Source organism: Lutibacter sp. HS1-25 (assembly GCF_004121075.1).
Classification (GTDB): Bacteria; Bacteroidota; Bacteroidia; order Flavobacteriales; family Flavobacteriaceae; genus Lutibacter.
Genome location: NZ_RHLN01000153.1, coordinates 1 through 57671 on the forward strand (window position 1 = coordinate 1; position 57671 = coordinate 57671).

Genomic DNA, 57671 nt, shown 5'->3' on the forward strand with positions numbered 1-57671 from the left:
TGCAACGGTAAGTTTATTGAAAAATGATTCTGATGTAGATGGTGATGCTTTAACCGTGACTGCTGGAACTTTCTCTACTACTAAAGGTGGAACAATTGTTTTAAAAGCTGATGGTTTATTCTCTTACACTCCTAAAGCTGATTTTACTGGTGAAGATACTTTTACTTACACTGTTTCTGATGGTTCTTTAACTTCAACAGCAATTTTAACTATCACTGTAAGCAATGTAAATGTGGCTCCTGTAGCTGCTAATGATAAAATTTCAATGCCTGAAAATACGGTATTCAATGCAACGGTAAGTTTATTGAAAAATGATTCTGATGTAGATGGTGATGCTTTAACCGTGACTGCTGGAACTTTCTCTACTACTAAAGGTGGAACAATTGTTTTAAAAGCTGATGGTTTATTCTCTTACACTCCTAAAGCTGATTTTACGGGTGAAGATACTTTTACTTACACTGTTTCTGATGGCTCTTTAACTTCAACAGCAATTTTAACTATCACAGTAAGCAATGTAAATGTGGCTCCTGTGGCTGCTAATGATCAAATTTCAACTCCTGAAAATACTATTTTATATTCTACAATTAGCTTATTGGCAAATGATTATGATACTGATGCTGATATTTTGTCTACTATTGCTGGTACTTATACAACTAACAAAAATGGTAGTTTAAATTTAAATTCGGATGGTTCTTATATATATGTTCCGAAAAGTGATTTTACCGGAGAAGATACTGTAACTTATACAATTACTGATGGAAAATTAACTGCAAAAGCAACTTTAATAATTACCGTTACAAAAGTAAATCATGCACCTGAAGCGGTAAATGATGCTATATCAATGGTTGAAAATACAGTTTTTAATTCTGTTCAAAGCTTAATTGAAAATGACTTTGATTATGACGGAGATCTTTTAAGTACAAATGAAGGAACTTTTGAAACCAATCATAGAGGTACCATAATTTTAAAAGCAGATGGATCTTATACTTATACTCCTAAAAAGAATTTTACTGGTGAAGATACTTTTACATATTCGCTTTCTGACGGTTCTCTTACAGATATAGGGACTTTAACAATTACAGTAAGAGATAATGGTGATCTTGATGAATCTATTGGTTTAAATCCTGTTTTTGCAGATATAAATGTAAACTTATATCCAACAAAAGTTACTGATGATTTTACTATTGAAATTAATAGTTCTTTATTTACTTACTGCAATATTTATAGTTCTAACGGACAATTTATTGGGAAATTTGATTTAAATCCTGGTAAAAATACTTTTAATACAAACGGGTTTGCTTCCGGACTTTATTTAATTCAAATTCCATATTCACAAGGAGTTATTGTAAAAAGAATGGTTAAAATTTAAATCAAACTACTACAATAAAACACTATATAAACAATAGATAAAGGCTTTCACCAATGTGAAAGCCTTATTTCAATAAAAAATCTCCCCAACCAATTAAATTGTTATATTATAACAATAACCTTATAATTTAAATCAAAGTATGTATCTTTGCAACGTTTAAAAAATAAGAATATGGATAACGGATTATACGCAAAATTTAACACCTCAAAAGGTGCAATAGTAGTAAACTTAGAATTTGAAAAAACACCAGGAACAGTTGGTAACTTTGTTGCTTTAGCCCAAGGTGATTTAGAAAACAAACCAAAACCACAAGGTACTCCTTATTATAATGGTTTAAAATTTCATAGAGTAATTGCAGATTTTATGATTCAAGGTGGTTGTCCTCAAGGAACAGGAACAGGTTCTCCTGGTTATAGCTTTGATGATGAATTTCACCCAGAATTAAAACATGACGCTCCTGGAGTTTTGTCTATGGCAAACTCTGGTCCTGCTTCTAATGGTAGTCAATTTTTTATTACTCATGTTGCAACTCCTTGGTTAGATAATAAACATACTGTTTTTGGTAAAGTTGTAGAAGGACAAAATGTTGTTGATACAATTGCACAAAATGACTTAATAGAATCTCTTGAGATTATTAGAGTTGGTGAAGCTGCTGAAAAATTTAATGCTGTTGAAGCTTTTAGAACTTTTGAAGGTTCTAGAGCAAAAAGAGAAGCAGAAGCTAAAGAAGCTGCTAAAGCTGCAATGGATAAACTTGCTGCTGGTTATGACGAAACTCCAAGTGGTTTACGCTATAAAGTTTTACAAGAAGGTAATGGAAAACAAGCAACTAAAGGCGCTATGGTTTCAGTACATTATAAAGGTCAGTTAGCAGACGGATCTGTATTTGATTCATCATACCAACGTAAAGAGCCAATTGAATTTCAAGTTGGTGTAGGACAAGTAATTGCAGGTTGGGATGAAGGTATTTTATTGTTAAAAGTTGGTGACAAAGCACGTTTTGTTATCCCTTCAAACTTAGGCTACGGAAGTCGTGGTGCTGGTGGTGTTATTCCTCCAAATGCAACTTTAATATTCGACGTTGAATTAATGAACGTTAAATAATAGATATTAACTTTTTTCAAAAAAACGTCTAAATCAGAAATGGTTTAGACGTTTTTTGTATTTTTATACATACTTATTTTTTTATGAAACTTAAATTAATTTATATACCCATTGTTTTACTATTTATTATTAGTTGTAATAGCAAATCAAATAATGATGCTTTTATTAAAACTACTGTTGGTAAATATTTATACAACTCAGATGAAGTTGTTGAAGTTTATTTCAACAAATCTGTTTTGTACTTGAAATGGCGTGGTGCTCTAAATATTGAACCTTTAAAAATTAACGATAGTACCTTTTTTGTAAAAGAAATGAATAAAAAAATTCGCTTTATAAATTCTGAAAACAACAAAACTTATATGATTTTTGTTCCAAAAGATGAAAAAGATACCTTAGAATATAAATTTAGAAAATTAGATTCAACTGAAAAAATACCAAGTGAATACCTTAAATCCAATCAGTTTGAAAAAGCTTTAGAAGCCTATTTAACCATTCAAAAAAAAGATTCCTTAGACACTGCTATTGATAAAAAAAACTTTAACAAATTAGGTTATATTGAGTTACGTAATAAAAATTATGAAAAAGCGCTGCAAATTTTTAAAATAAATATGATACTTTACCCAAATAGCGCCAATGTTTATGATAGTTATGCTGATGCTTTAAAACAAAATGGAGATACACTACAAGCTGTAGAATTTTATAAAAAATCTTTAAAAATTGATTCAGGAAATCAAAGAGCGAAGAGATTTATCGAAAAATATGACTAAAAATAATACGCTACTACTACTAAATTTTGAGAGTTAAATTTTTAAATGAAAATAAAATATGTTAGAAAAATTAAAATATCCTATTGGAAAACCATTAATTCCTTTAAAAATTTCAGAAATTCAAATAAATGAATGGATTTCAATTATTGAAGAATTTCCTTCAAAACTAGAAAAACTGGTAATACATTTATCAAACGAACAATTAGATACAGTTTATAGAGAAAATGGTTGGACTATTAGGCAAGTTATCCATCATTGTGCCGATAGTCATTTAAATAGCTACATTCGTTTTAAGTTGGCTTTAACTGAAGATACACCTATAATTAAAGCTTATTATGAAGAACGTTGGGCTGAATTATTTGATAGCTCAGCACCTATAGCAGCATCTATCAATTTAATAAATGCGTTACATGTAAAATGGACTTACCTATTAAAAGGTTTAAATAATTCCGATTTAAAAAAATCATTTATTCATCCTGAAACTAAAAAAACTATTTCTTTAGCTGAAAATATTTGTATCTATGCTTGGCATTGTAACCATCATTACGCACATATTTACAATTTAATGGAACGTGAAAATTGGCTTAATTAAAAAATTAAGTTATTATATTAAAAATGCTCTAATCTAAATTCGGTAAATTAAAATCCGTTAAGACGCTATTTTTCTTCATCATAGCTTCAATTTCATCTGATTTTCTTGGTGCCATAGCCGATAAATTTACAGGGCCATTTTTTGTTATTAAAATATCATCTTCAATTCTTACACCAATTCCCCACCATTTTTCATCACAATCACTTCCCTCAGGAATATAAATACCAGGCTCCATAGTAACAACCATATTTTCTTCAAACTTACCATAATTACCTGGGTCATGAACATCTAAACCAATATGATGTGAAGTTCCGTGAGGCAAATAACGGTGTCTTGTTTTGGCACTTTCTATAATACCCAGTTTTGCCAAACCTTCGTTTATAATTTTAATGGCAATTTTATTAGGTTCATAAACACCATTACCTATTTTATATGCTGCAATACCCGCTTCTTGAGCTTCATAAACCAAATCGTAAATTAGTTTTTGTTCAACAGTAAATTTACCATTTGCAGGAATTGTACGTGTTACATCGGCTGTATAACCTCTATATTCAGCACCTAAATCCATTAAAACCAATGCGCCATCACCAACATTCATTTTATTGTTTTCAACATAATGCAGTATACAACCATTCCCTCCTGCTCCAACTATTGATGGATAACCTTCGTATTCGGCTCCATATTTTTTATATACAAATTCGTGAACACCCTGCACTTCTGCTTCAGACATATTTGGGTGCATTGCTTTCATAATTTCAATTTGTCCAACTGCCGAAATTTCAACCGCTTTTTTCAGTAATTTTAATTCATCGGGCGTTTTTACTTCACGCAAAGTAGTCATAAAAGCACTTAACATTTTAGTGTCAATTTTTTTAGCACTTTCAACTTTCATTTTATCAGTAGACATATTGTTTAAATTTATCAAATCAAAAGAAACTTTTTCTTTAAACGATTCAATTAAATTAAACAAATCGGCATTGTCTCTGGGATCATCTCTTACATCATTGTTAAAATTTTCGAAAATAATTTTATCAAATTTTGAAAAATCAATTTCATAACTCTTAAATTCATTGCCACTATAAGCAACTCTAAAACCCAATTCATCCTGAGCACCTACAACTCCAATGCGTTTTCCTGTCCACATTTCAGCATAAGCATTGCGTCCTTGCACAAAAATAACTTCATTAAAAGTTTTTTCTTTTAAAGTTTGCTCGTCTTTAAAAATCAAAACCATTGCATTTGGCTCTCTATAGCCCGTTAAATAATAAAAATTTGGGTCTTGATGGTAAACATAATCTACATCATTTGATCTATTTCTTATAGGATTTGCAAAAACCACAGCTACACTATTTGGCGGCATCATATTACGCAATGCCTCTCTTCTATTTTTATGAAAATCTTTTGATAAATAATCTTGAGGTGTTTCAGGCTTTTGAGAATAAGCATTTGATAAGATTAAAAATAATATAAAAAAGAAGTAAAAATGAGATTTCATATTTTTAGGAAAAAATTATTAAATTTTGTCAAATATAAGGAAAAGATCGTTTTTGTTTTATTCGTTTTATAATATATGCAAAAATAGATTAGCAATGCTGTAAATATGATCTTTTTAAGATAAATTAATATCATAGCTATTCTTTATAATTTGTTAATTTAGCGCAACAAAATAAATACAATGAAGAATACAGCTTTAACTCACATTCACGAACAATTAGGGGCAAAAATGGTTCCTTTTGCAGGTTATAATATGCCTGTACAATACGAAGGTATTAATATTGAACACGAAACTGTTAGAAACGGTGTTGGTGTTTTTGATGTTTCGCATATGGGTGAGTTTTTAATTGAAGGTGAAAATGCTTTGGCTTTGATACAAAAAGTAACATCTAATGATGCTTCAAAATTGCAAATTGAAGATGCGCAATACAGTTGTATGCCTAATAATGATGGTGGAATTGTTGATGATTTAATTGTTTACCGCGTTAAAGAAAACACTTATTTATTAGTTGTAAATGCTTCAAATATTGAAAAAGATTGGAACTGGATAAGTGCTCACAATACTGTAAATGCTGAAATGAAAAATATTTCAGAAGGTTATTCTTTATTGGCAATTCAAGGTCCTAAAGCTGTTGAAGCTATGCAAAGTTTAACTTCAATAGATTTAGCTGCCATTAAATTTTACGCTTTTAAAGTAGGAGATTTTGCTGGTATTGAAAATGTAATTATCTCTGCAACAGGTTACACAGGTTCTGGTGGATTTGAAATTTACTGTAAAAATAACGAAGTTGAAAAAGTTTGGGATGCCGTTTTTGAAGCTGGTAAAGACTTTGGTATAAAACCAATTGGATTGGCTGCGCGTGATACTTTACGTTTAGAAATGGGTTATTGTTTATACGGAAACGATATTAATGATACAACTTCTCCTATTGAAGCAGGTTTGGGCTGGATTACAAAATTCACAAAGGATTTTGTAAATGCTGATGCTTTAAAAAAACAAAAAGAACAAGGTGTTACCAAAAAATTAGTTGCTTTTAAAATGGTTGACAAAGGTATTCCTAGACACGACTATTTAATTGTTAATAATAACGGAGAAAATATTGGTATTGTAACATCTGGAACTATGAGCCCGTCATTAAAACAAGCTATTGGAATGGGTTATGTTTCTATTGAAAATGCTAAATTAGGTTCCGAAATATTTATTCAAGTACGTAATAAAAATTTAAAAGCTGAAGTGGTTAAATTGCCTTTTTATAAAGGGTAAATAAAAACTTCATTGCGTAAAACTAAAACAATTTATTTCGCTTTCTAATTAACGAATAAAATACTGTAAATCAGTAAATTATATTTATATTTTAAAACTAATCCCCGTAAAGTGAATATAAACACTTTACGGGATTTTTTTTCTCATGTTAGGTAACTACAAAGAATAGCTAAATTTCAACACGCTCTTTCATATTTATCTTCAGCAGAAAAATTAATATTGTTAAAATTCAGATTCCTAGCTTTATAATTAGAAAGAATTCACCTAAATAAATATTGGAAACATTTAGCATTACTACCAAATTAAAATTCAACATATTACAAACCTAAAGTACTTGTGAATATCTGCATATAGAGCTATATAGTCAGCTATAATTACTTTTTGAAATTTAAAACACAAACAGCTTATTAACAGGTGTTTAAAGCAAAAAAGCAGCTGTAAATTACATAAAAATACTCAGAAAAATCGTTACTCTCAAACTACATCATTCTTACATTCGTTTATATTTAAATAAAGGTATCATATTTTAAATTTAAATTATATTTTTTAGATTAAAATTATGAATTTAAGAGCTTTTTTAAAAAAACAATAAATATTTTAATTTTTTTCCACCCATTTAACATCTTTTTAACTCATATTAATAACCACCTCACAAGGAGGTGTAATAATTAACTAATTCTTTTTATTATGAAACAAAATTACAACACAAGGTTTGGATACATAGCAACTTTGCTATGCATCTTATTTTTTCAATTTTCTAACGCACAAATAGCGGCATCGGTAACTGTCTCAAACCCTATACCTGGAGCTCCTGCAGATTATACATTTAAGTATACTTTAGCAACAGATTTACCATATATAGGTCCAGGACCCGCAAATTATTTATTTGATTTTAATATTGATACAGATGTATCTCCTGCTGGAGGATACCCAGTTAAATTTACAGGAACAGAAACTGCTAGTAATTTTGTTGTAAAACGCAATGGTGTAGCGTTAACATCAACTACAGATTATACAGTAAGTTTTAGTAATAACAATGTTTCAGAACGTGTGCGTGTATATATAACAACATTAATAAACTTAGTTGCTGGAGACGAATTAGAAGTAACAATTAGTGGTGTTTTTAGTAATCCATTAGCTTTAGAAAAATACGTATTTAGCTTTGAAACTTACCATCTTGGACCACCATTTCCAGCTGCTGTTGATAGTTTTCAAGCTACTTTTCAAAATGCTACAAACACCATTTATATGGCCGATACAACACCAAATACGTTAACTGACTATACATTTTTATACACTACATCAACTGCTTTGGCTAGTAACGAACGTTTATTTTCACTAGATAAAGGTGCTATTTTACCAGCATCTTATATAGATTTTCAGACAACAACCTTATCTGCTGCAAATGTTATTGTTGAATTGAATGGAACTCCATTAACGTTTGGATCTGACTATACTGCTACTGGTTCAGGAACTCAAATTCTTATTGATGCTTTAATTGCCTTACCTGCTGGATCTATTCTTAAAGTTGAACTTAAGCAATTAATTACAAACCCTACAGGTGGAGAATATACCATTCCATTTCAAACTACAAGTGATTTATTCCAAGATGCCGTATATGTTGGAAGTATTGTAACGGTCTCTGATAATGCTACAAATACGTTGGCAGATTATACTTTTAAATATCAAACAATGACTGATATTCCTTCTGCTAGTAATACAAGAATTTTTAATTTAGACCTAAGCGATATTTCTCCTGCTTATCCGAATTTTGCAAATTCAGGTGCAACAGCAAGTGTAAAATTGAATGGCGTACTTTTGGATCCATCATATTATACATTTAGTATAAGTACAACTTTGAATAATATTGCTATTACTGTTAATAAGCAATTTTTATCAGCTGGTGCAAAATTTGTTGTAACTATAAACCAAGCAATAACAAATCCTTCAACTTTAGGAGCTTATGATTTTACCTTTAAAACAGGTTATATGCAAGTAGTTTTTGTTCCTAGTTTTGCAGTAATATTTAATGAGTATAAGTCTTTTCAAGGTTCGGTAAATATTGGAGGAACTTTATCTTCTTCAGATTTCGATCAGGTAGGCTTTACTTATTATCCAAACCCAATAAATAACGATATATTATATGTTAAATCACCAGTAGTTATTAAAAATGTAACGGTTTACAATATTGTTGGTCAACTGGTTTATAATGCGTCTCCTAACGCTATGGAAAGTGTTATAAACTTAGCTTCTAAGGCTAAAGGCGTGTATTTTGTAAAATTAATATCTGAAAATAACGATACTAAAACACTTAAAGTCATTAAGAATTAGTGTTTAATTTCTTCATGTATTTTAAAAGAGTTTCCTTTATAACAGGAAACTCTTTTTGTTTTATATACTCTGTAAATTCATCTTATTAATTAGATTAATACTTAACCCTTTAATAATCAGTATCACTTATTTGAAAAATGAAAAATAAATACACCTTAAAAACGCAATTTGAAGTTTAGAACGTTTTCTATAAATTAAAATCCTCTGGAATTTTACCTTTTATACCACGATAAAAATCGTAAATAAAATTAAAGTCTTTTTCCTTATCATCTGTTAAATAATAAGGTTCAGAAAATTTTATTTGTTTGTTTCCAAAATCAAATGCCATCATAACAATTGGAACATTTGCGCCTTTAGCAATATGATAAAAACCTGTTTTCCAAGTATCTACTCTTTTTCTGGTTCCTTCAGGTGAAAGTGCTAAAATAAATTGCTCTTTACTATTAAAAATAGCTACAATCGCATCTACTAAATTTTTACTTTTACTTCTATCGACCGGAGCTCCTCCTAAAGCCCTAAAAATAAAACCAAAAGGAGGTTTAAATAGCGAGGCTTTTGCAATAAAATTAACTGGAACTTTTTGAGTTAGCTTTAAAGCCAATCCTAAAAAAAAATCTTGCCAATGCGTATGTGGTGCACCAATTATAATATACTTTTTAATATCGGTAGGACATAAACCTATAGTTTTCCAACCAAATAGTTTATGAAAAATAAAATTTGAAATTGTTTTCATCATTGTTAATAACTCAACTTTTATTTATAAATAGTTAGTTATGGCAGCAAATATAAAAATCTTAATTTTATAAACTAATAAAATTTAAAATGACAACCTTTTTTATATATCTAATAATTGCAATATTTTTTTTAGCAATTGGTTTTATTATTGGAAAATTAATTATTAAAAATAAGCTGGAAAAACTGTCTTCTGAATTAGAAATTAGAAATAAACTTTTACTTGAAGAAAAAGAAGTTAACAAACTAACAATTAACACTTTGATTAAAGATAAGAATTTACTTGTTGATGAAAAACATGAAATAGATTTACGCTTAAACCAGAAGCTATCTGAGTTGAAAAATTTAGAAGAAAAACTGAGCGAAAACAAAGCTGAAGTTGAAAAATTACAAGACAAATTCGCTAAAGATTTTGAAATTTTAGCTAGTAAAATTTTAGAAGAAAAATCATCTAAGTTTACAGAACAAAACAAAGAAAATATTAAAAATATTTTAAACCCCTTACAAGATAAAATTCAAATTTTTGAGAGAAAAGTTGAAGAAACACACAAACAAAGTATCGACTATCATGCTGCTTTACGTCAGCAAATTATAGGTTTAAAAGATTTGAATCTTCAAATGAGCAAAGAAACTTTGAATTTAACAAAGGCATTAAAAGGCGATAGTAAAACACAAGGAAACTGGGGCGAGTTGGTTTTAGAACGTGTTTTGGAAAAATCTGGATTAGAGAAAGGAAGCGAATATTTTGTGCAACAAAGTTTTGTTACAGATGAAGGTAAACGCATTTTACCCGATGTGGTTATTCATTTACCAGATGATAAAAAAATGGTTATCGATTCAAAAGTTTCATTAACTGCATACGAACAATTTATCAATGCTGAAGATGAAAATGAAAAAGGTGTCTTTATAAAAGAACATGTAAATTCTTTAAAAAGGCATATTGAACAATTAAGTGAAAAAAATTATCAAGATATCTATCAAATAGAATCGCCAGATTTTGTATTGCTTTTTATTCCTATTGAACCTGCTTTTGCTGTAGCTTTAAATTTAGACAATCAGCTTTATAACAAAGCTTTTGAAAAAAATATTGTAATTGTAACACCTACTACCCTTTTGGCTACTTTACGTACTATTGATAGCATGTGGAACAATGAAAAACAACAAAAAAATGCGGTTGAAATTGCAATTCAGGCAGGTAGATTGTACGATCAATTTGTAAATTTAACCGATGATTTAATTAAAGTGGGAAATCAATTAAAAACGGTACAAGGCTCTTATGATGTTTCTATGAAAAAATTAACAGGAACAGGAAACTTGATTAAAAAAGTAGAAAATATTAAAAAATTAGGCGCAAAAGGAACTAAAAATTTTAACGACAGATTGTTAGAACGAGCTTTAGAAGATGATGAATAGTTTAAAATCTTCTATTTTTATCCAAAATTAAACACATCAAAAAAAGGGTTTTAAAACTTAAAAGTTTAAAGACCCTTTTTTTACACTTTATCATAAATTAAAAGTTTCCAAATAAAATTATTCGCTTGTCATAATAAACAACGGATTCATTTCAAAGCTATTATAATAAGGTCTTAAACGCTCTGTATTGTAAAATTTATCAATATTTACAACTTTAGATTTTCCTACAACCACATCAATAGGTACATTGTCGTATCTACCATTTTTTAGCACCACCAAACGCCCGTGAATTCCTTTTAAAATAAGGTCTAAAGCCAAATTTCCATAAGCCATTGGCACAATTGAATCTACAGCATCAGGATCGCCACCCCTTACCAAATAACCTAATTTCTGATTGATTACGTTTACAGTTTTACCATTGTTAAATTTAGGAGATAAAGATTTTATGTTTTCAGAAACCAACTCTCCTATACCTCCTAATTTTGCATGACCAAATTGGTCTTTTGTTGCATCTTTAAAAACCATATCACCACCTTTAAAAGTAGCTCCTTCAGATACCAAAACAACAGAATACCTACTTGGATTTTCAAATCTATCTCTAGATAATTGTTCGGCTAATTGCTCCATGTCAAACTTATATTCCGGAATTACACATCGATTTGCTGCACCCGCCATTGTTGGCAACATTGCTGTAAAACCTGCGTATCTTCCAAAAACCTCCATCACTAAAAAACGTTCGTGAGAACCTGCTGAAGTTCTTAAAGTATTGGTCATACTTATGGTTCTTGTTATACAAGTACTAAAACCAATACAATAATCGGTTCCAGGAACATCATTATCCATTGTTTTTGGAATTGCTACCACTTTAAAGCCTTCTTGATACAATCTAACGGCATAACTTAAAGTATCGTCACCTCCAATCGGAATTAAATAATCGATGCCTAAAAAAGCCAAATTATCCAACACTACTTTTGTCATATCATTAAATTCCTTATTGTAAGTATCTCTATGCTGCTCTGGAACACTTGCTTTTGGAAGGTGACTAGGGCGCGTTCTTGAACTATGTAAAAATGTTCCTCCGGTTCGCCCAGCTCTATTCACTAAAATTTGAGTTAACTCAATATAATTATCACTATTATCAGCCTTTTTATCTTGATTTAATTCAACAATACCTGCCCAACCACGCCTTAGTCCAATAACCCTATATCCTTCTCGCATTGCTCTAATAGTAATTGCTCTAATTGCTGGATTTAATCCTGGAACATCACCACCACCTGTTAATATTGCAATGGTTCCTTTAATAGTATTTGCCATAATTATAAATTTATTAAGTTGGTTACTAATTAAAAAGCCTTCAAAATAAAAGTTTAAAATCATTTCATAAAAAATGATTATAATGAAATGATTAAAAATATTGTGTTCTGAAAATTTTACGTTTTACTCAAATTTACAAATTTTATAATTTAGAATTTAGCTGAAACTTTAAAATATTTCACTAATATTTAAATTATCTCATTAAAAATCATCTATTTAGAATCATTTCAGGCAATAACACTATGTGATATAAATTTTATAGTAAATAAAAGATGAAAAACATTTAACAGGAAACTATTATAAGGATAGATATTGTATAAAAAAATCCTCGAAGATTGCTCCGAGGATTGTTTACTTTTTTAGAATTTATTCTTCTTCATCTTGACTTCCGTTTTTTGAAGCTTTTCTACTTCCTGCATACATATCATATCGCACAAAACGACAATCTAAATCCCCATTTTTAAGCGGAATTCTTTTTGAAGTTTTCAATCCAACATGTTTTAAAGCCTCCAAATCTGATGTTATAAACCAAACTGTAGAATCTGGATAACCGTGTTTTAAAGTATCTCCAATACTTTTGTAAAATTCTTTAACATCTATATTTAAACGTTCACCATAAGGTGGGTTAAATAAAATAGTAGTTGGTCCAAATACTTCTTTCATTGAGTTGAAAAAGTTAACATGATGAACCCCAATAAACTCTTTTAAATTGGCATTTTCAATATTGTCATTGGCTTTTCTAATTGCTGAAGGCGCTTTATCAAAGCCCATAATTTTAAAATGATTGCTTCGTATTTTTTTCAACAAAACATCTTGAATGGTAAAATACAAATCTTCATCATAATCTTTCCACTTTTCAAAACCAAACTCTTTTCTATTGATGTTTGCCGGAATATTATTAGCTATCATAGCAGCTTCAATAAGTATGGTTCCAGAACCACACATTGGATCTATAAAATTACAATCGCCTCTATAGCCTGAAAGTAAAACCAAACCAGCAGCCAAAACTTCGTTAATTGGTGCAATATTTGTTGCGCTTCTATACCCTCTTTTATGTAAAGATTGACCCGAACTATCTAATGAAACCGTACATAAATCGTTTAAAATATGGACATGAATTTTTACATCAGGGTAATCTACATCAACATTTGGGCGTTTATGGTATTTATGTCTAAAATAATCGGCAATTGCATCTTTTGATTTTAATGATATATAATGCGAATTAGTGGTGAAATTTTTAGAGTTAACAACAGCGCCAATAGCAAAAGTACTGTCAACATTCATTTCACGCTCCCACTCCATTTGCATCAGTTTTTTATACAAATCATCTTCATCAAAAACTTTAAAACGTTTTATAGGTTTTAAAATTCTAATAGCTGTACGCAAAGCTATATTTGCTTTATACATAAATCCTTTATCTCCAAAAAAAGAAACACTTCTAATACCAACTTCAACATCCTGCGCTCCTAAATCTCTCAATTCAGTTGCTAAAACTTCCTCCAAACCAAACATTGTGGTGGCCGTCATTTTAAAATTACGATTCATTATTCATTTATTTTATGCAAAAGTACTGAATAATTATATGACAGGTTAAACTTCTTGTTCTTAAAATACTTCATCAATAAATTTATGCATCATACAAATTTTAAGAATTTTTGACTTAAGTATTTCTTTTTTTTGTAAATTTCTAAAATAAATTTAAAAACATTTAATTATGAAAAAAAGCATACTGATACTATTTGCTATTTTGTTAACTAACATTGTAAGTGGACAAGACGATCAAATTTTTTTACATAACGGTAAAATCATTAAGGGAAAAGTAATTCGTGTTGAAGAATATACTATTGACTTTGTTTATAGTAATGAAGAAGCTGAAAATACATATGGAAAATATGCGATTTCAAAAATTATTTATGGTTCTAGTGGTCGTGAGCAGGATGTAACTGAAAAAATTGAAATTAATGGCAAAGACGATTGGGAAAAAGTAGTAATTTTAGAAGACAAGAGTTTTATTGCAGGTTTAAAAAAAGTAGGTGAAGTTAGAGGTAAAACTAGTATGGTAAACTTTCAAACAGGAAATACTGGTGATAAAAAAGCTGAGAAAAAGTTAAAGGAAGCTGCTGCTGAAGATAAATGTGCATTTATTTTATTGGTTTCAGACAAATCTACAACAGGCGCCAGAAATACTTTAGGAGGTTCGCAAGCAATTAAAACGGGTGTTACATACTCATATTAATTTATATAAAATAAATTTTATTAGAAAGAGTTGTCGGTTGACAACTCTTTTTTTATTTAACAATACTATAATTTAACATTCATACTTCTACTATTTTAAAAAATAGTATTTTTGGCTTGAAATTTAGATTATGACAATGAAAAAAGATTGGTTTGTCTCTTGGTTTGATACCGACTATTATCACATTTTATACAAACATAGAGATGATACTGAGGCACAGGAATTTATGCAAAACCTAGTGGGGTTTTTAAAATTTGACAAAAAAGATTTATTACTTGATTTGGCTTGTGGCAAAGGACGACATTCTATTTATTTAAACTCTTTGGGTTTTAACGTAGTTGGTGCTGATTTGTCTAAAAACAGCATAGAACTTGCTAAACAATTTGAAAAAGACAGATTACATTTTGTTGAACACGATATGCGCCATCCTTTTAAAAATAAATACAATGCTATTTTGAATTTATTTACAAGTTTTGGTTTTTTTGAAGATGATTCAGAAGATATTACAATTCTTGATAATATTAAAAACGGATTACAACCTAATGGCATAGCTGTTATTGACTTTATGAACGTTAAAAAAGTTACTAAAAACTTAGTTGCTGAAGAAATTCAGGAAATTGATGGAGTCGTTTTTAAAATTAGCCGCTATATTAAAGATGGCTTTATTGTTAAAGAAATTAATATTGATGATAATGGTGAACATTACCAATATTTTGAAAGAGTAAAAAATTTAGATTTAGCTAAAATTAATTCTTACATTAAGTCTGTTGATTTTAAAATAAAACATATTTTTGGTAATTATCATTTGGATGCTTTTGATGAAGAAACATCTGATAGATTAATTTTAATCTTAGAATGACATATATAGTACTTATTTTATCGGTTTTAATAGGAATTGTAATTGTATATGGACTAAAACCAAGTACAAAAACCGTACAATTATTGTTGGCTTTTAGTGGCGCATATTTACTTTCTATCACCATACTACATTTGCTTCCAGAGGTTTACATTTCAAATAGCACTACTATTGGTTTGTATATTTTATTAGGATTGCTATTGCAACTTATCTTAGATTTTTTCTCTAAAGGAGCAGAACACGGACATATTCATTTTCAAGAAAGTAGCACTTTTCCTTGGGCTTTGTTTATAAGTCTTAGTTTACATGCTTTTATGGAAGGTATTCCGTTGGCAAACAACCACCATCACGACCATTTATTATGGGCTATTGTTATTCATAAAATACCCATAGCAATTATTTTAGGAACATTTTTTGTGAGGTCATCTATACCAAAAGCAGCTGCAATTTTGTTTTTAGTATTGTTTTCATTAATGTCACCTTTAGGAAGTTTTGCAGGCGAAAATATTCCGTTTTTAATTACTTACAAAACACAAATTACAGCCATTATAATTGGAATATTTTTACATATTTCAACTATTATTTTGTTTGAAACAGCTAAAGATCATAAATTTAATTTATTAAAATTTACTGCTATTTTAATTGGTATGTTAGTTGCATATTTGGCTTGATAGCTTTTTTTACATACTTAAAACGCCTCAATCTAATTGGATTGAGGCGTTTTATTTGCTTTAAATGCTACTTGAAATCTAAAATATTTAATTTGCAACCTGACTTATAAACTTAATTCTCATTAAGCGCAACTCATCATCATCATATTCGCCATCAAATTCGTCCATTGCATCTTGAATACGATCACTTTTAGATTCCATAAAATAATCAAATATTTCTTCTTGTTGATCTTCATCTAACAATTCATTGATGCAATAATCAATATTAATTTTAGTACCACTGTAAACAATACGTTGCATTTCTTCAATCAATTCAGAAAATGTTAAGCCTTTAGATTTTGCAATATCTTCTAATGGCAATTTTCTATCTGTATTTTGAATGATATATAATTTTAAACTTGAGTTTACACCTGTACTTTTAATTACAAAATCATCTGGCCTTAAAATATCATTTTCTTCAACATATTTAGCAATTAACTCAATAAATGGTTTTCCAAATTTTTGGGCCTTTCCTTCTCCTACTCCATAAATATTTTTCAACTCATCCATGGTAATTGGATATTTTAAAGCCATATCTTCTAATGAAGTTTCTTGAAAAACAGCATAAGGAGGAACACCATTCTTTTTAGCGACAGACTTTTGCAAATCTTTTAGCATTTTTATTAAAACTTCATCTGCTACCGCTGTAGAAGCTTTTGAGTTTGAAATTGTACTTGAATCATCCGTTTGATCGTAAATATGATCTTCAGTCATCATAAATGATGTTGGTTTTTTGATAAAACCTAAACCTTGATCGGTAATTTTAACCACACCATATTGCTCAATTTCTTTTTTAAGAAAACCAGCAACCAATGCCTGACGAATCAATGCCATCCAAAATTTATTATCTTTCTCTTTTCCGCATCCGAAAAATGGTTGATCATCTGTTTTATGAGATTTCAACAATGCGTTAACTTTACCTATTAAAGTATTTACAACATCTTTAGATTTATATTTTTCATTGGTATTTTTAACAACTTCCAATAATTTTTTTAATTCGTCTTGTGCTTCATGTTTTACCTTCGGATTGCGAACATTGTCATCCATATCAGCACCCAAACCATTTACATCGTCAAATTCTTCACCAAAATAATGCAATAAATATTTTCTTCTAGACATAGATGTTTCAGCATAACCAACTACTTCTTGCAACAAAGCATTTCCTATTTCTTGCTCAGAAATTGGTTTACCCGATAAAAATTTCTCAAGTTTTTCAATATCCTTATATGCATAATAAGCCAAACAATAACCTTCGCCACCATCTCTACCTGCTCTTCCTGTCTCTTGATAATAACTCTCTAAACTTTTTGGAATGTCATGATGAATTACAAAACGCACATCTGGTTTGTCAATTCCCATACCAAATGCAATGGTTGCAACTACAACATCTGTATCTTCCATTAAAAACATATCTTGATGTTTAGATCGGGTTTTTGCATCTAAACCTGCATGATAAGGCACTGCTCGTATACCATTGACTTGCAACAATTGAGCAATTTCTTCAACTTTTTTACGACTTAAGCAATAAATTATACCCGATTTATTAGCATACTGACGAATAAATCTAATAATATCACCATCTATATTAGCAGTTTTTGGGCGTACATCATAAAATAAGTTAGGTCTGTTAAACGATGCTTTAAAAGTTTTAGCATTAGACATTCCTAATGTTTTCAAAATATCTTCTTGAACCTTTTCTGTAGCTGTAGCTGTTAAACCAATAATAGGAACATTGTCTATTTTTTGAATAATAGCTCTTAAATTTCTATACTCAGGTCTAAAATCATGTCCCCATTCCGAAATACAATGCGCTTCATCAATGGCTACAAAAGAAATTTTTTGAGCTTGTAAAAACTCTATATAATCCTCTCTTATAAGCGATTCAGGAGCTACATATAGTAATTTAGTAATCCCTTTTTCTATATCACTTTTAACCTGACTAACTTCTGTTTTATTTAACGAGGAGTTTAAAACATGGGCAATTCCGTATTCATCAGAAATACCTCTTATAGCATCTACCTGATTTTTCATCAAAGCAATCAACGGCGAAACTACAATAGCAGTACCCTCTTTAATTAACGCTGGCAATTGATAACACAACGATTTTCCTCCACCAGTTGGCATAATAACAAACGTATCGTTATTATCCATTATACTATTTATAACACCTTCCTGTAAGCCCTTAAATTTTGTAAAACCAAAATACTTTTTAAGCGCAGCATGGATATCAACATTATTACTACTCATTTTCAATATAAAATTATATTTCTAATTTAATAATTATTATTTTTTAGGTTGTTCTTTTTTATAGCATTTTTTTAATATAATCTTTTTTTTTGATCAGTTTAACTATTATCTAATTAAATAGATTTATTTTTGTTTGCTAATAAAGGTAAATCTTTTTAATTCAAAAAAATCATAAACTTTTGAAAAATAAAAATACAATTATAGAAACTGCGAAACAAACAATTATTGCAGAAAGTAACGCAATCGCCAAATTAGTTAATTTTTTAACAAAAGACTTTGAAGATGCTGTTAAATTTATTCACAATTCTAACGGAAGATTAATTGTTACCGGAATTGGCAAAAGTGCTAAGATAGCTGATAAAATAGTAGCAACATTAAATTCTACAGGTACACCTGCAATTTTTATGCATGCTGCTGATGCTATTCATGGAGATTTAGGTACTATTCAAAAAAATGATGTTGTAATGTGTATTTCAAAAAGTGGAAACACACCTGAAATTAAAGTTTTAGTACCTTTTATAAAAAATTACGGTAATAAAATTGTAGCACTAACCGGAAATCCTACATCATTTTTAGGAACAAATGCCGATTTTGTTCTTAATTGTTATGTTGAAAAAGAAGTTTGCCCTAACAATTTAGCTCCTACAACTAGCACAACTGCACAATTGGTTATTGGTGATGCCTTGGCTATTTGTTTGTTAGAATTGAATGATTTTTCGAGTAAAGATTTTGCAAAATACCACCCTGGTGGAGCATTGGGCAAAAAATTATATTTACGTGTTAATGATTTGGTAGGTAAAAACGAGTTACCACAAGTTGCTCCTAACACACCTATTAAAGATGTTATTATTGAAATTTCAAAAAAACGATTGGGTACAACTGCTGTTTTGGATAATAATAAAATTGTTGGTGTAATTACTGATGGTGATTTACGAAGAATGTTAAAGGATAATTCTGATATTAGCAAATTAACTGCTGTAGACATTATGAGTAAAAACCCAAAAACAATACAGGCAGATGCTATGGCTATTGAAGCCCTAGAAACTATGGAAAATAATAATATTACTCAAATCTTAGTTGAAGACAATACAACTTATATTGGTGTTGTACATTTACATGATTTATTAAAAGAAGGACTTTTTTAAAATGGCTGAAGAAAAAGAAATGTCGTTTTTAGACCATGTAGAAGTTTTAAGGTGGCACTTAGTACGCTCTACTGTTGCTGTTTTATTATTTTCGGTGATAGCTTTTATGATGAAGAGCTTTATTTTTGATGTCATTATTTTTGCACCTAAAAATCCAGAATTTATAACTTATCGTTTTTTTTGTGAAGCATCAAAATATTTTGGTGCCGACGGTTTGTGTATAGACGAATTGCCTTTTACATTTCAAAGTTTAGGAATGTCAGAACAATTTAGCGTTCATATTTGGACCTCTATAACTGCAGGTTTTATAATTGCTTTCCCTTTTATTGTTTGGGAATTTTGGAAATTTATTAGTCCAGGTCTATATGAAACAGAGCGTAAAGGAGCTAAAACATTCATTATCATTTCATCTTTATTATTTTTTATAGGCGTTTTATTTGGTTATTATGTTGTAACACCATTATCTGTAAATTTCTTAGGAAGTTATTCTGTAAGTGATTTGGTTGAACGAAACATTAAAATTGATTCCTATATTTCATTAGTACGTTCGTCGGTTTTAGCATCTGGATTGATTTTTGAATTACCAATAATAATGTTTTTTCTAACTAAAATGGGCTTAATTACACCGCAATTTTTAAGAAAATATAGAAAACATGCACTGGTTTTAGTACTTTTATTAGCTGCTATTATTACACCTCCAGATATTATAAGTCAAATAATTGTAGCTATTCCTATTTTAATTTTGTACGAAATAAGTATTATTATTTCTGCTGTTGTTATTAAACGTGAACGTAAAAAAGAAAAAGAAAATGCCTAATCAAGTCGAAGAATTCAATGCTTATCGTCAAAAAATGAACGATAAAATTTTAAGTGAAGATCATAAAATTATCAAACGAATTTTTAATTTAGACACCAATAGCTACAAAGCTGGACATTTAGATGTTAAAACAAAAGAATTATTAGGATTGGTATCTTCTACTGTATTGAGGTGTGATGATTGTATCAAATACCATTTAGAAACCTGTTTTAATGAAGGTGTTACCAAAGAAGAAATGATGGAAACACTTTCTATTGCCACTTTGGTTGGTGGTACAATAGTAATTCCACATTTAAGAAGAGCTTATGAATTTTGGGAAGAACTTGAATTAATGAAAAATAATAATTAACAATTGAAAATTCGTAATTCGTAATTCGTAATTTAAAACTAAAAACATCAATGATATTAAGAGCTGAAAATATAAAGAAAAAATACGGTAGCCGATATGTGGTTAAAGGTATATCTTTAGAGGTTGAACAAGGTCAAATTGTTGGATTATTAGGTCCAAATGGAGCAGGAAAAACCACCTCCTTTTACATGATTGTTGGTATGATAAAACCAAATGAAGGTAAAATATTTTTAGACAATACAGATATTACTAACTATGCAATGTACAAAAGAGCACAAGAAGGTGTTGGGTATTTAGCACAAGAAGCTTCTGTTTTTAGAAAATTATCTGTTGAAGATAATATTATGTCTGTATTACAATTTAACGGTCTTTCAAAATATGATCAAAAACAAAAATTAGAGTCGTTGATAGCCGAATTTAGTTTAGGACACGTGCGCACAAACAGAGGTGATTTACTTTCTGGTGGAGAACGTAGAAGAACTGAAATTGCACGTGCATTGGCATCTGATCCTAAATTTATTTTATTAGACGAACCTTTTGCTGGTGTTGATCCAATTGCTGTTGAAGACATTCAAAATATTGTTGCTCATTTAAAAGACAGAAATATTGGAATTTTAATTACAGACCATAACGTACAAGAAACTTTGGCAATTACAGACAAAACTTACTTGATGTTTGAAGGTGGAATTTTAAAGGAAGGGACCCCACAAGAACTTGCTGAAGATGAAACCGTTAGGCGCGTTTATTTAGGGAAAGACTTTCAGTTAAAAACACGAAAATTTTAATTTTATATTACCAATTAGTTAATATAAAATATCAAAAATGAAAGCGCTATTTACTATATTATTATTAGTAGTTTCTAATACTTTTATGACACTTGCTTGGTACGGACATTTAAAATTTGCTGAATGGAAATGGTTTAATAAACTGGGACTTGTTGCAATTGTATTGATAAGTTGGGGAATTGCTCTTTTTGAATATGCTTTTCAAGTACCTGCAAATAAATTAGGTTTTAAAGAAAATGGTGGACCATTTTCTTTGATTCAATTAAAAGTATTGCAAGAAGTAATTACCCTAATTGTATTTGTAATGTTCACAGTCATTTTCTTTAAAAAAGAAACATTTAGACTAAATCACGCTATTGGATTCACTTTTTTAATTTTGGCTGTTTATTTTATTTTTAAAAAATAATTTAAATTGTCTTTGCTTCTTTGGTAAACATAGACAAAATTACATACCAAATAATGACCAAAGGAATTGCAATAAACTGAAAGAATACAACCAATAATATGGTAATTAAAACAAACAGATACTTTACTTTATTATTTTTCAAGCTATAATCCTTAAATTTTAATGAAAATAAAGGGATTTCAGCATTCATTAAATAGCTTAACAGTAACGTTAAACCTATTAAAAACCAAGTGTTTTGTATCAATTGTATCGCAATTTCATTTGAAGAATATTGCAATATCAATGGCAAAGACAATACAACCAAACTTGCTGCTGGTGTTGGCAAACCAATAAACGAACTTGTTTGACGCTCATCAATATTAAATTTTGCCAATCTATAAGCTGCAGACAATGTAATTAACAAACCAATAATTGCGGTTAAATAAACAATACTTAAGTAACTATCTAAAGATAAATCTTGTATTGAATGGCCTTTTATACTCCAGTTTTTATTACTTACAGCCGATAAAATAAGTTGAAACATCACAATTCCAGGAACAAGACCACTTGTAACAACATCTGCTAACGAATCTAATTGTTTACCCAACTCACCTTGTACATTTAGCAACCTAGCCATAAATCCGTCAAAAAAATCAAATATGATTCCAATAAAAACAAAAATTGCTGCAATTACCAATTGTTCTTTAACTGCAAAAAACACAGCAATTGTACCCGATAAAAGATTAAATAATGTAAAAATATTTGGTATGTGTTTTTTGAAAGCCATAAATAATAATTTTAAGTAAAATTAAGAAACTATTCATTAATAAGATTTATTATATTTATTTTTTATTAAAAATAATATGCCAATAATTCAATCGACTTACAAACCAAATTACTTTTTTAAAAATACCCATTTAAATACCATTTATAAAACATTAACTTTTAATGATTTAGCAAATTATAAAAGGACTCGAATTTCTACACCCGACAACGATTTTATTGATTTAGATTTTTCAACAGTAAATTCAAATACTTTGGTAATTGCATTGCATGGTTTGGAGGGAAGTTCAAATTCAAAATACATTATTTCTTTAATTAATTATTTAAATTCTCAACAAATAGCTGCTGTTGCTGTCAATTTTAGAGGTTGCAGTGGTGAAGATAACAATCACTTGTATTCATACAATAGTGGAAAATCGGATGATTTATCAATAGTTATAAATTATATTTTAAACAATTGCACCTATAAAAATATAATTTTTGTAGGCTATAGTATGGGCGGAAATATTTTGTTGAAATATTTGGGTGAAGGCAATCAAATTCCTTCTCAAATAAAAGCTGCCATTGCTATTTCTGTTCCTTGCGATTTAGAAGGCTCTTCTAATGCGTTGGCAAAATGGAACAATCGTATTTATATCAATCGGTTTTTAAAAACGTTGAAAGAAAAATCACTAAAAAAAGTAGAAAAATTTCCCAATAACAATTTAAATGTCAATGCTATTTTAAATTCTAAAACATTTAGCGATTTTGACAATGCCGTTACAACTCCTGTTTTTGGTTATAAAAATGCAAAGGATTATTGGACTCAATGTAGCTCAAAACAGTTTTTAAACGCCATTCAAATTCCAACTTTAATGATCAATGCAAAAGACGACACTTTTTTATCCAAAAGCTGTTTTCCGTTTTTTGAAGCTCAAAATAGCAAACACCTATTTTTAGAAACCCCAAAATATGGCGGACATGTTGGTTTTAATACTGCGCTATTTGAAAAAGATAAACTTTGGAGCGAAAAAAGAATTGTATCTTTTATTCAACATATTATTTCCTGAATATGAGCGTTTACTTATAAAGTTTATTTATTTTCGCCTTTTAAACAAAACCCGTTGAAAAAAAGTTTATTAATCATATTATTCAGTGTACAATTACTAACAGGGCAAACTGTTCGCAAGTATTCAAATGAATTTTTGAATATTGGTGTAGATGCAGCGTCTTTAGGTATGGGTAAAGCTGTTGTTGCCAGCAGTAGAGATGTAAATTCAACTTACTGGAATCCAGCAGGGTTAACTGCCGTTACAGATTATCAGGGTTCTTTTATGCATGCCTCCTACTTTGCCGGAATCGCAAATTACGATTATGCCGCTTTTGCTATGCCTGTAGATCGTCACAGTGCTTTAGGAATTTCTTTAATTCGCTTTGGTGTTGATGATATTTTAGATACAACTGAATTGATTGATAATGATGGAAATATAGATTATAACCGAATTAGTTTATTTTCTGCTGCAGATTACGCGTTAAATTTTGCTTATGCAAGAAATTTGTTACTACAAGGTTTTGATATTGGTTTTAATGTCAAATTAATTCATAGAATTATTGGTGATTTTGCAAATTCCTGGGGATTTGGATTGGACGCTTCAGCACAATTTGAAAGAAATAATTGGAAATTTGGATTGATGTTGCGCGATATTACTACAACCTTTAATACCTGGAGTTTTAACGAAGAAGCTTTCAAAAAAATTGCGGATGCCATTCCGGGAGAAAATCAAGAGTTGCCAGAAAGTACCGAGTTAACACTCCCAAAAATGCAATTGGGAGCTGCTAAAAAGTTTGAACTTTCAAGAGATTTTGGATTGCTAACCGAGTTGGATTTGAATTTTAGATTTACCCAAACCAATGATATTATTTCAAGTAGTTTTGTAAGTATAAATCCTGCTTTCGGATTTCAGGCAGACTATATAAATATGGTTTTTTTACGCGCAGGTATTGGTGAATTTCAAAATGAACTACAATTTGACAACAGTCAAACAGTAACTTTACAACCTAATTTTGGAGTTGGTTTTAGATACAAAGGTATACAAATAGATTATGCACTTACCAATATTGCCAGTGTTGGTAATGCTTTATATTCTAATATATTTTCAATTAAATTAGATTTCGACGAATTTAGATAATGAATAAATTAGTAAACTTTTTATTAATAACAATTTCGATTTTTGCACTTCAATTAAATGCACAAGAAAAGTTATCGCCAAAATCAACCGTAAGCGTTGTTACTTGCGGCCCAGGTCAGGAACTATATTCAGCCTTTGGGCATAGTGCATTTAGAGTATTTGACCCAATTTTAGGAATTGACAAAGTTTACAACTATGGCACATTTGATTTTAACGCACCTAATTTTTATTTGAATTTTGCAAAAGGAAATTTAACATATTTTTTATCAACTGCCGATTTTTATCGGTTTTTACGAGGTTATCAATATGAAAATCGCTGGGTAAAAACTCAGGTTTTAAATTTGAATCCAGATGAAGTTCAACAAATTTTTGACTTTCTTGAAAACAATGCAAAGCGCGAAAATAGAGACTATCAGTACGACTTTTTTTACGACAATTGTTCTACTAAAATTGAAGCTGTTGTAAAAACGGTATTAAATAACAAAGTTACTTTTAGCAACAATCATATTTCAACAACAAAATCACATAGAGATTTAATTGCTGATTATACAGCTACAAATTTTAAATGGGGGAAATTTGGAATTGATTTGGCTTTGGGTTCTGTGATTGATGATGAAGCAACAAAAGACGATTATAAATTTTTACCCGATTATATTTTTGAAGCGTTTAACAATGCAACCATTCAAAAAAATAACATAACTGAACCTTTGGTATTAAAAGAAATTACCATTTTAAAAGAAGCTCCAACAAAAACTTCTTTTGAAATATTAAGTCCGCTAAATGTTATTTTAGTTTTAAGTCTTTTGATATTATTTATTACCTATAAAAACTTCAAAAAATCAAATAGAAATAAGACACTCGATTTTTCAATCTATTTTTTAACAGGTATTATAGGTGTTGTTGTTATATTAATGTGGTTTGCAACAGCACATACAGCAACTTATAAAAATTTCAACTTTTTATGGGCTTTTGCTCCTAACCTATTTATTGCTTTTTACACTTTAAAATCTAAATTACCCAATTGGCTAAAGTATTACAATGCTTTGTTAATTCTATTGCTTTTAATAATGCTGGTACTTTGGATTGTTAAAATACAAATATTTAATTTGGCTTTATTACCATTGGTAATTGCATTATGCATTAGATACTTATTTTTGATAACAATTAAAAACTAAATTTTTATAGGCATATAAAACGCGTTAGGGGTTGCAGCGGCATCCTTTTTTAGAATGAAATGCAATGGAATTTTAAAAAAGATATAGCGAAAGACCCGACCCCCTTGTGGGTAACGCCCAAATTAGCAAGAAGAATCAGCTATTTAATCACTCAAAATTTAAAGCATAAAAAAAGGGCAATTATTAAATTGCCCTTTTTATTTATATCAAGTAAGATTATGATTTCTTTGCAGTTTTATCTGCTTTTCTTAGTTTCCAAGCTTCCATAGCAGAACCAAATAACCAATAAGGAATGATAAAAGTGATTAAAAAAATCATTAACCAAAACCCCATAGTAAAAATTCCTAAAAATGCCAAAAATCCAGAAAATTGTGATAAATCCATAATCGTTAAACGTTGTTTTTATATTGAATGACAAAAATAGTATTTATTTTGAATAAATCACAAAACTTTATAATTTTTTAATGATTTTTATCATCTATTATCTGAAAGTACTAAAAAAAATTTAGCACAAAAAAATACACCAAACAAACAAAGTTATTTGGTGTATTGAATACTTAAATTTTATAAACTATTTAAATTCTGCAAAGAAATCATTGCCCTTATCATCTACCAATAAGAATGCAGGGAAATTTTCGATTCTAATTTTACGAACCGCTTCCATACCTAACTCTGCAAAATCAATTACTTCAATAGATTTTATACTTTCTTTAGCTAAAATTGCAGCTGGTCCACCAATAGAACCAAGGTAAAAACCGCCATTGGCCTTACAAGCATCTGTTACTTGTTGAGAACGGTTACCTTTTGCAACCATTACCATACTACCACCAACTTTTTGGAAAGGATCTACATAAGGATCCATACGACCTGCAGTTGTTGGTCCAAAACTACCAGAAGCCATTCCTTTAGGTGTTTTTGCCGGCCCTGCATAATAAATTGGATGGTCTTTAAAGTACTGAGGCATTTCTTCGCCATTGGCAAGCATTTCGCTAATTTTAGCGTGCGCCATATCACGTGCCACAATCAATGTTCCTTTTAAGCTAAAACGTGTTTTAATTGGATATTTTGAAAGTTCCTCACGAATTTTATCCATTGGCTGATCCAAATCTAACTCAACAGCATTTGCTAAGTGCGGTGCCTCTTTTGGTAAAAATTGTCCTGGATTTCTTTCTAATTCTTCAAGAAAAATACCTTCTTCAGTAATTTTACCTTTAACATTACGGTCTGCACTACAGCTAACACCCAATCCTACCGGACAAGAAGCAGCGTGACGTGGTAAACGAATAACACGTACATCGTGTACAAAATATTTACCACCAAATTGAGCTCCTACGCCACTATCCTGACAAATTTTTGTGATTTTTTCTTCCCATTCTAAGTCACGAAAAGCTTGACCACCATCGTTACCTTCTGTTGGTAAATGATCTAAATAACCTGCCGATGCCTTTTTTACAGTTGCTAAATTTGCTTCAGCAGAAGTTCCACCAACAACAAATGCTAAATGATAAGGCGGACAAGCAGAAGTTCCTAAATCCATAATGTGTTGTTTCACAAACTTGGTTAAGTTTTCTTCTGTTAATAAAGACTTGGTCATTTGGTATAAGTAAGTTTTATTACCAGAACCACCACCTTTTGTCATAAATAAAAATTCATATTTATTACCCGTTGCTGCATAAATATCAATTTGAGCAGGAAGATTGGTTCCTGAATTTTTTTCTTCTAACATTGTTTGAGGAACAATTTGAGAAAAACGTAGATTGTCTGTTTGATAGGTGTTATAAACTCCTTTTGAAATGTATTCAGCATCATCAAAACCAGTGTAAACATCTTCACCTTTTTTACCTACACAAATAGCGGTACCTGTATCTTGACAAGTTGGCAATTCACCAGCAGACGTAACCATTTGATTTAATAACATTGTATAAGCAACAAAACGATCGTTATCTGAAGCTTCTGGATCTTTAAGAATGGTTTCTAATTTTTTTAAGTGAGAAGCACGAAGGTAAAACGAAACATCATGATAAGCAGTTTGTGAAAGTAACTCAAGGCCTTCTGGCGCAACTTTTAAAATTTTTCGTCCATCAAACTCAACTACAGAAACGTGGTCTTTAGTTAACAAACGGTATTTTGTTGTGTCCTTTGTAATAGGAAACGGTTTTTGGTATTTAAATTCAGACATCGTATATAATTTTATTGTATTTTCAAATTTAACTCTTGCAAATATACAATGGAAGAAGAAAATATTGTGTATAAAAAAGGTTTATTTATCCTATTTTTATAGAAAAACACAAAGAAAATATTGGTTTTTATACATCAATTTTTTAAGAACTATTTTTTTTGATTGCACCTTAAACAAGATATAACAAACTATATTTTAATGCTTATCTTTAAATTTAAATAGAAAATCACAACATGATGAAATATAGAATAGAAAAAGATACTATGGGAAATGTTGAAGTTCCTGCCGATAAATATTGGGGAGCACAAACAGAACGTTCTAGAAACAATTTTAAAATTGGTTCAACAGCATCTATGCCTTTAGAAATAATTTACGGATTTGCTTATCTAAAAAAAGCTGCTGCCTTTACAAATTGTGATTTAGGTGTTTTAGCTTCAGAAAAAAGAGATTTAATATCAAAAGTGTGTGATGAAATTTTAGATGGAAAGTTAGATAATCAGTTTCCTTTGGTTATTTGGCAAACCGGTTCTGGTACACAAAGCAATATGAATGTAAATGAAGTTATTGCCAACCGAGCACAAGAATTGGCTGGCAGTATAATTGGTGAAGGTGAAAAAATAATTCAACCAAATGACGATGTAAACAAATCACAATCTAGTAACGACACATTTCCTACCGCAATGCACATTGCTTGCTATAAAATGATTGTTGAAATCACAATTCCGGGAATTGAAAAATTAAGAGATACGCTTCAAAAAAAATCAATTGAATTTAAAGATGTTATTAAAATAGGAAGAACGCATTTAATGGATGCTACTCCCCTAACATTGGGTCAAGAATTTTCAGGATACGTTGCTCAATTAAACCATGGTTTAAAGGCTTTAAAAAATACATTGCCTCATTTAGCCGAAATAGCTTTAGGCGGAACTGCAGTTGGAACTGGTTTAAATACTCCAAAAGGTTATGATATATTGGTTGCCAAAAAAATTGCAGACTTTACAGGTTTACCATTTATTTCTGCTGAAAATAAATTTGAAGCCTTGGCTGCTCATGATGCTATTGTTGAAAGTCACGGAGCTATAAAACAATTGGCGGTTTCTTTAAACAAAATCGCTAATGATATTAGAATGATGGCTTCTGGACCACGTTCAGGAATTGGAGAATTGATCATTCCTGCAAATGAACCCGGAAGTTCAATTATGCCTGGGAAAGTAAATCCTACGCAATCTGAAGCTTTAACAATGGTTTGCGCACAAATAATGGGTAACGATGTTGCCATTACCATTGGAGCAACACAGGGACATTATGAATTAAATGTATTTAAGCCTTTATTGGCTGCTAACTTTTTACAATCGGCTCGTTTACTTGGCGATGCTTGTATTAGTTTTGAAGCAAATTGCGCCATTGGTATTGAACCAAATAATCTGCGTATTAAGGAATTATTAAACAATTCATTAATGTTAGTTACTGCCTTAAATACAAAAATTGGGTACTATAAAGCTGCTGAAATTGCAAATACGGCGCATAAAAACGGAACTACTTTAAAGCATGAAGCAATTAGATTGGGTTATGTAACTGCTGAAGAATACGATGCTTGGGTTAAACCTGAGGATATGATTGGTACTTTATAAATAGTGCCTTTGCATTATAAAAGAAAGCCTTCTTTTTAAAAAATTTGAATAAATTTTGAAAAACGGTTATAATCAATTAATTTAGATTGGTTTTTTTATCCTAAAGATATTAAACCTGATTATCATGAAAAAATTAGCTATCTACTGCCTATTCTTTATATTTATTCCTAGTAACTTTATATTGGCGCAAGAAAAAAATGAGTTTACTAAAAATCCAATTCTTACAAGTAAATTTCAAATTGGTGTAGGACTTTTTATACCAACACAAAAAGTAAAATTTGAGTTAAATGGTTCTTCTGAAAATCAAGAAATAGAATTTGGAGAATCGTTTGACTTCAATAATAATTCATTAAGACCTCAATTTTATCTTGATTGGCGTTTTGCAAAAAAATGGAAATTATCTGCAGAATATTTCAATGCCAGTTATAATAAAAATTTAGAATTAGAAGAAGATATTGTTATAAACAATGGTGAGTATACTTTTAAAAAAGGAAGTAATGTTAAGTTAGGTTATAAATTTAACTTGTATCGTGTTTTTGTAGGAACGTTTATTTCATCGGGCTTAAAACACGAATTGGGTGCTGGACTCGGTTTTCATATTACAAATATAGGTCCATTTATTGAAGGAAATATTATTGTTAACAATAATGACAATGAGTTTAAATCTGCATCTATTTCTGTTACAGCACCACTTCCTAACCTTGCTTTATGGTATCACTTTGCTCCTACTGAAAAATGGTCGTTTTCTGCACGTTTAGATTGGTTTGGTATTACAATTAATGAATATTCGGGTTCTTTGTGGGATGTGGGTCCTTGTGTACGATACCAGTTTAGTAAAAACTTTGCTGCTGCTTTAGATTACAGGTATTTTAAAATAAATGCCAATGTAGATCAAAAAGTATGGAATGGAAGTTTTGCTATGTCTTTTAGTGGACCAACATTAAGTCTACACACTACTTTCTAAATAAATTTTATTTAACAAAAAAATGCGGTTAAAAAAACCGCATTTTTTATTAAATTTTCAAATTAAATTAGTCTACTTTTTGCTCTAACAATTCAAAAAACTGATCTAATTTAGGCATTAAAACAATTCTTGTTCGTCTGTTTTTAGCTCTACCTTCAACAGTATCATTGGTATCTAAAGGTGTGTATTCACTTTTACCAGCAGCAACCAATCTAGCAGGATTGATTTTAAAGTCGTCTTGTAAAACTCTTATCACTGAAGTTGAACGAGAAACACTCAAATCCCAGTTGTCTTTAATACAATTTGTACTGATTGGTTTGTTATCTGTATAACCTTCAACCATAACTTCTAAATCAGGTTGTGCTGCAATTACATCTGCAACTTTACCTAACACAGCTTTGGCTTCTGAAGAAATTGTTGAACTTCCACTTTTAAATAATAACTTATCGGCAATAGAAATATAAACTACGGTTTTTTCAACATTTACTTGAATATCATCATCTTCAAAACCATCTTTTAACACGCTTTTTAATTTAAATCCAAGTGCTAAATTGATTGAATCTTTTTTAGTAACCGCTTTTTGAATGTATTGAATGTATTGATCTTTTTTACCCATTTGAGCTAGGGTTTCCTTAATATTGTCTGAAGCAGATTTTGACAAAACAGTTAAATTATCAACATATTCTAAAGTTTTAGCTTTGTCTTCTTTTAAACTTGTAATTTGTTGATTTAGAGAAATAATTTTATTCTCATTTTCAACCTGACACTTCATTAATTCGGCTTTGGTATCCGTTAGTTCTTGACTTTTTTTACTAAAATTGCCTTCTAACTCTACGTATTGTTTTTTTGAAACACAAGAACTTAAAATCAATGTTGTAAACACTAATAATGCAACTATTTTTTTCATAATTTTTAAATATTTTTTAGTTTAACTCAAATTTATGAAAAATATACTTCTGATTATCAATTTGATAATTATTTTTTTAATTCAAATAAACTTAATGAAGTATCTTTTAAATTACCTATATTTAGTAAAATAAAGTTCATTTTTAAACAAAAAAAAGATTGACTATTGCCAATCTTTTTTTTCAATCATATTTTTAATAATAAAACCCGATAGGAAATTATTAAAATTGTTTAGTTATTTTACATTTGAAATAAAGGTCTGCTTGCCATCATTTCATTTACTTTTTCAGCAACACCTTCTAAAATTGTTTCATTTTCAAAATTCATAATTACTTCATCAATTAAATCAACAACCTTAGCCATATCAGTTTCTTTTAAACCACGTGTAGTAACAGCAGCAGTACCAACTCTAATACCTGAAGTTACAAATGGTGATTTATCATCAAAAGGAACCATATTTTTATTTACGGTAATTTCAGCTTTTACCAATGCATTTTCAGCATCTTTTCCACTAATGTTTTTGTTGCGTAAATCAATTAACATACAGTGATTGTCTGTACCACCTGAAATAATTTTATAACCTTTGTTAACAAAAGCTTCAGCCATAGCTGATGCATTTTTCTTAACTTGAATTTGATAATTTAAAAACTCATCTGTTAAAGCTTCACCAAAAGCTACTGCTTTAGCAGCAATTACGTGCTCTAAAGGTCCACCTTGATTACCTGGAAAAACAGCCGAATCAATTAAACTAGACATTTTTTTCAACGATCCGTTCTTTAATTTTTGTCCAAAAGGATTGTCAAAATCTTTTCCAATCATGATAATACCACCACGAGGACCACGTAAAGTTTTATGCGTAGTTGTCGTTACAAAATGACAATGAGGAATTGGGTCATTTAAGATTCCTTTTGCAATTAAACCTGCTGGATGAGAAATATCTGCCATTAACAATGCTCCTACTTCATCAGCAATTTCTCTAAATTTTTTAAAATCTATATCTCTAGAGTAAGCTGAAGCACCTGCAATGATTAACTTTGGCAATTCTTTTTTAGCTGTTTCTAAAATTTTATCATAGTTTAACATTCCAGTTTCTTCATCAACACCATAAAATGAAGTTGTGTATAATTTTCCTGAAAAATTAACTGGAGAACCGTGTGTTAAATGTCCACCGTGAGATAAATCAAATCCTAAAATTTTATCACCTGGATTTAAAACTGCTTGATAAACAGCTGCATTTGCTTGTGAGCCAGAGTGCGGTTGAACATTAACATATTCAGCACCAAAAAGTTCTTTAGCTCTATCAATAGCAATTTGTTCAACAATATCAACAACTTCACAACCACCGTAATAACGTTTGTTTGGATAACCTTCAGCATATTTGTTAGTTAAAACAGAGCCCATAGCTTCCATTACTTCATCACTTACAAAGTTTTCAGAGGCAATTAGTTCTAATCCATTTGTTTGTCTTTCTCTTTCGTCTTCTATTAAATCGAAAATAATTTGATCACGTTGCATTATATATACGTTGTTAAAAGTTAAATTTAGTGCAAAAATAATGATTTCGTTTTGCATTTAGTAATAAACTTATATATTTACTCATAATTTTATTAACAGAAATGATTAGTTATGAAGATAGCAGCGAATGATCCAAACCGTAAATCATGGCTTCCTGTAAAAGAAGGTTCTGATTTCCCAATTCAAAATATCCCATTTGGTGTATTTATTACAAAAGATGATATTATTACCATAGGAACTCGTATTGGTGAATACGCCATAGATTTAGGTGCTTTTCATCAATTAGGCTATTTCAAAGGAATTCCTTTGACAGATGATATTTTTATGCAAGATTCTTTAAATGATTTTATTGCCGATGGAAGAAAAACTTGGCGATTGGTTAGAAAAAGAATTTCAGAAATCTTTGATATTGAAAATCCTACATTAAGAGAAAATGATAAACATAAAGAAGTTATTATTTTTGATATTAATGAAGTAGAAATGTTAATGCCTGTAGATGTTGGTGATTATACCGATTTTTATACAAGTATAGAGCATGCCGAAAATATTGGTAAAATATTTAATGGCCAAACACATAGTTTATCGTCTAACTGGTTGCATATGCCTGTGGGCTATCCTAGTAGATCTTCTTCGGTTGTTGTTTCTGGCACAAGTATTAGAAGACCTTATGGACAAGTACTTCCTTATGGTTCTGAAAAGCCTGTATTAGCTCCTTCAGAAAGCGTTGATATGGAATTAGAACTTGCCTTTATTACAACAGCCGTTAACGATTTGGGTAAAAGAATTTCAATTGATGAAGCCGAAGAAAATATTTTTGGAATGGTTTTATTAAACGATTGGAGTGCAAGAGATATTCAAAAATGGGAATTAGACCCTTTAGGTCCTTTCTTAGGAAAAAACTTTGCAACAACTATTTCTCCTTGGATAGTTACATTAGATGCTTTAGAGCCATTTAGATGTAAAAGCCCTAAACAAGAATTAGATCCTTTGCCATATTTAAAACAAAATACAGCCAACAATAGCTTTGATATTAAATTAGAAGCCAAACTTAAAACTGAAAATGGAGATTTAAATGATTTAAGTAAAACTAATTTTAAATATTTATACTGGACAATTCAACAGCAATTAGCACACCACACCGTAAATGGTTGTAATGTACGTGCTGGTGATTTAATGGGTAGCGGAACCATATCAGGCTCAACAAGTGACAGTTACGGATCTATGTTAGAAATTACTTGGAACGGTAATGAACCTATTACTTTAAAAGATGGAACGTCTAGATCTTTTTTAAATGATGGCGACGAGGTTATTATTCGTGGTTATTGTGAAAATAGCAAAGTACGCATTGGTTTTGGTAAATGCACTGGTAAAATAGCACCAGCCATAGCGTTAAAATAACAGAAAAAATTATATAACTATTTTAATAGCCCTAAAAAATTATTTTTAGGGCTATTTGGTTATTTTTGTATCCAAATACATAATCATACTTATACCCCTTTATGAAAAACTTATTTCTTTTTACATTTATTGTAACACTTTTTATTGGATGTAATAGCGTTAAAAAAACACAAGAAGCCATTAATTATGGTAATTATGACGAAGCCATTAATATTGCTTTAAAAAATCTTAGAAGTGATAAATTTAAAAAAAGCAATGAGCCTTATGTTTTTATGCTACAAGATGCTTTTATAAAAGCCAATGAAAGAGACTTAACAAAAGTAAAATTCCTTCAAAATGAAGGAAATCCAGCAAATTACGAAACCATTTATACTATTTACGATAATTTAAATAAAAGGCAAGAAATGATCAGACCTTTACTTCCTTTGCAAATTGTAAGTACTGGTAAAAATGCTAAATTTCAATTAAATGATTACACCAATCAATTGATAACCAGTAAACAAAATGTTACTGAATATTTATACAACAATGCTTTAAACTCGCTTCAAAATTCAAAAAACAAACTTGATTTTAGAAACACTTATAACGATTTAAATTACCTTAATCAAATCAATCCTAATTATAAAAACACCAATTCTTTAATCGAAGAAGCACATTTCAAAGGCACTGATTTTATTTATGTATTTATGCAAAATCAATCAGATAAAGTAATTCCTATTCGTTTAGAACAGGATTTATTAAATTTTGAAACCTATGGTTTAAATACACTTTGGACTGTTTACCAATCTAAAAAACAAAACCAAATTAAATACAACTATGAAATTGAAATTAATTTAAGAGAAATCAATATATCTCCAGAACAAATTCGCGAAAAAGAAATAGTTCAGGAAAAACAGGTTGTTGATGGTTGGCAATATTTAAAAGATAGCAAAGGAGTTAATGTAACAGACAGTTTAGGAAAAGCAATTAAAGTAGATAAATTTAAAACCATTAAAAGTGTTGTTTACCAAAACATTCAATATAAATCGGTTCAAATTATTGGTCAAATTAAATATTTTGATTTAACAACCAATCAACTTATAAAATCTTATCCTTTAGAAAGTGGCTTTGTATTTGAACACCGCTATGCTACTTACAAAGGTGACAGAAATGCTTTAGATAAAGAATATTTAGATTTATTAGCTTTTAAATTTGTGCCGTTCCCTAGCAACGAACAAATGATATATGATAGTGGCGAAGATTTAAAATTAAAAATAAAAAGCATTATAGCTTCTTACCTTTTTAACTAAACTGTTTTTTTAACTTTATAATACAAAAAAGGTAAAACCCTGAAATAACTTCATGGTTTTACCTTTTTATATTTTACTTAAAATCTAAATTATTTTTTTAATAGCTTCAACACTAATTCCACTATGTGAATCGTGATACACAACAATGCCTTTATCAATTAATAAAGCCTGAGGAGATTGATGAATTACATTAAATTTTGATGCTATTTCTGCTGAAATAGCTCTGTATTGTAATAAATCTAAAAAGTACAAATCAATTTTTGAAGCTGGTATATCAAAATCATTTTCAAAGTGTTTTAGTGCCATCGAACTAATTCCACAGCGTGTACTATGCTTAAAAATCAACACAGGTTTTGTATTAGATAATTCAACAATCTCATTTAATTGATTTAATTCAGTTAATGCAATCCAATTTAATTTTTGATTTGTAATTTCAGCATTATTTGATTGAAATAGATTTTTAAATAAACTCATATTATATTGTTTTTTAAACTTGGTCGATAAAATTTTACATAACTTTCAAAAAAAGACAAAATGGCTGCAATGCACTTAAAAACAAGACACTGTGTCATAAAAACCCCATTTAAAGCGCTTGGAATATTTTTTGAAGCAACAAATATAAATACAAAAAATATAAAACGTTATGAACTTTAATAAATTTACAATTAAATCGCAAGAAGCTATCCAAGCCGGACAGCAAATTGCACAAAGTAATGAAAATCAACAAATAGAAAATTCACACATATTAAAAGGAATTTTTGAAGTTGATGAAAATGTAACTCCTTTTATTTTAAAAAAATTAGGGGTTAATATCGATTTGCTCAAAAATGTTATAGATAAGGTTATTGAAAGTTATTCAAAAGTAACTGGCGGAGATATTATGCTCTCTAAAGATGCATCTAAAATGCTTAATAATGCTTCAAACGAAGCAAAAAAAATGAATGATGAGTATGTCTCAATTGAACATTTATTACTAGCTATTTTAAATACAAAAGATACTACTTCGCAATTATTAAAAGATCAAGGTGTTACTGAAAAGCATTTAAAAGCCGCAATAGACGAATTGAGACAAGGAAGTAATGTGACTTCGCAAAGTGCAGAAGACACCTACAATTCGCTAAATAAATATGCCCGAAATTTAAATCAGTTAGCCAAAGAAGGTAAACTAGATCCTGTAATTGGGCGAGATGAAGAAATTAGAAGAATTCTTCAAATTTTATCTCGTAGAACAAAAAACAACCCAATGTTGGTTGGTGAACCTGGAACTGGTAAAACAGCAATTGCCGAAGGTTTGGCTCACAGAATTATAAAAGGTGATGTTCCTGAAAACTTAAAAGACAAGCAAATTTACTCATTAGATATGGGTTCTTTAATTGCAGGTGCTAAATACAAAGGTGAATTTGAAGAGCGTTTAAAATCTGTCATTAAAGAAGTAACTTCATCAAATGGTGAAATTGTTTTGTTTATTGATGAAATTCATACTTTGGTGGGTGCTGGAGGTGGACAAGGCGCAATGGATGCAGCAAATATTTTAAAACCTGCATTGGCTCGTGGAGAACTAAGAGCGATTGGAGCAACTACCCTAGATGAATATCAAAAATATTTTGAAAAGGATAAAGCGTTAGAACGTCGTTTTCAAAAAGTAATTGTAAACGAACCTGATACAGAAAGTGCAATTTCTATTTTAAGAGGTATCAAAGAAAAATATGAAAATCATCACAAAGTTCAAATTAAAGATGATGCCATTATTGCTGCGGTTGAATTGTCTCAACGTTATATTTCGAACCGTTTTTTACCAGACAAAGCCATTGATTTAATGGATGAAGCTGCGGCTAAACTGCGTATGGAAATCAATTCAAAACCTGAAGAATTAGATGTTTTGGATCGTAAAATTATGCAAATTGAAATAGAAATTGAAGCCATTAAACGTGAAAAGGACGAGAAAAAATTAGATTTTCTTAAAAATGAATTGGCAAACATCAAAGAAGAAAGAAATGAAATTAGCGCCAAATGGACTAGTGAAAAAGATTTGGTTGATGCTATTCAGGAAAGTAAAGAAGCCATTGAAAATTATAAATTAGAAGCTGATCGTGCTGAACGTGAAGGAGATTACGGTAAAGTTGCTGAATTGCGCTATGGAAAAATTAAAGATGAACAAGTAAATTTAGATGAACTTCAAAAAGAATTGTCTGAAAATCAAGAAACTGCTTTAATTAAAGAAGAAGTTACTAGAGATGATATTGCTGAAGTTGTTGCTAAATGGACTGGTATACCTGTAACCAAAATGTTACAAAGTGAGCGCGAAAAGTTACTTCTTTTGGAAGATGAGTTACACGACAGAGTTGTTGGACAAAATGAAGCTATTGAAGCTGTAGCCGATGCTGTAAGAAGATCAAGAGCTGGTTTGCAAGATGCTAAAAAACCAATGGGTACTTTCTTGTTTTTAGGAACCACTGGTGTTGGTAAAACAGAGTTGGCAAAAGCTTTGGCTGAATATTTATTTGACGATGAAAATGCGATGACTAGGATTGATATGAGTGAATATCAGGAACGCCATGCGGTAAGTCGTTTGGTTGGTGCGCCTCCAGGTTATGTTGGTTATGAAGAAGGTGGTCAATTGACTGAAGCCGTTCGTAGAAAACCATATTCTGTTGTTTTACTTGATGAAATTGAAAAAGCGCATCCTGATACTTTTAATATTTTATTACAAGTATTAGATGAAGGTAGATTGACAGATAATAAAGGTCGTATTGCTGATTTTAGAAATACCATTATTATTATGACCTCAAATATGGGTTCTCATATAATACAAGAGCGTTTTGAAAAAATGGATATGAGTAAAAGAGCAGAGATTACTGAAAGTACTAAAGATGAGGTTATAACCTTATTAAGACAAACCATAAGACCTGAGTTTTTAAACAGGATTGATGAAATTTTGATGTTTACACCTTTAAACAAAGCTGAAATTAAACAAATTGTAAAATTACAATTGAATGGTTTAATAAAAATGTTGAAATCTCAAGACATTCAAATTGAATATACTGAAGATTTAGTAGAAGCTTTGGCAGAGTTAGGTTTTGACCCTCAATTTGGAGCAAGACCAGTAAAACGTGTTATTCAAAAAGAAGTATTGAATAAACTTTCAAAAGAAATACTTGCAGGAAAAGTAACTGCAACTAGTCATATTTTGTTAGATGCATTTGATAATAAAATAGTATTTAGAAATAAATAATAAGATTTAAACACTAAAAAACCCTACTCAATAACTAGTTTATTTTGTAGGGTTTTTATTTATTTTTTATGCTTAAAATTTTATAATTTAATCTTCAGGTGGTGGTTTTCCGTGAATTTCTTCATAAAGACTGTCAAAATTATTATATAAATTAGCACGTAATTTTTTTCTATAATCATCATTTAACCATTCAATAAAACTGTTGGTACTTTTACAAATACAACGAATGTATTGATCAATACGATATTCAATATCATCACCCAATAAATTCATTAAAGCCAAAGCATCATAAACATCTTCACTATTTTCAACGCAAATTTTAGAATGTTGATCTATTGAATTTTTTAATACCTCTTTTGAAGATTTACCTTGTTGAACAGTTTGAACATACGATTCTTTAATATTAAAAAATACATCAAAAGAATTGGCAAACTTTTTTCTAACTTCCTCAGGCATTTCATATCTAAAATTACTCTCTAACTCTTCATCATTTAATAAATTATCGATGTAATAATTAGGCGATTTAAATATTTTTTGCCAATTTAAGTTTGAACCCCACATACCAAATCTGTGAAAATTATTACCTAAATCAATAATATTAAATGTTGTTTTATCTTTTAAAATACGAGAACCACGACCAATCATTTGATAATACAATGTTAAAGATCTGGTTGCTCTATTCAAAATAACAGTATCAACAGTTGGTTCATCAAATCCTGTAGTTAAAATACTCACCGAAGTTAAAATTGCATTTGGTGTGTGTTTAAACCACTTTAAAATTTGCTCACGCTCTTTTTTTGAAGCGGTATTATCTAAATGTGCAACAGGATAACCAGCTGCTTTAAATGTATGATAAACATTGATTGAAGTACTAATACCATTGTTAAAAATCAATGTTTTTTTATTTTTTGAACGCTCTTCATAAGCTTCAACCAGTTTGTTCAACATATTGCCACTTGTGTACAAATCATCTGAAGACTTTACGGTATAGTCTCCATTTGCACCCACAACCAACGATGTTAACCCTACATTGTATGAATAAGTAACAGGTTTTGCTAAAAACTTATTTTTAATAAGCGTTTCAATAGTTTCACCAACAATCAATTCCTCATAATTATCGGTCATAGGTAGCTGAATATTAGAACTTAAAGGTGTTGCTGTAACGCCTAAAAAAAACGCTTTACTAAAAAATTTAAATATTTTAGTAAATGAGTTATAATGAGCCTCATCAATAATAACCAGTCCAATATCTGAAATATCAAACTTGTTGTCATTCAATCTATTGTTCAAAGTTTCAACCATCGCCACATAACAACTATATATTTGATGATCGTCTAAATTGGCTTTGCTATCAATAATTTTATTAACAACATCAAATTCAGAAAGCATTTTTGAAGTTTGCTTACACAACTCAATACGATGTGTTAAAACCAATACCTTTTTTTGATGATGTTTTAAATATTGTCTAACAATTTCTGAGAAAATTACAGTTTTACCACCACCTGTTGGTAGTTGATATAACAAATGATAATCTTCTTTGGCTTCTTCAAACCTCTTGAAAATTTCACTAATAGCCTCTTTTTGATAACTGTATAAATCTTTACCAGTATTTCTATCTTCTATTTCTGTTTTGGATAAACGCACATTTCAATTTTAAAAACCCACAAAAATACAGTCTTTATGGGGCATTTACACTATTTCTTTAAAAAAATATTTTTTTTATTTTATTTTTTGAAGTTACTGGCTTTATTTAGTGGTGTTTATTACTTTTTAAATCTAGCATACATTGTCAACTTTTTCTTTGTATTGATAAAATAAACACCTGTAAGTAAAATAATAGCAGCTACTGCAGATTGGGTTGTAACTTGCTCATTTAATAAATACCATCCTAAAAACATCGCTATTATTGGATTTACATATGTTGAAGTTGCTACTTTTTCGGGCGAAACAGATCTCAATAAATAGTTGAATGCAGTAAAAGCAATAATACTTCCAAATAAAATTAACAATACCATTGATATTTGTACAGATGAACTCCAAGTTGATGGATAAGTCCATTGTTCTCCCAAAGCCAAACTAACAAAAAACAGTAAAACACCACCAATTAACATTTGATAACCTGTATTTACAAAAAAGTTAGATGGAAAATCGGCTTTAGCTACAAACAAACTGCCATATGCCCAACAAAGCATACATAAAAATATGACAAACATACCCAAAGCAGAACCTTCTTGGTTAATCAATTCTTTTTGACTAACCAATAAATAAATACCTACAATACCTAAAAATACCCCAACCATAGACATAGGTTGTATTTTTTTTCCTTCAAAAAAACGCATCATTAACAAAACCACCAATGGCTGAGCAGATATTTCGAGTGCAGCAAAACCACTATCTACATATTTTAAAGCCCACACAACTCCCCCATTTCCTGCTGTTAAAAACAAAAAACCAATGATACTACAATTTTTAAACTGTGCTTTTGTTATCGCCAAATTATAACCTAATAATTTAGCAATACTAAAAATTAAAACGGCTGCAATAATAAAACGGATAGATGCCAACATAAATGGAGGCAATTCTGTTACCGCAATTTTATTCAAAAGATAGGTTGATCCCCAAATAACATAAATTGAGAAAAATGCAGCAATTATAAGTCCTATGTTTTTATTGTTATTCATCTAAATAATTATAATGCAATATTATGAAATTGAATTGAAGCAATGTTATTTTTTTAATGTTTTCAATAATCCCAATTTTATTTAATTGCCTTACAATTTAAAATTTTAAAATCAACATTAACTATCTCATTTATTTTATAATATTGGCTATTTTTTTTAATATTTTAGCAATACAACTAAAAGCTTTAATTATGAATATTATAAAAGTAGCATCTCTTCTTATTGTAACATTATTAATAGTACCTATTATAAGTTATTTTTTTGGAACTTCACTGGGAACTATTGAATGGCTAGCCTTAAAAACAACAATGTATGTAACTTTTGGTGTTTTTGTTTATTGTTTTGTTGTAGGTGAACTTACAGATAATAAAAGTCAGGTTGATAAACTTTGGAGTATTATACCTATTGTTTACGTTTGGATTATTGCTTCTTATGGCAATTATTCTCCCAGACTGATTTTAATGCTTATTTTAGTCGCTATTTGGGGAATTAGGTTAACCTATAACTTTTCAAGACACGGTGCTTTTACATTAAAGTTTTGGGAAGGTGAAGAAGATTATCGCTGGCAGGTTTTAAGAGAAAAACCAGAATTTCAAGCCCAATGGAAATGGACTTTATTTAATTTGTTTTTCATTTCGGGTTATCAAAATATTTTAATTTTATTATTTACACTTCCTGCTTTGGTTGTATTACAATTTAACAACACACCTTTGGGTTTATTAGATTATATAGCTGCCGCTTTGATGTTGTTTTTTATTATTTATGAAACTATTGCCGATGAACAACATTGGAAATTTCAAAGTAAAAAACACGCTATGATTAAAGCGGGAGAAACTTTAACAGGTGATTACAAAAAAGGTTTTTTAGACAAAGGATTGTGGGGTTTATCGCGTCATCCTAATTATTGGGCTGAACAAAGTATTTGGGTAGCTTTTTACTTATTTAGTGTTGCTGCATCTGGACAATGGATTAACTGGAGTATTGCTGGTTGCTTGTTATTATTGGTTTTATTTCAAGGAAGTTCAGAGTTTAGTGAAGAAATTAGTGCTTCAAAATATCCTGGTTATGCCGATTATCAAAAAAGAGTCTCTCGATTTTTTCCTTCGAAATCCAAATAGTAATATTGTTTAAATATTATTTCATTTGTGTCCGATAAAACTTTTTAAAAGAGGGATTTCCAATTTGGAATTCCCTCTTTATAGTTAATATTGCTTTGCGAACCATATTTACTATGAACAAAAATACACACTTTATCGGAATTCCCCTAATTAAGTGGATATTACAATTTATTTTACCATCAGATATTTCTTGGACAGCAGAAATATTATTTGTATATCCTGTTATTTCATTATCACTTCACACCGTGCTTCAGCTCCGCTCAGCAACCGGTTATTGAGCTTTTCGATTTGCTCAAGACAGGCTTGGTAAAATACAGGGTCTCATCCTATCTTAAAATTCACTGTGTAATGCATCCCAATTCTGAAACAATCTAAAATCGTGCTCCCTTTCCTAGGGAAAGGGCTGGAGATAGGATTCAACAAAAAAAGTTCAAGCAATTTTACAATTACTTGAACTTTTTATATTTTTAAACTTTACTTTTTTCTTTAAAAACTACTTAGTATCTGCATCTAAATAATCTGCAATTCCATCACCATCGGTATCATCATTACGTGGATTACCATCTCCGTTGGCATCTTCATCAATTGTTAAAACACCATCACCGTCATCATCATTATCTAAATAATTTGGAATTTCATCACCATCAGTATCATCATCTGTTAAATTTGAATTTCCATTTAAATCTTCATAAATAGATAATACAGTATCATCATCATCGTCTACAACATTAACATCTTGCAATGTAATTTTAAAAATTAATGGATAATTAGGCGGAATAGATCCTGTTTGGCTACCTGAAGGTCCATATGCTAATCCAGAAGGAATAAACAAATAACCTTTCCCATAATCTACATAACTAAAAGATTCATCGGGATTTATAACTTTAACACCACTTTTAAAATGCGTAAAACCATATTGCCAACCAAGTATTGTTTGAGATAGCGGAAGCCAAATAAATTTTTGACTTTCATCAAAAGTATAATTATTTAAAGTTGTTCCTTTATAAGTAGATAAAACAGAATCAATACGCTTAGGTTGTATTTGCGTACCTTGTTCTTGAACTAAATAATACAATTTATATGCAATATCATTTTCCACAATATCCTCAACTTCAACTAGATCCATTAAAGGTGTTTGTCCAGCATCAATTAATTCCAAATCACCATCAACATTTAAATAATAAGTTTCTAAGTATTTAACAATTGAATCATTATCCTTAACAGCTTGTTCTTTGGCATTAAAAGGCACAACCTCATCTTTTTTACAAGCATTAATTAACAAACCAAAAGCAAGAATAAATAAAATAAATTTAATTTTCATTGAGTATATTTTTAAGATGCGCAAGATACTATTTTCATACCTTTGTTAAAAGGAAAAGTTAAATATTAACTTTATTATATGAATTTATATGAGAATTGATAAATATTTATGGTGTATTAGATATTTTAAAACACGAAGTATTGCTACTGAAGCCTGTAAAAAGGGACATATTAGGGTAAATGGAGAAAGTGTTAAAGCATCTAAAACCGTTTTTAACAACGATAAAATTACATTAAGAAAAGACCAAATTAATTATCAAATTGAGGTATTAGACATTCCTGCAAATCGTGTGGGTGCTAAATTGGTTGATTTATACAGAAAAGATACCACGCCAGCCGAAGTATTTGAAAAATTAGAATTGTTGAAATACTCTAAAGATTATTATCGCAAAAAAGGAGCAGGACGACCAACTAAAAAAGACCGTAGAGAAATAGACGATTATACTGAAGATGATGAGATTTGATAAAAATTTTTGGGATGCTAAATACCAAAACAACCAGACAGGATGGGACATTGGCTATGCCTCTACTCCTATCAAAACATATATTGATCAGTTACAAAATAAAGATTTAAAAATTTTGGTTCCTGGAGCTGGCAACGGTTATGAGGTCGAATATTTATTTAATGAAGGGTTTAAAAATATAACCGTGATAGATATTTCTGAACAACCTTTAAAAAATCTACAACAAAGATTGCCTAATTTCCCTAAAGAACATTTGATTCATACCAATTTTTTTGATCATAATAATAAGTATGATTTAATTTTAGAACAAACATTTTTTTGTGCTTTAGATCCAAATTTAAGAATTGAATACGTTGCTAAAATGTACGATTTACTTAAAAACAAAGGAAAATTAGTTGGATTGTTATTTGATTTTGAATTGACTGAAGATGGCCCTCCTTTTGGTGGGAGTTTAAATGAATATTTAAACTTATTTGCTGAAAATTTTAAAATCAGTACTTTAGAAAGATGCTATAATTCTATAAAACCTAGAAATGGTAATGAATTGTTTTTTATATTTGAAAAAAATTAAATAAATGGAAAGTTCTATAATTTTAACAAACAATCAAATAAAAAATAAAACCCGTCGTATAGCTTATCAGATGTACGAAACAAACAGCAATGAAAAAGAAATTATTATTGCTGGTATAAATGGTAACGGCTATATTTTTGCTCAAAATTTGGCTAAAATTTTAAATGAAATTTCCGATTTAAAAGTGGTTTTATGTGAAGTTAAAATAGATAAGAAAAAACCACGAAACCCAATTACAACCGATATTGATTCAGCCAGTTACAAAAACAAATCAGTAGTTTTAGTTGATGATGTTTTAAACTCTGGGTCTACACTTATATACGGAATTAAATTCTTTTTAGAAGTGCCTTTAAAACGATTTAAAACTGCGGTATTGATCAATAGAAATCATAAAAAATTCCCTGTAAAAGCCGATTTTAAAGGAATTTCACTTTCAACTTCAATGAACGAACATGTTTCAGTTGTATTTGAAGCTAATAATTCTTATGCAACTTTAGGTTAATTTCTGCTGTAATTTCTTCAATAGATTTATCATTTACTGAAATGATATAATTCGCCTTTTCGTAATATGGATTGCGTTCAAACAAATGTTTGGCAATATATTCTTGTAAATTCTCCGTTCCAATAGTTGCAACCAATGGTCTTTGAGAAGTTTCGTGTTGTAAACGATCAAAAATAGTAGCAATAGAAGCTTTTAAATAAAATGAAACTGCACAATTTTGAATTAATTCCATGTTTTTTCCATAGCAAGGAGTACCTCCACCTAACGAAATAATGGCATTTTTATCAATTTTTAATAATTCTTCTAAATATTCTGCCTCTTTTTTTCTAAAATAAATTTCACCCTTAACCCTAAATATTTCTGAAATTGAAATTTGTTCTTTTTCTTCAATGTAAGCATCTAAATCAATAAAATCCAAACTTTTATCTTTTGCCAATACTTTTCCAACAGCAGATTTTCCACTCGCCATATACCCTAATAATACAATTTTCATTGGTTCTTTTTTTAGATTTTTAATTGTTTAGCAAATATCGAATAAAAAATTACATAAAAAAACTTGTGTAATTAACATTAGATAGTATCTTTGCACTCGCAATTGATAAAGGAACAATGACCTGGTAGCTCAGTTGGTAGAGCACCTCCCTTTTAAGGAGGTGGTCCTGGGTTCGAGCCCCAGCCCGGTCACAAAAAAAGTTAAGCATTATGCTTAACTTTTTTTTTACACTATAATGCGCACGTGGCGGAATTGGTAGACGCGCCAGCTTGAGGGGCTGGTATTCGCTTAGAATGTGGAAGTTCGAATCTTCTCGTGCGCACTTTAAAAAACAATTCTTTGTAGTTTCAAATTCTTAGAAACAATCCTGCTTTTTTTAAAATTGACTTTGTTTTACAACTTTTAAGCTTAGTTACAAAAATAATATATATCTAAAAACTTATTGAATAGTATAATTTTCAAGCCTCTTAATTGTAAATATTTCTTGCAACATTTTATACAATTAATTTTCACTGAAGCTATTTTATAAAGATTTAGATAACAAAAACTAAAAAGACATTTCAGAATAACAAATTACAGCTATTTTAAGAGCATTTATTTAATAAATACAGGGCTAAGTAACAAAATCTAATTTAATTGCATTACAACTAACAACTAAAGTAAAAATTTAGACTACACCTCTACATTTTTATTTGCATTGTAATAATGTTTTAAAAAATTTAATTATAAATTACAAGCCACTTTTGTTAACATAAAAAAAGCGTTTAAAATTTCTTTAAACGCTTTTATATATTTCTAAATTAAAACTTCCTATACTTTTCTGAAATTTTAAAAACATGCTCTAAAATACGTTCTTCAACTTCATCAAAAACTTCATTTTTGCGCTTCATAACTAAAATAGCAGTATCTTTTGCTTTATTTATTTGATATGTTGAAAACCCAGCTGCTCCACCCCAACTAAATGAAGGTATAAAGTTTCGAGGAAAATTACTACCATAAATATTAGCGCTTACACCAACAACTGTACCTGTGTTAAACATTGTATTTATAGCGCATTTAGAATGATCTCCCATAATTAAGCCACAAAACTGTAAACCAGTTTTTGCGAAATTTTCAGTCTCATAATTCCACAAACGAACTTCATCATAATTATTTTTCAGGTTCGAATTGTTAGAATCAGCGCCTATATTACACCACTCACCTAAAACAGAATTACCTAAATAACCCTCATGACCTTTGCTACAACAGCCCGATAAAATTGAGTTGTTTACCTCGCCTCCAATAGTACATTTTGGACCAACAGTAGTAGCTCCATAAATTTTAGAACCCATTTTTACTACAGAATGTTCTCCCAATGCAAAAGGCCCTCTAATAAGGCTCCCTTCCATAACTGTTGTATTTTTCCCTATGTAAATTGGACCATTAGAAGCATTTAAACTTGAAAAGAAAACTTGAGCACCCTCTTCAATAAAAATATTTTCTTTATTAATACAATGAACATCTTTTGGGATTGGCTGAGACTTTCTTCCTTCTGTAATTAATTCAAAATCAGAAATTAAAGCTTCTTTATTTAAAGTAAATAAATCCCACGTATTTTTAATTTGAAGTAAATTTTCATCAAACTCAAGCTGCTCATAAGAGTCAAAATCTATTTCATCCTGATCATCAGTGGTAAAAAAAGCAATAACTTCTTCACCTTTAAAAATAGCTTGATTTTTTTTCAGATTTTGTATTGCTTCAACCAATTCTAAAGTTGGTAAAAATGATGCATTTATCATTATATTCTGCTCCATTTCCACCATTGGATATTTCTCTTCCAAATATTCTTCGGTAAGCGTAGTAGTACTTAAACCTAAATGCGTTTCCCATTTTTCACGAATAGTTAAAATTCCTATTCTTAAATCGGCAACGGGTTTTGTATAAGTTAATGGTAACAATGAATTTCTAACTGTACCATCAAATAAAATATAGTTCATAGTAAATATTTTACGCAAATGTACAGCAAGTTTTTACTTTTTCAAATGAAAAAAGGAATTGTATTTAAATGATTTTAGATTCTTTTAAATAATTTTCAATTGTATCTGCTGCATCTAAACATGCATTAAGAGTTCCAATTCCAGTACAGTAACCACCGTTTATTTGGTCGTTTTTACACTTTATTGCTGAAATTTCTATTTTTTTAAAATTTTCATCAATTTCAACACATTGATTGTACAATTCTCCAATTGTTGCATTTACAGCAAATTCTACATTATTGGTTAATAAAAAACCTTTTAAATAGTTTTCGATAGCAAACTGTGAATTTTTACATGCTGAATAGCTTACGATATCTTCAGATGGTTTATTTAAAGCGTCTTTTGCCAATTCTAACTTTCTACTTCCTTCATTTAAAAAGGCTTGTGATCTTGAACTCATTTCAATAATTTTTATAGTTAAAAAAAGTGCCAAATATAGATATACTTGGCACTTAATAAAAGGAATTATTATAAATTTTTATAAAGTTCTAAACGTTCCCATTGTGTATCAACTTCTTCTTGAGCTTTTCCTAAAAGAACTCCTGCTAATTCAGGGTTGTCTTTAAGAACTCTTGTAAATCTAGTTTCAGTATACATAAACTCTTCAAGAGGTGCTGCAGGAGCTTTAGAATCTAATCTAAATTTCTTTCCTTTTTCTGATAAAGGATTGAATCTAAATAATGGCCAGTAACCAGTTTCAACAGCTTTCTCTTGGTGTAAAGTTCCGTCTTTTAAGTCGTAACCGTGTTCACCACAATGAGAATAAGCAATAATTAATGATGGTCCTGGATAAGCTTGTGCTTCTTCAATTGCTTTTAATGTTTGGTTATCTTTTGCACCAATTGCAATTTGAGCAACATAAACATTACCGTAAGAAACTGCTTGTAAAGCTAAACTTTTCTTAGAAGTTAATTTACCATTCATTGCAAATTTAGCACTTGCACCCATTGGAGTAGATTTAGAAGCTTGTCCACCTGTATTAGAGTAAACTTCAGTATCCATTACTAAGATATTGATATTTTCTCCTGAAGAGAATAAATGATCTAAACCACCGTAACCAATATCATAAGCCCAACCGTCACCACCAAAGATCCAAACGTCTTTTTTACGTAAGTATTCAGAAAGGTTTCTAAGTTTTTTTGCATCGTAAGAATCAAGTTTATCTAAAATAGCATTTACTTCTTCAATTTGATTTAATTTTTGCTCTTTTAAAGTCTCATCAGTTTCAGCATTGTTAAGAATATCGTTAACCAATGCGCTACCAATTTCATTTTCTAAAGTTTTTAATAAATCAACAGCTATTTCTTGTTTTTTAGATAATGCCAATCTCATACCTAAACCAAACTCAGCATTGTCTTCAAATAATGAGTTTGCCCAAGCTGGTCCGTGTCCTGCTTTATTTGTTGTATAAGGTGTAGTTGGTAAGTTACCACCATAAATTGATGAACAACCTGTTGCATTTGCAATTAACATACTATCACCAAACAATTGGGTAATCATTTTAATATATGGTGTTTCACCACAACCAGAACAAGCACCTGAGAACTCAAATAATGGTTGTAAAAATTGTGAACCTTTTACTGTTGATGTTACCAATTTTTTTCTATCGTAATCTGGTAATTCAATAAAGTAATCCCAATTTGCATTTTCAACTTTTTCTACATCACGTTTTTCAGCTAAGTTAATTGCAAATGTATTTGGAACCTCTTTGCTTTCAGCTGGACAAACAGCAACACAAAGATCACATCCTGTACAATCTTCAGGAGAAACTTGTAATACATAACTTTCTGTTTTGCTATCAAAAGGTCTACCTTTAGCTGGTACATGTTTTAAAGATGCAGGAGCATTGGCTAATATATCGTTAGAAACAACTTTAGCTCTAATTGCAGCGTGAGGACAAATAGCAACACATTTATTACATTGTGTACAAATATCTGCATCATCCCAAGTTGGTACAAATGTTGCGATACCACGTTTTTCATATTGTGTAGTTCCTGTTGGGAAAGTTCCGTCTGCTGGGAATGCACTTACTGGTAAAGAATCACCATTACCTGCTAAAATAGTTCCTAACACATCTTTTACAAAAGGACTTAAATTGCCTGTCATTAAAGGCATTAAACCATCTTGATTGGTTGTATGACGAGGGTACTCTACTTTTTGAAGATTTTCTAAAGATTTATCAACAGCGTTAAAGTTCATTTGCACAATCTTATCTCCTTTATGAGAATATGATTTTACAATAGCAGCTTTAATTTTAGCGATAGCTTCATCTTTAGGTAAAACACCTGAAATAGCAAAGAAACAAGTCTGCAATACTGTATTAGTACGTTTTCCTAATTTTGCTTCAAGAGCCACTTTAGTAGCGTCAATTACATAAAATTCAACATTTTTATCAATAATTGCTTTTTGAATTACACTTGGTAATTCTGCCCAAATTTTATATTTAGAGTGTGGAGTATTTAATAAAAATGTACCACCATCTTTCATGTTTTTAAGAATATCGTATTCGTACACAAAATTTGGTTGGTGACAACCTATAAAATTAGCTTTGTTAATTAAATAGCTAGAGTAAATTGGCTCTGGACCAAAACGCAAATGTGAAATAGTTTGTGCACCTGCTTTTTTAGAGTCATATACAAAATATCCTTGAACGTAATTATCAGTTGTTTCACCAATAATTTTAATTGAGTTTTTATTAGCACCTACAGTACCATCAGACCCTAAACCATAGAACATACAGTTAAATGTATTCTTTTTAGTTTGGAAATAAGGGTTAATTGGTAAACTTGTAAATGTAACATCATCATTAATACCAACTGTAAAATGATTTTTTGGTTTTTCATTTTCCAATTCATCATAAATACCTTTTACCATAGCTGGTGTAAATTCTTTTGAAGAAAGACCATAGCGACCACCAACAATAGATGGCATAGCAATTCCTTTTTCAACATAAGTAGTTACTACATCTAAATATAAAGGATCTCCTGTAGCACCTGGTTCTTTAGTTCTATCTAATACAGCTACTTTTTTTACTGTATCTGGCATTTCAGCTAAGAAATCTTCCATAGAGAAAGGACGGTATAAACGCACGAATAAAGCACCTACTTTTTCGCCTTTTTCAACCATTGTATCTACAGTTTCTCTAACTGGACCTTCACCAGAACCCATAATTACAACTACTTTTTCAGCTTCTGGATGTCCTATATAATAAAATAAACTATACTTTCTACCTGTATGTTGATAGAATTCATCCATAGTTTCTTTTACAATTCCTGGTACTTTTTCATAAAAAGGATTACAAGCCTCACGAGCTTGGAAAAATACATCTGGATTTTGAGCTGTTCCTTTAATTGAAGGATTGTTAGAATCTAATGCGCGTTTTCTGTGCTTCATTACTTCTTCTTCAGGCATCATTGTTTTGATAACATCTGTAGGAATCGCATCAATTTTAGAAATTTCATGTGAAGTTCTAAATCCATCAAAAATATTCATAAATGGAACTCTACTTTTTAAAGTTGCCACTTGAGAAATCAAAGCAAAATCATGTGCTTCTTGTACACTTCCTGCAAATAACATTGCATAACCAGTTTGACGAGCAGACATTACATCAGAATGATCTCCAAAAATAGACAATGCATGTGTAGCTAATGTTCTAGCCGCAACATGAATAACATTAGGCAATAATTCACCTGCTATTTTATACATATTTGGAATCATTAATAATAATCCCTGAGATGCTGTAAATGTTGTTGTTAAAGCTCCAGTTACCAATGAACCATGAACAGTTCCTGCGGCTCCAGCCTCACTTTGCATTTCAACAATTCTAGGTACATTGTTCCAAATGTTCTTTTTACCTTTAGCACTATACACATCTACATGTTCACCCATTGGTGATGCAGGTGTAATTGGATAAATAGCACAAACTTCATTTGTTTTGTGAGCAACAATAGCTACAGCTTCATTAGCATCACAAATTAATTTTGTTTTCTCTTCTTTCATTATACTTATAGGTTTACACTTAATAATTTATAAAATTGATATTAAAAATTGAAAAGTATTACAAACAATGTAATTGCATTTTAATTTTCAATATGGTAAAATTATATGTTTTAAGTAAAAAATATAATGACATATGTCAGTAAAAAATAGCCATTTACTATTTAGAAACATTTAAAATAAACATTACAAATACCTGCAAAACAAAAGGTTAACCAATGTAATAAACCAATCAAACATAGTTATGTAACAAAATTAGCATATAATTAACTTAAAGTTTAAGGCTAAAGACCTGTTAAAACTTTAAAAAAGCAACATTTACATATAATTGAATTTATTGCTATTAAAAAACAATAAACTAATAAAAAAGAAACATGTAATATAAGGTAATATTATAAAGCGTAAAATAGTTGAAATAGCATTTTACTTTTTGAAGTAATTATAAAGAAGCAGCCGCAATAACTTACGAGAAAATTGTCGTCCCCACAACGGTAGTAAATCTATAAGTCAATTCTTACGGCTGCAAATACTTTAAATTTATAAATTATATTGATATTTTATAAAATATTCACACAATAAAACACTTCAAAAAAAAATAAATTATGCTTTGGTAAATTTTGGGGTAAAATTGGGGCAGTGTTATTAAATAAAAAATTAAATATTCATTTTACAATAAAGAATTATTTAAGATTTCTACAAATCTATAAAATTTTATTTTATTATTCTAAAATAAAAATAAATAATATCATTTTTATTACCTGATTTTAATAAAAAAAACGTAAAATACTGAATACCAATAGGAATATACAGTGTTTTACGTTTTTAAAAAATTTATTTTAATATAATAATTAATAAAAAAATAGCTTTAAAAAGCAACAAAAAATAAAATATTACTTAAAACAATAAACCATTTTTTTTAAAAACTACTTTTAGCATTTAGTAACATAAAATCAGTAATTACCATAGCTGCTAATGCTTCAACAATTGGTACTGCTCTAGGTACAACACAAGGATCGTGACGCCCCTTACCTATCATTTCAACAATATTTCCATCTTTATCAATTGTTGATTGCGCCTGCATAATTGTTGCAACAGGTTTAAATGCTACTCTAAAGTAAATATCCATTCCGTTACTAATTCCTCCTTGAATACCACCTGAAAGATTTGTTTTTGTTGATCCATCTGAATTGAAAATATCATTGTGTTCACTTCCTTTCATTTTAGCACCACAAAAACCACTTCCATATTCAAAGCCTTTTACTGCATTTATAGAAAGCATTGCTTTGCCCAATTGCGCATGTAATTTATCGAAAATAGGTTCACCCAAACCAACAGGTACATTTTGAATTACACAAGTAACAGTACCTCCAATTGTATCGCCTTGCTTTTTAATTTCATTAATACGTTGAATCATTTTTTCAGCAGCAACATCGTCTGGACAACGAACAATATTGTTTTCAGCATTATCTAAATCAACCGATTGATAAGGTTTTTCCATAAAAATATCACCTACTGAAGAAGTAAAAGCATTGATTTTTATAGAAGGAATAGCTTGTTTTGCAACCGCACCTCCTACTACCCAGTTGGCTGTTTCACGCGCTGAAGTTCTTCCTCCACCTCTATAATCTCGTACACCATATTTTTTATCATACGTATAATCAGCATGAGATGGGCGATATGAATCTTTTATATGAGAATAATCATTAGAACGTTGATGCACATTTTCAATAATAAACCCTATAGAAGCTCCTGTAGTTTTTCCTTCAAAAATACCCGATAAAAAACGAACTTCATCTGGTTCTTTTCTTTGTGTTACAATTTTAGACTGTCCAGGTTTTCTTCTATCCAATTCATTTTGAATGGCTTTAAAATCAAGTTCAATTCCTGCTGGGCAGCCATCAATTACACCTCCAATAGCTTCGCCATGAGACTCTCCAAAAGTTGTTATAGTAAATATTTTTCCGAATGAATTAGCCATATTTTTATTTTAAGCCACAAATGTAAAAAAAGAATTTTATTGAGGGTAGATATATTTGTTGAAATAAATTTAAAAAAACCACAATTTTATTGCAAAAACTACAACCATAATAATTAAAAAGTTTTTAACCAACCTATCACCCTTTTTAACAGACCATCTACTTGCAAACCAGCCACCAGAAGCATTTCCTATGGCTAAAATCAATCCTTTTTGCCAGTCAATAGTATCGTTATAAGCAAAGACTACAACCGCAGACACCGTGTAAATGAGTGCTACAGTTACCTTTATAGCATTACTTTTAACCAATGAAATATTATTTACAGTAGACAATATAAAAAGCATTATAAATCCAACACCCGCCTGGATAAAACCTCCATAAACTCCTACAAAAAAGAATAAAAAAATACTCAACCATAGATACTTACCTGTAGTTTTTTCTATTTTAATTAAATTCTTAGCTTTAGGTTTAAGCACCATTAAAATTACTACCAGAACCATTATTACAGCTAAAATCTTATTAAATGCTTCACCTTTTATATCTACGGCAATTTGAGCACCTAAAACAGCTCCAAACAAAGCTGAAATACCAACATAAATACTAAAAGGAAATGTAACAACACCTCTACTTTTAAAACCTGCAGTGGTAAAAATGTTTTGAAAAAGAATTCCGATTCGATTTGTCCCATTTGCAATATTTGGTGGTAATCCTAAAAAAATAAGTATAGGTAATGTTAATAAAGAGCCACCTCCAGCTATTGTATTTATGGTTCCTGCTATAAAACCAACTAAAATTAATACAACTATTTCTATTGTAAAATCCATGTAATAAATTGATTTACAAATGTATTTTAAAATAATTAAAAATATTAAGAAAAAAAGTGACAAAAAGTTTGAGAGAAACAAAAAAGCGTATTATATTTGCAACCGCTAAGGAGAAATGGCAGAGTGGTCGAATGCGGCAGTCTTGAAAACTGTTGAGGGTCACACCTCCGGGGGTTCGAATCCCTCTTTCTCCGCTAAGAGAATAACAATTCTCACCAAAAGCCCATAAATGTTATGTTTATGGGCTTTTTCATTTTACCAACTTACCAATAAATACCATCTAAACACATATAAAAAGGGGCTAATTCGGTGTCAGTTTCAAATAATCAAAACTGACACCGAATTTCACTAAAACACCTTATTTTAATAAGGTTTCGAGCTGTTAGTTTAAAATATTTTTTGTATATTTAATGTATGAAAAATTGCTATTATTATGAAAAATTCATTCTCCCTCCTATTTTACATTAAAAAAACCAAAGCAGATTCCAACGGAAAAACAATGATTTATATGAGAATCACTGTAAATGGTAGGCGTGCCGAGCTCAGTATCAAAAGAAAAATTGATATTAAGAAATGGAGTTCAGATACAGGAAGAGCCAAAGGTCATTCAGAAGAAGCTCAAAAAATCAATAAATTTATTGATATCATTTATCATAAAGTTTACAAAATACACCAAAATTTTATTGAGAATAACGTCAATTATACAGCTTTAAAAATCCGTGATTTTTACTTAGGTAAAAATGACAACAAAAAAATGGTGATTGCAATTTTCGAAGACCACAACAATCAAGTGGAAAAATTAGTAGGTAAAGACTTTGCTCCTGGAACTGCCGAACGTTATAAAACCGCTAAAATGCACGTTGAGAATTATATTAAAAAAGAATACAATGTAGACGATATTCCTGTAAAAGATGTAGACCATAAATTTATCACAGGGTTTGAATATTATTTGAAAACGGAAAGAAATTGTGCTCACAACACAGCTATTAAATACATCACCAATTTTAAGAAAATTGTTCGAATAGCTTATGCAAACAATTGGATTAGCAAAGACCCATTCTTCAATTGGAAAGCACGTTTAAAAATTGTGGATAGAGAATTTTTAAACGAAGATGAAATTCAAAGTTTGATTAATAAGGAATTTCAGATACCACGTTTAGACCAGGTAAGAGATATATTTATATTTAGTTGTTTCACAGGTTTGGCTTATGCAGATGTAAAAAAACTAACAAAAGACAATATTGTGATTGGCATAGATGGTAACAAGTGGATAAATACCAAAAGAACAAAAACCAATACAGCAAGTAATATCCCAATTTTACCATGTACCGAAGATGTAATAGGGAAATATTCAGATCATAACGAAGTAATTTATGGTAACAAACTGCTGCCTGTATTAAGCAACCAAAAAATGAATGCTTATTTAAAAGAAATTGCAGACATCTGCGGCATCACAAAAAACCTTACTTTCCATTTGGCTCGTCACACGTTTGCCACTACGGTTACATTAACCAATGGGGTTCCAATCGAATCGGTAAGTAAAATGCTAGGACATAAATCTTTAAAAACTACTCAGCATTACGCTAAAATTATAGACAAGAAAGTAAGCGTTGATATGAACATACTTCGTGATAAACTAAATCAAAAAAATGAAGAAAGTTTAAATTCAGACAAACAACAATCAGTTTAACTTTTCTTATTTAAAATGAATATAGATTGTACTATTTTTTTAATATTACTTTAAATCAACATATTTTTTGATTTAATTTGATTCATAATAAATTGCTTTTTTAAACTTCAAATTCAAAGCGCCTGTTAAGCCCAACTTTTTTATAAAGGAATGAAGTGTCTTTTGTGCGTTTGAAAAAGAGTTAAACTTTTAATTGTGAAAAATAAATATGAAAAAATCCTTTTAGATTTAGAAAGGAAAATGAAAACTTTTGAATTAAAAAATAAAGATATTTTAAAAGTAACAGAATTTAATTTAACTACTATTGAAAACTGTCTAAAGAAAACAAGGGAAAAAATTATTGCTGAAGAATTCTATTCAGACCAAGACGAAATTTTTTTCTTTAAACAAATCAAACCAAAGATTTTTGCAAAGTTCATTTATAATTTTAATGTGCTTAATATTGAAAATAAACGTCCAAAAGGAAGTATAAAGGGGCAAAAGAAGTACTTTGAAAATGAAATTGAAAAGCTGCAGGCTTATTTTATTGAGCATCATATTTTTTATAAATATTTTAGGGGTGGTGAAACCTACTCAGATCAACAGTATTTTTTGAGGAAAAATAAAAGTGTAAAAATTCATTTAGACTGTCTTGGTTCCTACCTTGATGGTGAGTTTGCCACTAGTCTAGATTCAACCTTTGCAAAGTTTATTGGCTATGAATTGACCATCGAATATTTAAAATTTGAACTTTCAAAATTATCTGGCCAATCACTATATCCTGTAATTCCAGTAAAATCAAAATTAACCTGGACAGGTAGTAAAATTGGTTTGATTGAATTGATATATGCAATATACAATTCAAAAGTCATTAATTACGGTGAAACGGAAA

At 29.8% G+C, this 57671-nt stretch carries 49 protein-coding genes and 3 tRNA genes (1 of these 52 running past the window's edge); 32 read left to right on the plus strand and 20 right to left on the minus strand.

The window, feature by feature from the left end:
* The 4 genes from EC396_RS15105 to EC396_RS15120 form a co-directional block, all read left to right on the plus strand.
* On the plus strand, positions 1 to 1369 hold a 1369-nt coding region (locus tag EC396_RS15105; protein ID WP_164975326.1), incomplete at its 5' end, for a tandem-95 repeat protein.
* A 171-nt stretch (positions 1370 to 1540) separates the two neighbouring features.
* Positions 1541 to 2473 (plus strand): peptidylprolyl isomerase, encoded by a 933-nt coding sequence (locus EC396_RS15110; RefSeq protein WP_129367598.1) that lies wholly within the window; start codon positions 1541 to 1543, stop codon positions 2471 to 2473.
* Positions 2474 to 2556: 83 nt separating this feature from the next.
* Entirely contained in the window at positions 2557 to 3240 is a 684-nt protein-coding gene (locus EC396_RS15115) for a M48 family metallopeptidase (protein WP_129367599.1), read from the plus strand.
* A gap of 58 nt (positions 3241 to 3298) precedes the next feature.
* Positions 3299 to 3832: a YfiT family bacillithiol transferase gene (locus tag EC396_RS15120; protein WP_129367601.1), complete on the plus strand. Its 534-nt coding sequence runs from the start codon at positions 3299 to 3301 to the stop codon at positions 3830 to 3832.
* A 28-nt stretch (positions 3833 to 3860) separates the two neighbouring features.
* Here the strand turns inward: EC396_RS15120 and EC396_RS15125 are convergent, their stop codons facing one another.
* Positions 3861 to 5327, minus strand: coding sequence for an aminopeptidase P N-terminal domain-containing protein (locus tag EC396_RS15125; protein WP_129367603.1), 1467 nt, complete (start codon positions 5325 to 5327; stop codon positions 3861 to 3863).
* A gap of 180 nt (positions 5328 to 5507) precedes the next feature.
* Here EC396_RS15125 and gcvT point away from each other — a divergent pair, with 180 nt between their 5' ends.
* Positions 5508 to 6590 (plus strand): glycine cleavage system aminomethyltransferase GcvT, encoded by a 1083-nt coding sequence (gcvT, locus tag EC396_RS15130; protein ID WP_129367605.1) that lies wholly within the window; start codon positions 5508 to 5510, stop codon positions 6588 to 6590.
* A gap of 687 nt (positions 6591 to 7277) precedes the next feature.
* Positions 7278 to 8921 carry a T9SS type A sorting domain-containing protein gene (locus EC396_RS15135; protein ID WP_129367607.1) on the plus strand — a complete coding sequence of 548 codons (1644 nt, stop codon included), beginning with the start codon at positions 7278 to 7280 and terminating at the stop codon, positions 8919 to 8921.
* 187 nt (positions 8922 to 9108) lie between these two features.
* Here EC396_RS15135 and EC396_RS15140 read toward each other — a convergent pair whose 3' ends face one another.
* The gene (locus tag EC396_RS15140) at positions 9109 to 9657 is read right to left on the minus strand and encodes a 1-acyl-sn-glycerol-3-phosphate acyltransferase (protein ID WP_370276518.1); all 549 of its coding nucleotides are present in this window, start codon (positions 9655 to 9657) and stop codon (positions 9109 to 9111) included.
* Between the two features lie 86 nt (positions 9658 to 9743).
* Between EC396_RS15140 and rmuC the strand changes: the two genes are divergently transcribed.
* Positions 9744 to 11066, plus strand: coding sequence for a DNA recombination protein RmuC (gene rmuC / locus EC396_RS15145; protein WP_129367609.1), 1323 nt, complete (start codon positions 9744 to 9746; stop codon positions 11064 to 11066).
* 117 nt (positions 11067 to 11183) lie between these two features.
* On the opposite strand, the gene EC396_RS15150 is transcribed toward rmuC, so the two are convergent.
* Together EC396_RS15150 and EC396_RS15155 are read right to left on the minus strand one after the other, a co-directional pair.
* Positions 11184 to 12380, minus strand: a complete 1197-nt coding sequence (locus EC396_RS15150; RefSeq protein ID WP_129367611.1) for a 6-phosphofructokinase — start codon at positions 12378 to 12380, stop codon at positions 11184 to 11186.
* Positions 12381 to 12746: 366 nt separating this feature from the next.
* Positions 12747 to 13925, minus strand: coding sequence for a class I SAM-dependent RNA methyltransferase (locus EC396_RS15155; RefSeq protein WP_129367613.1), 1179 nt, complete (start codon positions 13923 to 13925; stop codon positions 12747 to 12749).
* Positions 13926 to 14094: 169 nt separating this feature from the next.
* Between EC396_RS15155 and EC396_RS15160 the strand changes: the two genes are divergently transcribed.
* The 3 genes from EC396_RS15160 (at position 14095) to EC396_RS15170 (ending at position 16143) form a co-directional block, all read left to right on the plus strand.
* Positions 14095 to 14616 carry a hypothetical protein gene (locus EC396_RS15160; protein WP_129367615.1) on the plus strand — a complete coding sequence of 174 codons (522 nt, stop codon included), beginning with the start codon at positions 14095 to 14097 and terminating at the stop codon, positions 14614 to 14616.
* A gap of 130 nt (positions 14617 to 14746) precedes the next feature.
* On the plus strand, positions 14747 to 15475 hold the full coding sequence (locus tag EC396_RS15165; protein ID WP_370276519.1) for a cyclopropane-fatty-acyl-phospholipid synthase family protein: 729 nt from the start codon (positions 14747 to 14749) through the stop codon (positions 15473 to 15475).
* Positions 15472 to 16143 carry a ZIP family metal transporter gene (locus tag EC396_RS15170; RefSeq protein WP_129367617.1) on the plus strand — a complete coding sequence of 224 codons (672 nt, stop codon included), beginning with the start codon at positions 15472 to 15474 and terminating at the stop codon, positions 16141 to 16143. The genes EC396_RS15165 and EC396_RS15170 overlap by 4 nt, the downstream gene beginning before the upstream one ends.
* An 87-nt stretch (positions 16144 to 16230) precedes the next feature.
* Here EC396_RS15170 and EC396_RS15175 read toward each other — a convergent pair whose 3' ends face one another.
* Positions 16231 to 18429, minus strand: coding sequence for an ATP-dependent DNA helicase RecQ (locus EC396_RS15175; protein ID WP_129367619.1), 2199 nt, complete (start codon positions 18427 to 18429; stop codon positions 16231 to 16233).
* A 179-nt stretch (positions 18430 to 18608) separates the two neighbouring features.
* Here EC396_RS15175 and EC396_RS15180 point away from each other — a divergent pair, with 179 nt between their 5' ends.
* Genes EC396_RS15180 through EC396_RS15200 form a run of 5 tightly spaced genes read left to right on the plus strand, consistent with a single transcriptional unit; the run spans position 18609 to position 21931 of the window.
* The gene (locus EC396_RS15180; protein WP_129367621.1) at positions 18609 to 19574 is read left to right on the plus strand and encodes an SIS domain-containing protein; all 966 of its coding nucleotides are present in this window, start codon (positions 18609 to 18611) and stop codon (positions 19572 to 19574) included.
* A 1-nt stretch (position 19575) separates the two neighbouring features.
* Positions 19576 to 20391 (plus strand): twin-arginine translocase subunit TatC, encoded by an 816-nt coding sequence (gene tatC, locus EC396_RS15185; RefSeq protein WP_129367623.1) that lies wholly within the window; start codon positions 19576 to 19578, stop codon positions 20389 to 20391.
* A complete protein-coding gene (locus EC396_RS15190) occupies positions 20384 to 20740 on the plus strand; it encodes a carboxymuconolactone decarboxylase family protein (RefSeq protein ID WP_129367625.1) in 357 nt (118 codons plus the stop codon). Before tatC ends, EC396_RS15190 begins: the two co-directional genes overlap by 8 nt.
* A 50-nt stretch (positions 20741 to 20790) precedes the next feature.
* Entirely contained in the window at positions 20791 to 21525 is a 735-nt protein-coding gene (gene lptB / locus EC396_RS15195; protein ID WP_129367627.1) for an LPS export ABC transporter ATP-binding protein, read from the plus strand.
* Positions 21526 to 21562: 37 nt separating this feature from the next.
* A complete protein-coding gene (locus EC396_RS15200; protein ID WP_129367629.1) occupies positions 21563 to 21931 on the plus strand; it encodes a DMT family protein in 369 nt (122 codons plus the stop codon).
* A 1-nt stretch (position 21932) separates the two neighbouring features.
* On the opposite strand, the gene EC396_RS15205 is transcribed toward EC396_RS15200, so the two are convergent.
* On the minus strand, positions 21933 to 22697 hold the full coding sequence (locus tag EC396_RS15205) for a phosphatidylcholine/phosphatidylserine synthase (RefSeq protein WP_129367631.1): 765 nt from the start codon (positions 22695 to 22697) through the stop codon (positions 21933 to 21935).
* A 76-nt stretch (positions 22698 to 22773) separates the two neighbouring features.
* On the opposite strand from EC396_RS15205, the gene EC396_RS15210 reads away from it, so the two are divergent.
* From EC396_RS15210 to EC396_RS15220, 3 genes are read left to right on the plus strand one after another with little or no spacing between them, the layout of a single operon-like run.
* Positions 22774 to 23742: a YheT family hydrolase gene (locus EC396_RS15210; protein WP_129367633.1), complete on the plus strand. Its 969-nt coding sequence runs from the start codon at positions 22774 to 22776 to the stop codon at positions 23740 to 23742.
* 54 nt (positions 23743 to 23796) lie between these two features.
* Entirely contained in the window at positions 23797 to 24861 is a 1065-nt protein-coding gene (locus EC396_RS15215) for a PorV/PorQ family protein (protein ID WP_129367635.1), read from the plus strand.
* Positions 24861 to 26036 (plus strand): DUF4105 domain-containing protein, encoded by a 1176-nt coding sequence (locus EC396_RS15220; RefSeq protein WP_129367637.1) that lies wholly within the window; start codon positions 24861 to 24863, stop codon positions 26034 to 26036. The genes EC396_RS15215 and EC396_RS15220 overlap by 1 nt, the downstream gene beginning before the upstream one ends.
* 216 nt (positions 26037 to 26252) lie before the next feature.
* Here EC396_RS15220 and EC396_RS17950 read toward each other — a convergent pair whose 3' ends face one another.
* Positions 26253 to 26420: a hypothetical protein gene (locus tag EC396_RS17950; protein WP_164975327.1), complete on the minus strand. Its 168-nt coding sequence runs from the start codon at positions 26418 to 26420 to the stop codon at positions 26253 to 26255.
* Between the two features lie 187 nt (positions 26421 to 26607).
* Positions 26608 to 28215 (minus strand): fumarate hydratase, encoded by a 1608-nt coding sequence (locus EC396_RS15225; protein ID WP_129367639.1) that lies wholly within the window; start codon positions 28213 to 28215, stop codon positions 26608 to 26610.
* Between the two features lie 236 nt (positions 28216 to 28451).
* Between EC396_RS15225 and fumC the strand changes: the two genes are divergently transcribed.
* Both fumC and EC396_RS15235 read left to right on the plus strand, forming a co-directional pair.
* Positions 28452 to 29846, plus strand: coding sequence for a class II fumarate hydratase (gene fumC / locus EC396_RS15230; RefSeq protein WP_129367641.1), 1395 nt, complete (start codon positions 28452 to 28454; stop codon positions 29844 to 29846).
* A 124-nt stretch (positions 29847 to 29970) separates the two neighbouring features.
* Complete coding sequence (locus EC396_RS15235; protein ID WP_129367643.1) at positions 29971 to 30810, plus strand: hypothetical protein; 840 nt, start codon at positions 29971 to 29973, stop codon at positions 30808 to 30810.
* A 67-nt stretch (positions 30811 to 30877) separates the two neighbouring features.
* Here EC396_RS15235 and EC396_RS15240 read toward each other — a convergent pair whose 3' ends face one another.
* Both EC396_RS15240 and glyA read right to left on the minus strand, forming a co-directional pair.
* Positions 30878 to 31717, minus strand: a complete 840-nt coding sequence (locus EC396_RS15240) for an OmpA family protein (protein WP_129367645.1) — start codon at positions 31715 to 31717, stop codon at positions 30878 to 30880.
* A gap of 239 nt (positions 31718 to 31956) precedes the next feature.
* Positions 31957 to 33231, minus strand: coding sequence for a serine hydroxymethyltransferase (gene glyA, locus EC396_RS15245; protein WP_129367689.1), 1275 nt, complete (start codon positions 33229 to 33231; stop codon positions 31957 to 31959).
* A gap of 111 nt (positions 33232 to 33342) precedes the next feature.
* Here glyA and fahA point away from each other — a divergent pair, with 111 nt between their 5' ends.
* Together fahA and EC396_RS15255 are read left to right on the plus strand one after the other, a co-directional pair.
* Positions 33343 to 34629, plus strand: a complete 1287-nt coding sequence (gene fahA, locus EC396_RS15250) for a fumarylacetoacetase (RefSeq protein WP_129367647.1) — start codon at positions 33343 to 33345, stop codon at positions 34627 to 34629.
* Positions 34630 to 34730: 101 nt separating this feature from the next.
* Entirely contained in the window at positions 34731 to 35918 is a 1188-nt protein-coding gene (locus tag EC396_RS15255; protein WP_129367649.1) for a hypothetical protein, read from the plus strand.
* 84 nt (positions 35919 to 36002) lie between these two features.
* Here the strand turns inward: EC396_RS15255 and ytxJ are convergent, their stop codons facing one another.
* Complete coding sequence (gene ytxJ / locus EC396_RS15260) at positions 36003 to 36392, minus strand: bacillithiol system redox-active protein YtxJ (RefSeq protein ID WP_129367651.1); 390 nt, start codon at positions 36390 to 36392, stop codon at positions 36003 to 36005.
* Between the two features lie 169 nt (positions 36393 to 36561).
* Here ytxJ and clpB point away from each other — a divergent pair, with 169 nt between their 5' ends.
* A complete protein-coding gene (gene clpB / locus EC396_RS15265; RefSeq protein ID WP_129367653.1) occupies positions 36562 to 39150 on the plus strand; it encodes an ATP-dependent chaperone ClpB in 2589 nt (862 codons plus the stop codon).
* An 87-nt stretch (positions 39151 to 39237) separates the two neighbouring features.
* Here clpB and EC396_RS15270 read toward each other — a convergent pair whose 3' ends face one another.
* Positions 39238 to 40794 (minus strand): DEAD/DEAH box helicase, encoded by a 1557-nt coding sequence (locus EC396_RS15270; protein ID WP_129367655.1) that lies wholly within the window; start codon positions 40792 to 40794, stop codon positions 39238 to 39240.
* A gap of 119 nt (positions 40795 to 40913) precedes the next feature.
* Positions 40914 to 41831, minus strand: a complete 918-nt coding sequence (locus tag EC396_RS15275) for an EamA family transporter (RefSeq protein WP_129367657.1) — start codon at positions 41829 to 41831, stop codon at positions 40914 to 40916.
* 191 nt (positions 41832 to 42022) lie between these two features.
* Here EC396_RS15275 and EC396_RS15280 point away from each other — a divergent pair, with 191 nt between their 5' ends.
* Positions 42023 to 42949 carry a DUF1295 domain-containing protein gene (locus tag EC396_RS15280; protein WP_129367659.1) on the plus strand — a complete coding sequence of 309 codons (927 nt, stop codon included), beginning with the start codon at positions 42023 to 42025 and terminating at the stop codon, positions 42947 to 42949.
* Between the two features lie 493 nt (positions 42950 to 43442).
* Here the strand turns inward: EC396_RS15280 and EC396_RS18250 are convergent, their stop codons facing one another.
* On the minus strand, positions 43443 to 44270 hold the full coding sequence (locus tag EC396_RS18250) for an FKBP-type peptidyl-prolyl cis-trans isomerase (protein ID WP_129367660.1): 828 nt from the start codon (positions 44268 to 44270) through the stop codon (positions 43443 to 43445).
* An 88-nt stretch (positions 44271 to 44358) separates the two neighbouring features.
* Here EC396_RS18250 and EC396_RS15290 point away from each other — a divergent pair, with 88 nt between their 5' ends.
* From EC396_RS15290 to EC396_RS15300, 3 genes are read left to right on the plus strand one after another with little or no spacing between them, the layout of a single operon-like run.
* On the plus strand, positions 44359 to 44733 hold the full coding sequence (locus tag EC396_RS15290; protein ID WP_129367662.1) for an RNA-binding S4 domain-containing protein: 375 nt from the start codon (positions 44359 to 44361) through the stop codon (positions 44731 to 44733).
* On the plus strand, positions 44720 to 45304 hold the full coding sequence (locus tag EC396_RS15295; RefSeq protein WP_370276522.1) for a methyltransferase: 585 nt from the start codon (positions 44720 to 44722) through the stop codon (positions 45302 to 45304). Before EC396_RS15290 ends, EC396_RS15295 begins: the two co-directional genes overlap by 14 nt.
* Positions 45305 to 45308: 4 nt before the next feature.
* On the plus strand, positions 45309 to 45806 hold the full coding sequence (locus tag EC396_RS15300) for a phosphoribosyltransferase family protein (RefSeq protein ID WP_129367666.1): 498 nt from the start codon (positions 45309 to 45311) through the stop codon (positions 45804 to 45806).
* On the opposite strand, the gene EC396_RS15305 is transcribed toward EC396_RS15300, so the two are convergent.
* Entirely contained in the window at positions 45778 to 46299 is a 522-nt protein-coding gene (locus EC396_RS15305; RefSeq protein WP_129367668.1) for a shikimate kinase, read from the minus strand. The two genes, EC396_RS15300 and EC396_RS15305, sit on opposite strands and share 29 nt — an antisense overlap.
* 118 nt (positions 46300 to 46417) lie before the next feature.
* On the opposite strand from EC396_RS15305, the gene EC396_RS15310 reads away from it, so the two are divergent.
* Positions 46418 to 46490: transfer RNA gene (locus EC396_RS15310), tRNA-Lys, on the plus strand.
* Positions 46491 to 46536: 46 nt separating this feature from the next.
* Positions 46537 to 46621 (plus strand) — tRNA-Leu (locus EC396_RS15315).
* Positions 46622 to 47099: 478 nt separating this feature from the next.
* Here EC396_RS15315 and EC396_RS15320 read toward each other — a convergent pair.
* The 5 genes from EC396_RS15320 to EC396_RS15345 all read right to left on the minus strand — a co-directional run bounded on the left by EC396_RS15320 (position 47100) and on the right by EC396_RS15345 (position 55110).
* Positions 47100 to 48275: a GlmU family protein gene (locus tag EC396_RS15320; RefSeq protein WP_129367670.1), complete on the minus strand. Its 1176-nt coding sequence runs from the start codon at positions 48273 to 48275 to the stop codon at positions 47100 to 47102.
* Positions 48276 to 48339: 64 nt separating this feature from the next.
* Positions 48340 to 48714, minus strand: a complete 375-nt coding sequence (locus EC396_RS15325) for a HEPN domain-containing protein (RefSeq protein ID WP_129367672.1) — start codon at positions 48712 to 48714, stop codon at positions 48340 to 48342.
* Positions 48715 to 48782: 68 nt separating this feature from the next.
* Complete coding sequence (gene nifJ / locus EC396_RS15330) at positions 48783 to 52313, minus strand: pyruvate:ferredoxin (flavodoxin) oxidoreductase (protein ID WP_205757977.1); 3531 nt, start codon at positions 52311 to 52313, stop codon at positions 48783 to 48785.
* 913 nt (positions 52314 to 53226) lie between these two features.
* Positions 53227 to 54288: a chorismate synthase gene (gene aroC, locus EC396_RS15340; RefSeq protein WP_129367675.1), complete on the minus strand. Its 1062-nt coding sequence runs from the start codon at positions 54286 to 54288 to the stop codon at positions 53227 to 53229.
* A 69-nt stretch (positions 54289 to 54357) separates the two neighbouring features.
* Positions 54358 to 55110, minus strand: coding sequence for a sulfite exporter TauE/SafE family protein (locus EC396_RS15345; protein WP_129367676.1), 753 nt, complete (start codon positions 55108 to 55110; stop codon positions 54358 to 54360).
* A gap of 109 nt (positions 55111 to 55219) precedes the next feature.
* On the opposite strand from EC396_RS15345, the gene EC396_RS15350 reads away from it, so the two are divergent.
* The 3 genes from EC396_RS15350 to EC396_RS15360 all read left to right on the plus strand — a co-directional run.
* Positions 55220 to 55304, plus strand: a tRNA-Ser gene (locus tag EC396_RS15350).
* A gap of 239 nt (positions 55305 to 55543) precedes the next feature.
* Positions 55544 to 56800, plus strand: a complete 1257-nt coding sequence (locus tag EC396_RS15355; RefSeq protein WP_129367678.1) for a site-specific integrase — start codon at positions 55544 to 55546, stop codon at positions 56798 to 56800.
* A 195-nt stretch (positions 56801 to 56995) separates the two neighbouring features.
* On the plus strand, positions 56996 to 57671 hold the 5' portion of the coding sequence (locus tag EC396_RS15360; protein ID WP_129367680.1) for an RteC domain-containing protein. 161 nt of this gene lie beyond the right edge of the window; 676 of the gene's 837 nt are visible here — the first part of the coding sequence; it begins with the start codon at positions 56996 to 56998; its stop codon lies beyond the right edge, outside the window.

Excerpts from the sequence above, each read along its gene's own strand:
- EC396_RS15155 (WP_129367613.1), bottom strand. The coding sequence starts at position 13,925 with ATGAATCGTAATTTTAAAATGACGGCCACCACAATGTTTGGTTTGGAG.
- EC396_RS15135 (WP_129367607.1), top strand. The coding sequence starts at position 7,278 with ATGAAACAAAATTACAACACAAGGTTTGGATACATAGCAACTTTGCTA.
- EC396_RS15110 (WP_129367598.1), top strand. The coding sequence starts at position 1,541 with ATGGATAACGGATTATACGCAAAATTTAACACCTCAAAAGGTGCAATA.
- EC396_RS15300 (WP_129367666.1), top strand. The coding sequence starts at position 45,309 with ATGGAAAGTTCTATAATTTTAACAAACAATCAAATAAAAAATAAAACC.
- EC396_RS15355 (WP_129367678.1), top strand. The coding sequence starts at position 55,544 with ATGAAAAATTCATTCTCCCTCCTATTTTACATTAAAAAAACCAAAGCA.
- fahA (WP_129367647.1), top strand. The coding sequence starts at position 33,343 with ATGAAGATAGCAGCGAATGATCCAAACCGTAAATCATGGCTTCCTGTA.
- EC396_RS15200 (WP_129367629.1), top strand. The coding sequence starts at position 21,563 with ATGAAAGCGCTATTTACTATATTATTATTAGTAGTTTCTAATACTTTT.
- EC396_RS15150 (WP_129367611.1), bottom strand. The coding sequence starts at position 12,380 with ATGGCAAATACTATTAAAGGAACCATTGCAATATTAACAGGTGGTGGT.
- clpB (WP_129367653.1), top strand. The coding sequence starts at position 36,562 with ATGAACTTTAATAAATTTACAATTAAATCGCAAGAAGCTATCCAAGCC.
- glyA (WP_129367689.1), bottom strand. The coding sequence starts at position 33,231 with ATGCAACGTGATCAAATTATTTTCGATTTAATAGAAGACGAAAGAGAA.
- EC396_RS15170 (WP_129367617.1), top strand. The coding sequence starts at position 15,472 with ATGACATATATAGTACTTATTTTATCGGTTTTAATAGGAATTGTAATT.
- EC396_RS18250 (WP_129367660.1), bottom strand. The coding sequence starts at position 44,270 with ATGAAAATTAAATTTATTTTATTTATTCTTGCTTTTGGTTTGTTAATT.
- EC396_RS15125 (WP_129367603.1), bottom strand. The coding sequence starts at position 5,327 with ATGAAATCTCATTTTTACTTCTTTTTTATATTATTTTTAATCTTATCA.
- EC396_RS15255 (WP_129367649.1), top strand. The coding sequence starts at position 34,731 with ATGAAAAACTTATTTCTTTTTACATTTATTGTAACACTTTTTATTGGA.
- fumC (WP_129367641.1), top strand. The coding sequence starts at position 28,452 with ATGAAATATAGAATAGAAAAAGATACTATGGGAAATGTTGAAGTTCCT.
- gcvT (WP_129367605.1), top strand. The coding sequence starts at position 5,508 with ATGAAGAATACAGCTTTAACTCACATTCACGAACAATTAGGGGCAAAA.
- EC396_RS15235 (WP_129367643.1), top strand. The coding sequence starts at position 29,971 with ATGAAAAAATTAGCTATCTACTGCCTATTCTTTATATTTATTCCTAGT.
- EC396_RS15220 (WP_129367637.1), top strand. The coding sequence starts at position 24,861 with ATGAATAAATTAGTAAACTTTTTATTAATAACAATTTCGATTTTTGCA.
- EC396_RS15345 (WP_129367676.1), bottom strand. The coding sequence starts at position 55,110 with ATGGATTTTACAATAGAAATAGTTGTATTAATTTTAGTTGGTTTTATA.
- EC396_RS15115 (WP_129367599.1), top strand. The coding sequence starts at position 2,557 with ATGAAACTTAAATTAATTTATATACCCATTGTTTTACTATTTATTATT.
- tatC (WP_129367623.1), top strand. The coding sequence starts at position 19,576 with ATGGCTGAAGAAAAAGAAATGTCGTTTTTAGACCATGTAGAAGTTTTA.
- EC396_RS15160 (WP_129367615.1), top strand. The coding sequence starts at position 14,095 with ATGAAAAAAAGCATACTGATACTATTTGCTATTTTGTTAACTAACATT.
- EC396_RS15140 (WP_370276518.1), bottom strand. The coding sequence starts at position 9,657 with ATGATGAAAACAATTTCAAATTTTATTTTTCATAAACTATTTGGTTGG.
- nifJ (WP_205757977.1), bottom strand. The coding sequence starts at position 52,313 with ATGAAAGAAGAGAAAACAAAATTAATTTGTGATGCTAATGAAGCTGTA.
- EC396_RS15225 (WP_129367639.1), bottom strand. The coding sequence starts at position 28,215 with ATGTCTGAATTTAAATACCAAAAACCGTTTCCTATTACAAAGGACACA.
- EC396_RS15190 (WP_129367625.1), top strand. The coding sequence starts at position 20,384 with ATGCCTAATCAAGTCGAAGAATTCAATGCTTATCGTCAAAAAATGAAC.
- EC396_RS15205 (WP_129367631.1), bottom strand. The coding sequence starts at position 22,697 with ATGGCTTTCAAAAAACACATACCAAATATTTTTACATTATTTAATCTT.
- EC396_RS15175 (WP_129367619.1), bottom strand. The coding sequence starts at position 18,429 with ATGAGTAGTAATAATGTTGATATCCATGCTGCGCTTAAAAAGTATTTT.
- EC396_RS15275 (WP_129367657.1), bottom strand. The coding sequence starts at position 41,831 with ATGAATAACAATAAAAACATAGGACTTATAATTGCTGCATTTTTCTCA.
- EC396_RS15165 (WP_370276519.1), top strand. The coding sequence starts at position 14,747 with ATGACAATGAAAAAAGATTGGTTTGTCTCTTGGTTTGATACCGACTAT.
- EC396_RS15210 (WP_129367633.1), top strand. The coding sequence starts at position 22,774 with ATGCCAATAATTCAATCGACTTACAAACCAAATTACTTTTTTAAAAAT.
- lptB (WP_129367627.1), top strand. The coding sequence starts at position 20,791 with ATGATATTAAGAGCTGAAAATATAAAGAAAAAATACGGTAGCCGATAT.
- EC396_RS17950 (WP_164975327.1), bottom strand. The coding sequence starts at position 26,420 with ATGGATTTATCACAATTTTCTGGATTTTTGGCATTTTTAGGAATTTTT.
- EC396_RS15320 (WP_129367670.1), bottom strand. The coding sequence starts at position 48,275 with ATGAACTATATTTTATTTGATGGTACAGTTAGAAATTCATTGTTACCA.
- ytxJ (WP_129367651.1), bottom strand. The coding sequence starts at position 36,392 with ATGAGTTTATTTAAAAATCTATTTCAATCAAATAATGCTGAAATTACA.
- EC396_RS15240 (WP_129367645.1), bottom strand. The coding sequence starts at position 31,717 with ATGAAAAAAATAGTTGCATTATTAGTGTTTACAACATTGATTTTAAGT.
- aroC (WP_129367675.1), bottom strand. The coding sequence starts at position 54,288 with ATGGCTAATTCATTCGGAAAAATATTTACTATAACAACTTTTGGAGAG.
- EC396_RS15280 (WP_129367659.1), top strand. The coding sequence starts at position 42,023 with ATGAATATTATAAAAGTAGCATCTCTTCTTATTGTAACATTATTAATA.
- EC396_RS15290 (WP_129367662.1), top strand. The coding sequence starts at position 44,359 with ATGAGAATTGATAAATATTTATGGTGTATTAGATATTTTAAAACACGA.
- rmuC (WP_129367609.1), top strand. The coding sequence starts at position 9,744 with ATGACAACCTTTTTTATATATCTAATAATTGCAATATTTTTTTTAGCA.
- EC396_RS15295 (WP_370276522.1), top strand. The coding sequence starts at position 44,720 with ATGATGAGATTTGATAAAAATTTTTGGGATGCTAAATACCAAAACAAC.
- EC396_RS15325 (WP_129367672.1), bottom strand. The coding sequence starts at position 48,714 with ATGAGTTCAAGATCACAAGCCTTTTTAAATGAAGGAAGTAGAAAGTTA.
- EC396_RS15305 (WP_129367668.1), bottom strand. The coding sequence starts at position 46,299 with ATGAAAATTGTATTATTAGGGTATATGGCGAGTGGAAAATCTGCTGTT.
- EC396_RS15120 (WP_129367601.1), top strand. The coding sequence starts at position 3,299 with ATGTTAGAAAAATTAAAATATCCTATTGGAAAACCATTAATTCCTTTA.